Origin of the sequence: Acrocarpospora corrugata (assembly GCF_009687845.1) — a bacterium.
In the GTDB taxonomy this organism is placed as follows: Bacteria; Actinomycetota; Actinomycetes; order Streptosporangiales; family Streptosporangiaceae; genus Acrocarpospora; species Acrocarpospora corrugata.
The window spans coordinates 57,672-100,676 of record NZ_BLAD01000066.1 but is presented as its reverse complement, the minus strand read 5'-3'; the positions used below and the strand labels follow the sequence as shown (position 1 = coordinate 100,676).

The window sequence follows — 43,005 nt, the reverse complement described above, 5'->3', positions numbered from 1 at the left end:
GGAGAACCCCCGGACCAAGCCCTGGCTTCAGCCCCGCCCAACTTCCGGGCCGTTAGGCGTCCGGCGGGTTCTGTGGTGAGGACGCGGTGGCGTGGCGTTCGCGGAGTTTGGTGCGGATTTCGTCGGGGGTGTAGGCGCGGCGGCGGCGTTCGGAGCGGGCTACCACGACTCCGGTTGCCGCTACGCCCGCGAAGGCGGCCAAACCGAGGATTTTCCACCAGCGCATGTGCTTAGGGTAGCGGTGTGAGTGGGATCAGTTTGGATGAAGCGCTGAATCTGACCAGGACTGGGGACGTCTGGGTGTTCCGGGGGCGGTCTGTGCCCGATCGGGCTATTCAGATGACGACCAACAGTCCGGTGAATCACGTGGGCATGTCGGTGGTGATCGAGGATCTGCCGCCGTTGATGTGGCACGCGGAGCTGGGGCGGTCGCTGCCGGACATGTGGGCGGGGACGCGGCAGCGAGGAGTGCAGTTGCACGACCTGCGGGAGGCCGTGGTCGTGTGGGGGAACAGATACGGGCAGCGGGGGTGGCTGCGGCAGCTTGAGCCGGCGGTGACGCGGGAGATGGAGGACGCGGTACTGCGGATCGTGGCCAGGCTGGACGGGACGCCGTTCCCGTCGACGGCCAGGCTGGCGGGCCGGTGGCTCCGGGGACGGCTGCCGTCCCGACGATCCCGCGAGATGGCGCTGGAGAGCGCCTACTGCGCGGAAGTGGTCGCGGTCACGTACGAGGAGATGGGCCTGCTGTCGGATCGCCGCAAACCGAACTGGTACGACCCCGGACGATTCTGGAGCGGCGACGACCTCGGACTGGCCACCGGATTCCACCTGGGCGAGGAGATAGCGGTACAGATCCCCAAAAACTGACCACAGAACTTTACAGTACTATGCGCCTTTTGTCCGGTTTGTCGGGTATACAGGTATATATCCGGTCAAGTCAAGGGGGCGTTGTGGTTCGGCTCATGGGGGTCTTGATGATCCTGGTCATGATAGGCGGGCTGGCCTATCTGATCGCCATCGACCTGCTGGGACAGTAGGCACGGGGGTTGGGTGCCCCCTACACTGAGGCTCGGCGCGCTCTCGCGCCGAACCTCCTCAGCGGGCACCCACGCGGCTCGCCGGACGCGGAGGCAAAGGGGACCTCGAGCGCCTCGGGAGAAGCGGGTCAACCAGGACATCCGACCTTGCGGCAAGCCGGATCAGCGGGCGTGGGCCGGGTTCCGGCGCGCGCCGCGAGCGGAGTCACGCATGACCGGCAAGAAGCAGCTGAAGACCCGGATCCGGGCCCGGATGGCCAAGACCGGCGAGAGCTACACGACGGCGCGACGGCACCTGATCGGCCAGGCCGACGGCCCGGCCGTCGATGGCGGCTGGCGCCTGCACGGGGGACGCCACCCCGGCAGCGCCGCGATCACCAACATCCTGCGCAACGGCGGGGCCGAGGTCAGCGAGCCGCTGGTGTTCCTGGCCGGCGGCGGGATCGGCGCGGGCTACATCCTGTGGGAGTTCAAGCACAACGACAGCCGCGCGCTGGTGCTCGGCTTCCGCAACCAGTGGCAGTACCCGCAGCGCTGGCTGGAGAAGACGCTCACCCGGCTGGGCGTGAAGTTCGACGTGCACACCACCGGCGGCGCCAGGGCCGCCTCACAGCGGCTGGCGGCCGAACTCGACGCGGGCCGCCCGTCTGTGATCATGCCGGACCGCTACCACATCGGCTACTGGCACGCCCCCGCCCACCTGGACGGATACGGCGGCCACCCGGTGGTCGCCTACCGCCGCGACGACACCGGCGTGTACCTGGACGACCGCAACCTCGCCCCGCTGCGGGTGCCCCAGGAGAAGGTGGACGCGGCCAGGGCGAGGGTCGGCTCGTACAAGAACATGCTGGTCGTGCCGCATCCGGGGGAGCTCGCGCCGATCGAAGCGGTACGGGCCGGGCTCCGCGACTGCGCCGAGCATCTGTCGCTGCCGTCGGACTCGTTCTCGCTGCCCGCGTGGCGCAAGTGGAGCCGTACCATCCTGGACGGCAAGTCCGCCAAGGGGTGGCCGAAGGTCTTCGCGGACGGGCGCGGGCTGGCCGGGGCGATGCTGTCGGCCTGGGAGGAGATCGAGCCGGTCGGCCACGAGGGCGGCAACCTGCGCGACCTGTTCGCCGACGGCCTGGACGAGGCGGCGCCGCTGCTGGGGCTGCCGCTGGACGAGCTGGCGGCCGAGTTCCGGCGAATCCACGTGCTCTGGCACGAGTTCGCCGAGGTGGCGCTCCCGGACGCGGAGTACGGGCGGCTGCGCGAGCTGACGGCGGAGATCAGCGAGTCCTTCGCCGCCGAGGGAGCCGTCCCGGCGGAGGCCACCCGGGAACTGTGGGAGCTCCGGGCCGAAGCCGACCGGGCGGTCGTGGACCTGGACCGCTTCGCCGAACTGAGTGAACGGCTCGTCGAAATCTACGAATCCGAAACGCACGCGATCGCCGAACTACGCGCCATGATCACAGGATAAAGGCGCGTATTTGAGGGCATGCACCCAGAGAATTCTCAGGAACGCCACCTAAGGTCCCCCTGCATGAACTGGAAACAGAAGGTGAACTCCGCGCTGGGGGAGTTCACCGGGTTCCATCTCGCCAAAATCGGCGGCGAGGCCGGACCCGCCCAGGCTCCCGAGCCTGCCGAGGTCCGCCCGCCCGCCGACGCCAGGACCGACCGGCTGCTCCGCGCGCCCGTGTTCGTGATGTCGCCGGTCCGGTCCGGGTCCACCCTGCTCCGCGCCCTGCTGAACGCGCACCCCCTGCTGCACGCGCCGCACGAGCTGCACGTCCGCCGCCTCAAGGTCGACTTCGGCACATCGCTCGCGGAACGCGCCATGCACGCGCTCGGCCACAACCAGGCCGATCTCGAACACCTGCTGTGGGACCGGGTACTCCACCGCGAACTGCTCCGGAGCGGCAAGAGCCACATCGTGGACAAGACCCCCGCGAACGCGTTCGCCTGGGAGCGCATCTCGACCTGCTGGCCGGACGCCCGGTTCGTCTTCCTGCTCCGGCATCCGGTGTCGATCGCCCGCTCCTGGCACGAGGCCGATCCGGTCAAACGCACCGCGGACGAGGCTGCCGCCGACGCGCTGCGGTACATGAAGGCCGTCCAGCGCGCCCGCAAGGGCCTGACCGGCCTCACCGTCCGCTACGAGGACCTCACCGCCGCCCCCGAGACCGAAGTCCGGAAGATCTGCGAGTACCTCGCGATTCCGTACGAGCCGGGAATGCTCAAATACGGCGAGCAGACCGTGCTGACCAAGGGTCTCGGCGACTGGAAGGACAAGATCCGCTCCGGCGCGGTCCAGCCGGGGCGCGACCTGCCCGCCGACGACGACGTTCCCGACCTGCTCCGCCCGATGTGCGAGCGCTGGGGGTACCTGAGCTCGTGAAGATCCGTTACCTCCTTCTGCACGCGTACGGGATGGGCGGGACGATCAGGACGGTGGTCGGGCAGGCCAACGCCATGGCCGCGCTCGGCCACGACGTCGAGCTGGTCAGCGTCGTCCGCCGCCGCGACGATCCCCAGTTCCGGATCGACCCCCAGGTCGCCGTCAGCGCCCTGGTCGACGAACGGGCCGGGCGCGGCGAGGTCACCTTCAAGGACCGGGTGATGCGCCGGCTGCGCGGCAAGGCCGTGCCGTTCGGCGAGTTCGCCGCCCGCTACTTCACCCCGCAGGTGGAACGCGCGGTCACCGCGTACATCGCGGGCCTGGACGACGGCGTGCTGGTCACCACCCGGCCCGCGCTCAACCTGATGGCCGCGCGGCACGCGCGGCCCGGCCTGGTCACGGTCGGCCAGGAGCACATGAACCTGCGCACCCACCACGAGGCCGTCCGCAAGTCGATCGCCCGCTGGTATCCCAGACTGCGGGTCGTGGCCGTGCTCACCCGCACCGACCAGGCCGACTACGAGCGGCTCGCGCCCGGCGTGCGCACCGTGCACATCCCCAACGCGGTCTCCGGCGCCGGCCGCAGGCGCTCCGCCCTGACCACGCCCACGGTGATCGCGGCCGGGCGGCTGCGCGTCCAGAAGGGCTTCGACCTGCTCATCCCCGCGTTCGAGCAGATCGCTCCCGGCCGCCCCGACTGGCGCCTGGACATCTTCGGCGAAGGCCAGAAACTCCAGGAACTCAAGAAACTGGTCACCCAGCCACGCCAGGTACGGCTCCGCGGACGCACCCCCCACCTCGACGAGGAACTCGCCGGCGCCTCCATCTTCGCGCTGAGCTCCCGGTTCGAGGGCCTGCCCATGGTCATGCTCGAAGCCATGGCGCACGGCCTGGCCGTCGCCGGGTTCGACTGCCCGACCGGCCCAGGCGACGTGATCGTGGACGGCGTCAACGGCCTGCTCGTGCCGCCTGAGGACGTCGAAGGACTCGGCCGCGCCATCGCCCGCCTGATCGACGACGCCGAACTGCGGGAACGCCTCGGCGCGGCGGCGCTGGAGACGGCCCGGCTGTACTCGCCCGAGGCGGTGATGCCGCGCTGGGAGCAGCTCTTCACCGAACTGCTCGCGGCGCGTTAGCGCGGTCATTACCCTCATACCGGTGATCCAGGGCATCGATGTCTCGGACTGGCAGGGCGCGATCGACTGGTCCGCGCAGGCCGAGACCGACATGGAGTTCGCGTTCGCGCGGGCGACCGAGGGCGACGGCGTCGTGGACGCCCGCTTCACCGAGAACTGGGCCGCGATGGGCCGCAGCGGCCTGGTCCGCGGCGCCTACCACGTGGCCCGCCCCGACGGCGACCCCCTCACCCAGGCCAGGCACTTCCTGGACACGGTACGGCTCGCGCCCGGCGACCTGGCCGCCGTCGAGTTCAAACGCGGCGACGCGTTACCCGCCGACCGGGTCGCCGCGTTCGGCCGCCGCTGGTGCGCCGAGGTGGCCCGCCGCTGCGGCCTGCGCCCGCTCGTCTGGACCCACGCCCACTTCGCCGCCGAAGGCCACTGCGAGGGGCTGGAGACCTATCCGCTCTGGATAACCGCCCCCGGTCACCCGATGGGCCGCCCCGCGGTGCCGCCGCCATGGCACTCCTGGACCATCCACCAGTACGCCGGCAGCCCGATCGACCTCGACTTCTTCGCCGGGACACTGGCCGAACTGCTGGCCCTGGGCGCGCCCGACAAGCGAGCGAAATAGGTCCGCGGATCCCGGTAGAGTCGGCCCGACATCTGTTCTTGCCGTGAAGGAGCCATCGTGTCTGCCGCCCCAGAGATACACCTCACCCTCGCCGGAGCCGAGCGTGCGGTGGCGGCGGGGACGACGTATGGCGAACTGCTCGAAGCCGACGGCCGGACCGTGATCGCGGCCCGCGCCGGGGGCGAGTTGAAGGACCTCGCGGCCGTCGTCGCCGAGGGGGTCGACGTCAAGCCGGTCACGGTCGACAGCGCCGACGGGCGGGCGATCCTGCGGCACTCTGCCGCGCACGTGATGGCGCAGGCCGTCCAGGAGCTGTTCCCCGAGGCCAAGCTGGGCATCGGGCCGCCGGTCGAGAACGGGTTCTACTACGACTTCGACGTCAAGGAGCCGTTCACGCCGGACGACCTGAAGCGGGTCGAGAAGCGGATGCGGGAGATCGTCAAGCAGGGGCAGCGGTTCGCGCGGCGGCCGGTGTCGGACGATGACGCCCGGGCGGAGCTGGCGGCGGAGCCGTACAAGCTGGAGCTGATCGGGCTCAAGGGCGGCGCGTCCGCGGAGGACGGCGCGAACGTCGAGGTGGGCGGCGGGGAGCTGACCATCTACGACAACCTGGATCCGAAGACCGGCGAGCTGTGCTGGAAGGACCTGTGCCGGGGGCCGCACCTGCCGACCACCCGGGTCATTCCGGCGTTCAAGCTGATGCGCTCCGGCGGGGCGTACTGGCGGGGGAGTGAGAAGAACCCGCAGCTGCAGCGGATCTACGGGACGGCGTGGGAGTCGCGGGAGAAGCAGGAAGAGTACCTGGAGTTCCTGGCCGAGGCGGAGAAGCGCGACCACCGCAAGCTGGGGGCCGAGCTGGACCTGTTCTCCTTCCCCGACGAGCTGGGCTCCGGGCTGCCGGTGTTCCACCCGAAGGGCGGCACCATCCGGCGGGTGATGGAGGACTACTCGCGGCGCAAGCACGAGGAGGCCGGCTACTCCTTCGTCAACACGCCGCACATCACCAAGGACAACCTGTACAAGACCTCCGGGCACCTGGAGTGGTACGCGGACGGGATGTTCCCGCCCATGGAGCTCGAAGGCGCCAAGTACTACCTCAAGCCGATGAACTGCCCGATGCACAACCTGATCTTCCGGGCCCGCGGGCGCTCCTACCGCGAGCTGCCGCTGCGTACCTTCGAGTTCGGCACGGTCTACCGGTATGAGAAGTCCGGCGTCGTGCACGGGCTCACCCGGGTCCGCGGCCTGACCCAGGACGACGCGCACATCTACTGCACCCGCGACCAGATGCGCGACGAGCTCAAGTCGCTGCTGCGCTTCGTGCTCGACCTGCTGCGCGACTACGGGCTCAACGACTTCTACCTGGAGCTCTCCACCAAGGACCCGGTCAAGTTCGTCGGCACCGACGAGGACTGGGCCGAGGCCACCGAGACGCTGCGCGAGGTCGCCGAGTCGGAGAAGCTGGAGCTCGTGCTCGACCCCGGCGGCGCCGCGTTCTACGGGCCGAAGATCTCGGTCCAGGCCCGGGACGCGATCGGCAGGACCTGGCAGATGTCCACCATCCAGCTGGACTTCAACCTGCCGGAGCGCTTCGACCTGGAGTACTCGGCCTCGGACGGCACCCGCCAGCGGCCCGTCATGATCCACCGGGCGCTGTTCGGCTCGATCGAGCGGTTCTTCGGCGTGCTGACCGAGCACTACGCGGGGGCGTTCCCCGCCTGGCTCGCCCCCGTCCAGGTGATCTGCATCCCGATCGCCGACGCGCACGCGCCCTACCTGCTGGACGTCGCCGAGCGGCTCAAGGCGAAGGGCATCAGGGTCGAGGTGGACGCCTCGGCCGACCGGATGCAGAAGAAGATCCGCAACGCGCAGAAGTCGAAGGTGCCCTACATGCTGCTCGCGGGCGACGAGGACATCGCCGCCGGCGCGGTGTCGTTCCGCTACCGCAGCGGCGAGCAGAAGAACGGCGTGCCGATCGAGGACGCCATCGCCGAGATCGTCGACACGGTGGAACGCCGGCTGAGCTGAGCCCGCGGCCGATACGGCTCCCGCGGGAGCCGTATCGGCTCCGGCCGGTCAGGCGCTTTCGGCTTCGGCCTCCTCGCCCGGGAGGCGTACGTCGTCGACGGTGACGTTGACCTCGACGACCTCCATGCCGAGCATCTGCGCGACCGAGGTGGCCACGTTCGACTGGACCTCGGCGGCCACCTCCATGACCACATGCCCGTAGACGATCACGATCGTGACGTCGATGGCGACCAGGCCGTCCTGGATCTCGGCCTTGACGCCCTGGTTGGCGCGCTTGGAGCCGAAGCCGATCCTGTCCCGGACCGACTCGAAGGCGCGCTCGAAGTCGCCGCCCAGGTCGGCCACGCCCGGGACCTGGAGCGCGGCCAGCGCGGTGACCTTCTCCACCACTTCGTCGGCGACGGTGATCTTGCCTTTCAGGCCGGACACCGAGATGGCGTCGGAGTGCGGCGTCTCTTCGGCCGGCGTCTCGTCGATCTCGTTGATCTCGTCGTCGATGACGGATCCGGCGGTCTCCTCGTAGGACACGACTTCGGTCATGTTGATCATCTCCTCGGGGGGTCAGGGCTGGAATTCTGCCGGAAGATCTGGAGCTTTGTCCGGCGATAGGCCCGTAGGCGCTGACCGGCAGGGGATCCGCCGGGCGGAGCCGGGCGGGTCATATGCTGGCCGTCATGACAGACGACCCGGGACCGCCGTCGGGGGCGGGCGAGGACGACGCTTTCGGACGGCTCTGGACTCCGCACCGGATGGCTTACATCAAGGGCGAGAACAAGCCGACCGGGACCGGTGCTGATGACGGCTGCCCGTTCTGCGAGATCCCGAAGCGGGACGACGCGGACGGGTTGATCGTCGCTCGGGGGTCGGTGGTTTATGCGCTGTTGAACCTTTATCCGTATAACTCCGGACATTTAATGGTTTGTCCGTACAGGCACGTGGCGGATTACACCGACCTCGACCACGCCGAAACCGTCGAACTGGCAGATTTCACAAAACGCGCGTTGCACGCGCTCCGCAAAGCCAGCGGCGCCCAGGGCTTCAACGTGGGGATGAACCTGGGACATGTCGCCGGCGCGGGAATCGCGGCCCATCTGCACCAGCATGTCGTCCCGCGCTGGGGCGGCGACACCAACTTCATGCCGGTGATCGGCCGAACAAAAGTGCTCCCCCAGTTGCTACGCGACACCAGGCAACTGCTGGTGGACGCATGGCCGGTGGAACTGTGAGTCCCGGCTGAGCGCGGACTCGGATCGTCGGTGGCTACCGTTACAGTGCAGTCGTGCTGGACGGACGTGTGTGCCGTGCGGCGACGGGAGGGGAAGGCGTGGCCGTGGAAGCCGCCAACGGAGTCGGCCCGGAGCTGGCTGAGGCCGCCGGGGCCGAGGTGTCCGCTGAAGTCGTGGGGCGGGTTCTGGGCACGCAGTCGGCTTCGCCGCTGTCCTTCTGGGTCGGGCTGGAGCCGGGCAAAGTGGTGCAGCTCGACGACGTGGTGGTGACCCGGCGGGACGTGCCGGGGCATGGGCCGGTGCTGGTGGCGGGGATCGTCACCAAGGTCGAGGCCCGGCACGAAGGGGCCGCGTTCGACTCGGACGTGTTCCTGATCGCGGACGGGAGCCTGCCGGCGGCCGTGGTGGAGGTGGCCGAGGTCAAGGTGACCCGCATCGAGCCGGAGGTGTTCGTGCCGCCGCTGCCCGGGGCGCTGGCGTATCGGGCGCAGGGGGCGGAGCGGGATCAGGCGCTCTACTTCGACGTCATGGAGCGGCGGGTGCCGATGGGGCTCGGGCGGGACGGGCTGCCGACGTATGTGAACTTCGACTTCCTGGACGGGACGCGGGGGGCGCACGTGTCGATCTCGGGGGTCTCCGGGGTCGCCACCAAGACCTCGTTCGCCACCTTCCTGCTCTACTCGATCTTCCATTCGGGGATGCTGGGCGCGGAGGCCGCCAACACGAAGGCGCTGATCTTCTCGGTCAAGGGTGAGGACCTGCTGTTCCTCGACTACGACAACATCCGGCTGGACGACGTGGCCCGCGACCAGTACGCCCGGCTGGGCCTGCCCGCGCGGCCTTTCCGGAGCGTGCACGTGTTCGCGCCGCCACGGCCCGGAGACGTCAACGCGGTCCCGCACGTGTCTGCACGCACGCGCGGGGTGAGCGCGTTCTACTGGACGCTGGCAAGTTTCTGCGAGCAGGAGCTGCTCCGGTTCGTGTTCGCGGATGCCGACGACGAGCGGGCGCAGTACAGCCTGCTGATCGGGCAAATCGCGGCCCGACTGAAGGCCGCCGCGCAACCGGCGGGGGATTCGGGCGCGATCCGCTTCGAGGACGCTCCGGTGTGCCGGACTTATACGGATCTGGTGGACTTCATTGATGATCGGCTCACCAATGAGAGCACCCGGGTCGCCTGGACTGGCGCACCGATGCCATTGGGGACGATCAACGCTTTTCTGCGGCGGCTGAGGACGTCCATCCGGGCCCTGTCCCCGATCGTCCGGGGCGACCTCCCGCCGGGCGAGCCGCACATGATCGCCACCTCCGACGCCCAGGTCTCCATCGTCGACCTCCACAACCTGCCCGAGCGGGCTCAGCGCTTTGTGGTCGGCGTCGTCCTGCGCGGCGAGTTCGGCCGCAAGGAAAGCACAGGCTCAGCCCGCCCGCTGCTCTTCGTAGTCCTGGACGAACTCAACAAATACGCCCCACGCGAAGGCGACTCCCCAATCAAAGAAATCCTCCTCGACGTGGCCGAACGCGGACGCTCGCTCGGCGTCATCCTGATCGGCGCCCAACAGACCGCCTCCGAAGTCGAACGCCGAATCGTCGCCAACTGCGCCATCCGCGTCGCCGGTCGCCTCGACCCCGCCGAAGCCGCCCGAGCCGAGTACGGCTGGCTACCCCCCACATCCAGGGAACGTGCCACCATCGCCAAACCCGGCACGATGTTCGTCGCCCAACCAGAGATCCCCGTCCCCCTGACCATCTCCTTCCCCTTCCCCGCCTGGGCCACCCGCCCGGCCGAAGCAGGCACACCACCCCCCTCAACCAAAGGCCCATCCAGACAAATCACCACCGACCCGTTCGCCGGATTGACCTCAACTGCCCCAGAGGACGACATCCCACCCTTCTAGATCGCACTGCACACCCCGACCCCAACACCGACAAACCACTTCGCTCCGACAAGCTGTTCGCTCCGACAAGCCGACCCGACTGCATCCGATGAGGAGTCTGATGAAGATCCTGCACACCGCCGATTGGCATGTGGGCAAGGTGCTCAAAGGGCGTGGGCGGCTGGATGAGCATCGGGCGGTGTTGCGGGAGTTGGTGGGGATCGCGCGTAGTGAGGATGTGGACGCGGTCATCGTGGCGGGGGATGTGTTCGACACGTCCGCGCCCACGCCGGAGGCGCAGGCGCTGGTGATGCCGGCGTTGATGGCGCTGCGGGAGGAGGGGCGGCAGGTGGTGGTGCTGGCGGGTAACCACGACAATCCGTACCTGCTGGATGTGTATCGGCCGGTGTTGGGGGCGCTCGGGATTCAGGTGCTCGGCACGTTCCGGCGGCCCGATCAGGGTGGGGTCATCACCTTTAAGGCGCGGTCGGGGGAGCCGGTGCGGCTTGCGGTGCTGCCGTTCCTGTCCCATCGGCATGTGGTGCGGGCCGCCGAGGCGCTGACGGACACGGCCGCTGACAACAACCGCAACTACGCGGAGCGGTTCGGGCGGCTCACCGCCGCGCTGACCGCGGACTTCACGGCCGACACCGTCAACCTGGTGAGCACCCACGGCACCCTGCCGGGCGGCCGTTTCGGCGGCGGCGAACGCGAGGCCCAGTCGATCTTCTCGTACTATTTCGAGGCCACCGCGTTCCCGTCCACCACCCAGTACGCGGCCCTCGGCCACCTGCACCGCCGCCAGCAGATGCCCGGCCCCTGCCCGATCTGGTACAGCGGTTCCCCCCTCGCCGTCGACTTCGGCGAGGAGCGCAACACTCCGGGGGCGCTCCTGGTCAGCGTCGAGCCAGGCAGCCCGGCGGTGGTCCGCGAGGTGGCGATCACCTCGGCGCGGGCGCTGGCCACGGTGACCGGGACGCTCGACGAGCTGGAAGCGATGGCCGGCGACCTGGCCGACACCTGGCTGCGGGTGATCGTCGCCGAGAAACCCCGGGCGGGCTTGGCCGACATCGTCAGGGAACTGCTGCCAGGCGCCCTCCAGGTCGACCTGGACGAACGATTCCGCCCCACCCAGGCGAGGCGGCGCGACAGCGGCCAGGGCGCTGCGTCACGCGGCCCCCGGGACCTGTTCCGCGACTACCTCGGCTCCACCGGCCGCGACGATCCCCGCCTGTCCGCCCTCTTCGACCGTCTCCACGACGAGGTGACGAGCTGATGCGCCCGTTCCGGCTGTGCCTGGAGAGTGTTGGACGTCTCCGTGATGAGGTGGCGAGCTGATGCGTCCGATCCGGCTGTATCTGGAGAATTTCGGCAGTTTCCGCGCACCGGTGGAAGTCGACTTCGCCGAGGTTGACTATTTCGCCCTGGTGGGCGCGACCGGTTCCGGTAAGAGCACGGTGATCGACGCCATCTGCTTCGCCCTTTATGGCACGGTGCCGCGCTGGGGCAAGGAGAACGTGGTCGCTTATGCGCTCGCGCCTTCGGCCACCTCCGGCCGGGTCGCACTGGTCTTCGAGGGGGCGGGACGTCGGCACGGCATCGTGCGTACCCTGCTCAGGGACGCGAAGAACAGCGTGCGCACCAAGGAAGCCCGGCTCGACGAGCTAGACCCCGCGATCCCGCCTGGCTCGCCGATGACCGAGCTGCTGGCCGGGGTGCGGAGCGCGGTGGCCGAAGGCGAGAACGTCACGACCGAGGTGCAGCGCATCACCGGCCTCGAATACAAGTTCTTCACCCAGTGCGTGGTCCTGCCGCAGGGCCGGTTCGCCGAGTTCCTGCACGCCCAGCCCCGCGAACGCCAGGACCTGCTGGTCCAGCTCCTGGACGCCGACGTCTACGAGCGGATCCGGCAACGGGCAGTCCAGGAGGAAGCCGCCGCCAAACAGCACGCCGAGTTCGCCCGCAACGAACTCGCCCGCCTGGCCGGCGCCGACGAACGCGCCGAACAGGCCGCCACCCAGCGGTTCGAAGCTCTGACGGAACTCGCCGCCAGATTGGGCGACGAACTGACCACCCTGACCACCCACGACGACACCGTCCGCCGTCTCCACGAGGAACAACGGACCGCGGCCGGTGGCCTGGCAACACTAACCCGGCTGATCATCCCGTCCGACGTCCCCGGCCTCGCCGACGGCCTGCGCGCCGCCGAGGAGTCGGTCCGCGCCGCGAGCGCCACCGTGACCACCTTGGAGCAGGCGGAACAACACGCGGAGAACGCCCTCAGCACCCTCGGCGACCGCTCTGCCCTGGTTGACCGAGCGGCTCTCCTCGAGGAATACCTACGCCTCACCGCCGAGGCCACCCAAGCCCGCACCCAGGCCGACACCGCCACCGCCGCCCTCCCCGAAATCACCGACCGAGCCGCCTCAGCCGAAGCCGCCCTCACCCAGGCCGAAAAACAACGCGACCGCCTCCGCGTCGCCCACGCCGGCGCCGAGGTAGCCCACGCCATCACCATCGGCGAACCCTGCCCCGCCTGCCTCCGCCCGGTCACCGACCTCCCACACCACCCCGCCCTGGCGGCCCTGACCACCGCCGAAACCGCCGTCAAAACCGCCCGAAGGCACGCAGACGACGCACGCTCCCAACACACCAGAGCGACGACCAGAGCCGATCTCCTGATCGCCCAGGCCAGCAACCTCTGCACCGACGCCACCCGCGCCGCAGCCGCCCTGAGAACCACCGCCCCGGTTGGCCCGATGAGGACCGCCGACGCCGCGCGGACGGGCGACGCGTTGAAAGTTGGCGACGCGGCTGGCGCGTTGAGGGTCGATGATGCCGGGCGCGGTGCTGGCGGCTTGGGGGCCGACGGAGAGCGAGTTGTTGGCCATGCCGGGAAGGGTTTGGTTACGGAGGAGGCGGCGCGGGGTGAGTTGGCGTGGATCGTGGGGGCGTTGCGGGCGTTTGATGATGCGGTTGGGGCGTTGACGGTGGCTCGGCAGCGGTCGCGGCAGGGGCGGGAGGCGGTTGGTAAGGCGGAGCGGGTGTTTGGGGGGATGCGGGGGCGGGCTGAGCAGGCGTGGCGGGAGTTGGATGGGGCGCGGGACACGGTGGCGGGGTTCAGGCCGCCGCCGGTCGATCGTGGGGATATTCATCGGGCGTGGGTGGCTTTGCTGGGGTGGCGGGATCAGGCGGCTGAGGCGGAGCGGGTGGCGGGGCGGGAGCGGGCGGAGCGGCTCGCGATGGCGGTGCGGGTGCGGGATGAGCAGCGGGCGGGGCTGGTGGGCAGGCTGGCGGAGTACGAGTTGGTTGTGCCGCCGGACTTCACGCCTCTGCGGATCGGGCAGGCGCTGGCCACCACGGTGGCGCAGGCGGAGAACAGGCTGGAGCGGGTCAGGGAGGCCCGGGAGCGGGCCGAGCAGCTCGCTAAGGAAGTGAGCCGCTGGGACGAGGAGGCCAGGGTCGCGCACGAGCTCGGGCTGCTGTTGCGTGCCAACCAGTTTGAGCGCTGGCTGTGCGCGGAGGCGCTGGAGCTGCTGGTGGCCGCCGCTTCCGAGACGCTCAGGGATCTCTCTGACGGTCAGTATGAGCTGGTTCTGGGCGGCAAGGGCGAGATCGAGGTGGTCGACTACGCGGAGGCCGGGATGCGGCGGAACGCGCGCACCCTCTCCGGCGGCGAGACCTTCCAGGCCGCGCTGGCGCTGGCGCTCGCCCTCTCCGACCAGGTCGCAGGACTGGCCGCGTCCGCCGCCCGCAGCCTGGACTCGATCTTCCTGGACGAGGGCTTCGGCACACTCGACCCGGCCACCCTCGACACCGTCGCCACCACCCTGGAACGCCTGGCCTCCGGCCACGAACGCATGATCGGCGTAGTCACCCATGTGCCCGCCCTGGCCGACCGGGTGCCCATCCGCTACGAGATCACCCGCGACCAGACCGGCTCCCATGTCCAAAGGACCACCAGATGAGCGCCACCCTGCAGCGGTCCGGCTTCACCTTTGTCCAAAGGGCCACCAGATGGGCGCGTGCCTGCAGCGGTCCGGTTTCACCGTTGCCCAATGGACCATCAGATGAGCACTACCCTGCAGCGGTCTGGTTTCACTTTGTCCGAAGGGCCACCAGATGAGCGCGAGCCTGCAGTGGCCCGGTTTCACCTTTGTCCGAAGGGCCACCCGATGAGCATCACCCAGCGCTGGCCCGGATTCACCGTCCAAAGGATCACTAGATGAGCACTACCCTGCAGCGGCCTGGATTCACCGTCGACCCGTGGGACCCCGGGTATGCGGCGGCCGTCGCGGTGGAGGCGCTGGCCGAGTTGGAGGGTAGTTCGGCCGAACTCGACCTGGAGGTGGAGGTCCCGGCGCCGGAATGGCGGCCGATCACGCCGCCGGTGGGTACTGCGCCGCCCAAGGTGCTGCTGATCGCCGATGGGGTGCGCAGAATCGATGCCCGGGTGTGGGTGCATGGCGGGCCGGAGGAGATGCCGGTGGCCGGGATCGCGGCCTCGTACGCGGCCGGGATCGTTCGCTGTGTCCCGGGCGGCGACACGCCCGCGGCGCTGGCCGCCGTGGAGGTGCGGCGGTCCCTGTTCAGCTCGGCCCCAAGCGCGCCGGAGGCGGTCACTCCCTTGGCTGTCTATCAGGCCGAGCAGAGCGGCGACGGCGGCTTGGACGACCTGTCCCTGGCGCTGCAGCGCCGCCTGACCGAGCTTGAGGTCACCCTGGCGATCAACTACCGCGCCGAATCTGGCGAGGACGACCTGCTCCTCGTCGACGGGCCCCTCCGGGGTCGCACCCACCTGCCGAGCACCGTCGGCTACGTGAAAACCCACCACACGTCCTACCTGCCGAAACCCCAGGCGGCCGTGGTGCCCGCCCTCGTCCGAGGCCAGCGAACCCCCGTCTTCCGGATGGGCACCAGCTGGCAACGGCACGCCTGGTACGTGAAACTCCCCGTCCGCTCGCAGACCCCTTGGGCCGGAATCGCCCGCTGCGAAGCCGGAGCCGACCTCTCGGTCCCCGAAGTCGTGGCTCTCGCCAACGCGATCACCCTGGTGCTGCCATCGATGGCGGGCGTCGACTACAAGGACCCGCGCGCCCCCCAGAACCTGGTCCCGATCGGCGGCCTGGAAAAACTACTCCGCCACCGCCTCGGCGATCCCGGCCTGCTTTACCGCGCGCTGCGCTCTGCGGCCACCAGCTCCTGATCGGGTTCCCCGTCCTGCTCTTCTGGGCGCTCTGTTCGGCGGCGAGCGGTTCCCGGCTTGCTCCTCCGCGCGTTGCGCTCGGCAGCGACCGGCTCCTGATCGGGTTCCCGGCTTGCTCTACCGCGCACTGCGTCCAACTGTCATCGGCTGCTGATCGGGTTTCCCGGTGTGCTTATCGGGGGCCGGGTTCGGCTGTTACCAGTTCCGGGTCGGGGTTTTCTGCGGGGGCGAGTTGGATGGCTCTGATGCCTGCGCTCAGGACCAGGGGGACGGCCAGGGCGAGGGCCATTGACAGTACGGCGGCGCCGGAGTCGTTGACCAGCATGCCTACCACGCCGCTGACCAGGGCGCCCAGGAGGCCTGCTTTGAGCATGGGTGCTCGGTCGAATGCCACTGGCAGGACCCCGGCGGTGGCCGCGCCGGGGCGTAGGAGGGCGAAGATGAGGAAGGCGAAGGCGGCGATGACGACGGGCATCAGGTTTGGGCTGAGCAGGGTGTGGAGCATTGCCTCCAGTTTGCGGGTGATTACTGGGAGGAAGGTGCCGTCGATTACCTGGCCGACGAAGCGTCCGAGGTGGGTCTGGGAGGCGGGGGGGCGGGTGTAGTCCAGGTAGGCGATGGCCATGACGATTACGCCGCCGGCGACGCAGAACGCCGCCAGTTTGACGATCGAGACTCGCTTGCCGGCGACGATCAGGGTCGCTACCGCGATGCCGGGGACGAAGGCGATCACGCCGCCGAAGTCGCTGCCGACGCCGGGCCAGCCGTCGAGGATCATGGCGAAGATGCCGAGGCTCGCGACCAGGATGACGGCCGGGCGTCGCCGGCCGTGCCGTACCAGAGTGTCGGCGGCGGCGGTGGCGACCAGGAGGACGGCGGTGGCGAGGAGGGCGAACGGGATGTTGCCGAGGCCGTAGTAGCGTGCGCCGACTACGCCGGTGTAGCCCATCACGCTGTTGAGCTGGAGGGTTGTGCCGGTCAGCAGGTCGCCGAGCAGGACTGCCGCCGTGACTCCGGCGACCACGCCGAGCGGCAGCAGGATGTTCTCGTGGGGGTGGGCGAGCAGTTTTGGTGACGCGAGAGCGAGCGTGGCGAGGATCGCGGCGAACAGGACGATTCCGGCGGCCAGTGTCAGGGTGGGGGCTCCGGTGGACGCCCAGGGGGTGAGGTTGATCAGGTAGGTGGCGGCGGGGATGGACGCCAGGGCGACCGCCGCGACTCTGACGCCGCCGAGGCCCTTGCGGCGGCGGAGCAGCAGGAAGGCGGAGACGTAGAACAGGACCTGCAGGACGGCGAGGCAGGTGAAGAAGACGCCGCCCATGTCGCGGATCGTCTGGCCGGCGATGTCGGCGGTGCGGAGCCGGTCGACCGCGTCGGCCAGCGCGATGGGCTCGCCGGGTGTCCAGGCCTGGCCGATGACCGTCGCGGAGATGTCGGCTGAGGACCAGCCTGCGGCGAGAAACAGGCTGGTGGTGAGGTCGGGCAGGATGACCATGTCGTCGCGGTGAGTCGACGCCGCGCCCAGCAGGCGGGTCCCCGCCGGAGCGCCGGAGGAGCCGGGGGCGTCGGAGGAGCCAGCGGTGCCGGAGGAACCAGGGGTGCCAGGCACGTCGGAAATGCCGGAGGTTTCCGGGGTGCGCATCATGGCGACGCGTAGGTGGGGGACGGAGCCGTGGTCGGCGAGGCCGGCGAGCAGTACGGTGGCGGAGGGCGGGAGCCCGGCCAGGACGAGGCCTACCTGGGTGTCGGCGGTGTGGACGGCGGCGCGGCGGGCTTCGGGGGTGAGCTTTTCGGGGGTTTTGGTGAGCTTTTCGCCGTCCAGGTAGGGGCGGATCAAGGCGTCCACGTCCACCGCGACGACCGGGCAGCGGGACCAGTCGGTGACCTGGTCCGCGGACGGCTCGTAGAAGTCGACCGCGCCGGTCGCGTCGGAGAGTGCCAGGGCCGCGCCAGGGCCGACCGCCAGCGTGCAGCGGTCCGAGCCGCGGATCCGGCCCACTGTGCCCGCCGTGGGCACGCCGACGACCGAGGCGAACCAGCCGAACTCGCGGAGCGCGGGCCTGCTCTGGGCGGTGTCGGGGGCGGGGGACAGGCCGCAGCGGGAGCCCACCGCCGACCGCAGGCCCGCCGAGACGGTCAGCCAGCCGTCGTACGGGCAGGTGACGCTGCCGACCGTGCGGACCGAGAGGGAGCCGACGGCGCTCTGCCCGGCCAGCCGCCACAGGTGGGGGGTGTCGGTGGCGTTGACGTCGCTCCACATCAGCCCGGGGACGCCGATCAGGGCGACCCGTCCAGGATTGATGGGCTCCGCCCCGGCCGGCGTGGCGGTGAACGCCAGGCCGCACAGGATGACGGCCAGCCCGAACAGCGCGCGCCTCACCGAATGACCTCCCCGAACTTGTGAACGGCAAGGGGCACCGTAGGGGCTGGGCACCCCCGCCGTCCAGGTGGCGGCCCTGTTCGGCTAGGGAAGGGTGATTCTGGCGCTCGTGGGGGCGCTCTCGTTGTGCAGCCGGTCCAGCGCGGTCACGTGGAAGACGCCGCCCGACGGCAGCCGGTACGCGGGACTGCCCCCGGCCGGGATCACCGCGACCAGGTTGCGGCCGTCGGCGGTCGCGCACCCGTCCGGCTCGGCGGTCCGGTACACGGCGTAGGCCCGCGCGCCCGGCTGGGCCGCCCACACCAGCGAGCCGCCCTCGGCCTTGACGCCGGTGGGCGCGGCCGGAGTGCCCTTCGGCATGCTGCTGATCAGCGGCAGCAGCGCCGGACGGGCGTAGTGCGCGTCGGCCAGCCGGTCCATCACCTTGAGCGGGTTGTTCTGCACCTGCTTGGCGCTGAAGTACACATCCCCCTTCACTTCCGGATATTTCCGGTTCAGCGTGAGATGTGCCGGCATTTCGCCCGGCTTCGACCAAGGCCCGCCGGTGCCGACCTGGTAGAGCGCCTGCCCGATGTACAGGTCGACCCCCGTGCCGCGCACGGTCTTCGCCCACCAGGGCACCAGGACCTTGTAGTCCGCGATGACCAGCCCGCGCGGCCAGTAGATCTGCGGCATCACGTAGTCGACGGTCCGCGCCTTGATCCACGCCTTCGCGTCCGCATAAATCATGTCGTAGGCGGACATGCCTTGGGTGTTCGAGCCGTCCGGGTCGTTGGTCCTGTTGCGCCAGATCCCGAACGGGCTGATGCCGAACTTCACGTACGGCTTGGTGCCGTGCACCGCCTTGGACACCTGGGCGACCAGCTTGTTGACGTTCTCCCGCCGCCAGCCGGCCAGCTTCTTGCCGTTGCCGTACCGCCGGAAGGCGGCCGAGTCGGCGAACGCCGTACCGCCCCCGGGGTAGGGGTAGAAGTAGTCGTCGAAGTGGACCCCGTCCACGTCGTACCGCGACACCACGTCCTTGATCACGCTGGTCACGTGGTTGCGGACCTGCGGCAGGCCGGGGTTGTAGTACAGCCGGCCCTCGTGCTTGACCGTCCACTCCGGGTGGACCCGGGCCGGATGCCCGGCGGGCAGCGTCGAGATCCGGTCGTCGTACGCCGCCCGGTACGGATTGAACCAGGCGTGGAACTCCAGCCCTCGCTTGTGCGCCTCGTCGATCAGGAACGGCAGCGGATCCCACCCGGGGTCGCCGCCCGCCCGCCCGGTCAGGTACTGCGACCAGGGCTCCAGCGCGGACCGGTAGAAGGCGTCCGAGGCGGGCCGCACCTGAAGGAAGACGGCGTTGAAGTTGCGCCTGGCGGCGGTGTCGAGCAGCTTCACGTACTCACCGCGCTGCCGCGCCGGGCTCAGCCCGGTCTTGGACGGCCAGTCCAGGTTGTGCACGGTGGCGATCCACATGCCGCGCAGCTGCCGCTTCTCACCCGCGGCGGCGCAGCTCGACGTGGGGGCGGTGCTCGCCGTGTCGGTCCCGGTGGCCGCGATCCCGGGCGTGAGCGCGTACGCCACCGAGGCCACGGACGCGGCGACGGTCGCGACGGCGATCACTTGACCCACTTGTCGTTTCACAGAGCCCACCAAGCCTCCCGGGAGAACGGCTTCTCAGTGTTGCATCGCCGCGCGGGTGCTTTGGCCGGAAAAAAGAAATCGACTCGTGATGCGCGTGTGACAAAAAGCACGTAATGGGAAATGCCCGAGCGCCGGCCGGATGAAACGGCCGGCGCTCGGAAACCCCTAATCCACGGTGGTCGCGACCTTGTCCGCGAGATGTGAGGGCAGCGGTTCGTAGCGAAGGAAACCGCGATGGAACGACCCGGTTCCATGCGACATGGATCGTAGATCTATTGCGTATCTGGTGATTTCCAGCTCCGGCACCTCGGCCCGGACCAGGGTGCGCCCGGTCCCCACCGCCTCGGTGCCCAGCACCCGCCCGCGCCGGGAGGACAGGTCCGACATGACCGCGCCAACATACTCGTCCGACACCAGTACCGAGACCTCGTCGACGGGCTCCAGAAGCAGCGCGGGCACCTTCGCGGCGGCCTCCCGCAGGGCCAGCTGCCCGGCGATCTGGAACGCCATGTCGGAGGAGTCGACCGAGTGCGCCTTGCCGTCGTAGAGGGTGACCCGGATGTCCACCATCGGGTAGCCGGCCACCACGCCGCGGTCCATCTGGGCCCGGACGCCCTTCTCCACCGACGGGATGAACTGGCGCGGCACCACGCCGCCGACGATCTTGTCGACGAACTCGAAGCCGCCGCCGGACGGGAGCGGTTCCACCTCGACGTGGCAGACCGCGTACTGGCCGTGGCCGCCGGTCTGCTTCACGTTGCGGCCCATGCCCTGGGCCCGGCCGCCGAACGTCTCGCGCAGCGGCACCCGCAGCTCGATCTTCTCGACCTCGACGCCGTGCCGTTTGGCCAGCCGGTCCAGCAGCACGTCCGCGTGGGCCTCGCCCATGCACCACAGCACCAGCTGCCGGGTCTCGGCGTTGTTCTCCAGCCGCAGCGTCGGGTCCTCGGCCACCAGCCGGCCCAGCGCCTGCGACATCTTGTCCTCGTCGGCCTTGGACTTGGCCCGGATCGCCACCGGCAGCAGCGGGTCGGGCATCTCCCAGGGCGTCATCAGCAGCGGGCGCTCCTTGTCGGAGAGCGTGTCGCCGGTCTCGGCGTGGGCCAGTTTGGCGACCACGCAGACGTCCCCGGCCACGCATTTGCCGATCGTCCGCTGGGTTTTGCCGAGCGGCGAGGTGAGCGCGCCGATCCGCTCGTCCAGGTCGTGCTCGCGGTCCGGGACGTGCCCGGAGACGTGCACGGTCTGGTCCGGGCGGAGCGTGCCGGAGAAGACCCGGACCAGGCTGATCCGTCCCACGTACGGGTCGGAGGTGGTCTTCACCACCTCCGCCACCAGCGGCCCGTCCGGATCGCAGGGCTGCACTCTGACCGCCTTGCCGTCCAATGTGGTGATCTCGGGCAGCCGGTGCTCCGGCGGGCACGGGAAGCCCTGCGTGATCACTTCCAGCAGCTCCGGCAGCCCCACCCCCGGCGCGGTGGCCAGCACCGGGTGGAACCCGGCCCGCGCCACGGCCTTCTCCAGGTCGTCGATGAGGACCTTGGTGTCGATCTCCTCGCCGGAGAGGTAACGGTCCATCAGGGACTCGTCCTCGCTCTCCTGGATGATCCCTTCGATCAGCTCGCCGCGGTACTGCTCGATCAGCTCCAGCTGCTCCGCGTCGGGTTCCCTTTCGGTACGGCTCCCGCCCGAATAGTCGAAGTGCCGCTGCGACAGCAGCCCCAGCAATCCGGTGCCGTCCACCGGGAGGTAGAGCGGGGCGACGCCGTCCCCGAAGGCGTCCTGGCAGGAGACGAGCACCTCGTCGAAGTTGGCCCGCTGATGGTCGATCTTGGTGATGACGACCGCGCGCGGCATGCCGACGGTCGCGCACTCGTCCCAGAGCATCCGGGTCAGCCCGTCGATGCCCTCGGCGGCCGACACCACGAACAGCGCCGCGTCCGCCGCCCGCAAGCCCGCCCGCAGATCGCCGACGAAGTCGGCGTAACCGGGCGTGTCCAGCAGGTTGATCTTGATTCCGTTGTGGACCACGGGAGCCAGGGACAGGTTCACCGAACGCTGCTGGCGCACCTCGACCTCGTCGAAGTCGCTGACCGTGGTGCCGTCCTCGACCCGGCCCGCGCGCTGCACGGTTCCCGTGGCCGCCAGCAACGCCTCCACCAGAGTCGTCTTGCCTGCTCCGGAGTGGCCGACCAGCACGACATTGCGCACCATGTCCGGCCGATCGGCCGTGGGCGCCCTGCCCGCGGCCCCTGATGTCCCTCCGCCATTTCTTTCCGCCACATCGCCTCCCGGGTCTGAGAAGGTCGCGAGCGGTCGTTCCGGCCGGGCCGTGACACGTGCGCAGCCGGAGCGGCCGCCCCCGGCCGCAGCTTCGCGCCCTTCGCACCCCCGGTACTTAAGGCGCGTGTAACCCACCCTTTACCGATGTGCCCCAGATCACAAGACCCTTGCTGCGATTGTGGGTCCCCCGGAATGCCCTACGATCGGACCGCGATGCTGAACGTCCTACGCCCCGTGATCGCCCGAGTCATGACCCCGCTGGGCCGGGTGCTGGCCAAGCACGGCGTCTCGCCGAACGTGATCACCGCGGTCGGGACCGCCGGGACCGTCGCCGCCGCGCTCGGTTTCTACCCGCGCGGGCAGCTGGTCTTGGGCACGCTGGTCATCACCTTCTTCGTCTTCGCCGACATGCTGGACGGCGTGCTGGCCCGGCTGTCCGGCACCGGGTCGACCTGGGGCGCGTTCCTCGACTCCACCCTGGATCGGCTCGGCGACGCCGGGATCTTTTCCGGGCTGATCATCTATTTTGTCCTGTTTGACCAGTTTATCCTCGCCGGGGTCGGGCTGTTCTGCCTGGTCTCCGGGGCGCTGGTGTCGTACGCGAAGGCGCGCGCCGAAGGGCTCGGGATGACCGCCAACGTCGGCATCGCCGAACGCGGCGAGCGGCTGCTGATCGTGCTGGTGGCGGCGTTCGTGGACGGGCTCGGGGCGCCGTTCGTGCTGGCGGTGGCGCTGTGGGCGCTGGCGGCGATGAGCGCGGTCACGGTCGGCCAGCGCATGGTCAACGTCTACCGACAGGCGGTCGCGCATGACGCTCACTGACCGGATCGTCGCGGCCGCGTACGCCGCGGGCTGGTCCGTGGTCAAACACCTCCCCGAGCCGGTCGCCACCCGGGTGTTCCGCGCCATCGCCGACGTGGTGTGGCTGCGGCGCGGCAAGTCGGTGCTCCGGCTGGAGAGCAACCTGGCCCGGGTGACCGGCAGGGACAAGACCGACCCTTACGTCCGCGAACTGGCCAGGGCGGGCCTGCGCTCCTACTTCCGGTACTGGATGGAGGTCTTCCGCCTCCCGGCCATGGATCACCAGAAGATCGTCGAGCGCACCCACGTCGACGAGGGGCAGCACATCTTCAACCCGCTGGAGAACGGGCGCGGCGTCGTGATCGCGATCCCGCACACCGGCAACTGGGACGCGGCCGGAACCTGGATGATCGGCTGCGGGCACCGGTTCACCACGGTCGCCGAGCGCCTCAAGCCGGAGTCGCTGTTCGAGAAGTTCGTCGCCTTCCGGGAGGGCCTCGGCATGGAGGTGCTGCCGCTCACCGCGAAGGGCGGCGGCACCGCGCACGCCTTCGGCACGCTGGCCAGACGGCTCAGGGAGGGCAAGGTGGTGGCGCTGCCCGCCGAGCGCGACCTGACCGCCACCGGCGTCGAGGTGGACTTCTTCGGGGCCCGCGCCCGGATGGTGGCGGGACCCGCCCTGCTGGCCATCCAGACCGGCGCGGCCCTGGTGCCCGCCGTGCCGACGTTCGAGGGCGCAGAATGGGGGCTCCAGGTGTTCGAGGAGATCCCCGTGCCCGCCGAGGGCACCCGGCAGGAGAAGGTCGCCGCGATGACCCAGGGCATGGCGATCGCCTTCGAGAAGGGCATCGCCGAGCACCCCGAGGACTGGCACATGCTGCAGCGGCTCTGGCTGGACGATCTGGAACCGCGGTGAGGATCGGCATCGTCTGTCCCTACATGTGGGACGTGCCCGGCGGGGTCCAGGCGCACGTCCGGGACCTGGCCGAGGCGCTGATCGAGGACGGGCACCGGGTGTCGGTGATCGCGCCGGCCAGCGACGACGCGCCGCTGCCCGGGTATGTGGTGTCGGCGGGGCGGGCGGTGCCGGTGCCGTACAACGGGTCGGTGGCCCGGCTGACGTTCGGGTTCCTGTCCGCGAACCGGGTGCGCAAGTGGATCCGCGAGGGCCGGTTCGACGTGCTGCACGTGCACGAGCCCGCGGTGCCGTCCATCGGCGTGCTGGCCTGCTGGGTGGCGCGCGGCCCCATCGTGGCCACCTTCCACGCCTCCTACCAGCGGTCCAGGGCCATGTCGGTGGCCGCGCCGATGCTGCAGAGCGCGCTGGAGAAGATCACCGGCCGGATCGCGGTCTCGGACGCGGCCCGCAAGACCCTGGTCGAGCACCTGGGCGGCGACGCCGTGCTGATCCCCAACGGGGTCACCGTGGGGCGGTACGCGGAGGCCGAGCCGCTGCCCGGCTGGGGCCCGGACGGCGACGTGATCGGCTTCCTGGGCCGGATGGACGAGCCGCGCAAGGGCCTGCCGGTGCTGCTGGAGGCGTTCGCCAAGCTGGCGCAGGAACGCCCCAGGCTGCGGCTGCTGGTGGCCGGGCCAGGCGACGCCGACGACGTGTACCAGCGGGTGCCCGCCGGGCTGCACGACCGGATCGGCCTGCTCGGCCTGGTCAGCGAACAGGACAAGGTCCGCGCCTACCACTCGGTGGATCTGTTCTGCGCGCCCAACCTGGGCGGCGAGAGCTTCGGCATCGTGCTCACCGAGGCCATGTCGGCGGGCGCGCCCATCGTGGCCAGCGACATCCCCGCGTTCCGGCGGGTGCTCGGCGAGGGCCAGGCGGGCGCGCTGTTCGCCACCGGCGACGCCGGCGCCCTGGCCCGCACGGCCGGCGCTCTGCTGGAGGATCCCGCGCTGCGCGCCAAACTGTCGGCCGAGGCCAGGCTCGCGGTCCGCAAGTACGACTGGTCCACGGTCGCCAGGGACGTGCTCCGGGTGTACGAGACCGTCGTCGGGGCACCGGTCATCCTGGAGGACGAGCCCCTGTGACCACCACGGTGGTCCTGGTCGTGGGCGCCATCGTGCTGCTCACGGCCGTCTACATCTCCTGGCGGGCCGGCCGCCTGGACCGGCTGCACATCCGCCTGGAGACCGCTCAGGCCGCGCTGGACGCCGCCCTGCTGCGCCGCTCCGCCGTCTGCCTGGAGCTGGCGGGCTCCCGGCTGCTCGACCCGGCCACCTCGCTGGTGCTGGCCGCCGCCGCGCACGAGGCCCGCACGGCCGGCCCCGACGAGCGCGAGCACGCCGAGAGCGACCTGTCCAGGACCCTGCGCGCCGTCGTCGACCAGGAGCGTTTCCGCGAGAAGGTGCACGCCCCCGAACTCCTGGACGAGCTGGACACCGCCGTGGCCAAGGTCGTCTACTCGCGCCGTTTCTACAACACCGCCGTCGGCGTCACCCGGATCGCGCAGCGCCGCTGGCTGGCCCGTACGCTGCGGCTGGCCGGCCACACCGCCTATCCGCGCTTCTTCGAGATCGACGACGCCCCGCCGATCGCGCTGGCGACCGAATAGCGTTTTACACACTCTGACCGATTTCTCAGCAGGCCCGGGTAAGCTCTTGCCGTTTCATATCGGGAGGAGACTGGTTCGGTGCGGGCAAATCGGGTCATCGCTGTCGCGCTGGCGTCGGGATTGGCGCTGCTGGCGGCGGCTTGCTCCGCCGACGACCCGCCCGGCACACAGCCGCAGGCGGCCGGCGTGGACGAATCCCAGGCCCCGCCGCCGCCCCCGGAGCACCCCTTCACCGGCATGCCGGTGAAGGCCCGCCGCCCGGTGCTGGCCGTCAAGATCGAGAACACTTCGTCGGGCAAGCCGCAGATCGGCGTGGACAAGGCCGACATCGTCTACATCGAGCAGGTCGAGGGCGGCCTGACCCGGCTGATGGCCATCTTCTCCTCGCGCATCCCCAAGGAGGTCGGCCCGGTCCGCTCGGCGCGCATCTCCGACCTGCACATCCTGCCCATGTTCGGGAAGCCGGCGCTGGCCTACTCGGGCGTGCAGACCAAGATGATCCCGTTCGTCCAGGAAGCCTCGCTGTTCGACGTCTCCGACAGCGCCGCGCCCGCCGCCTACTTCCGCTATCCGGGCCGGTACGCGCCATACAACCTGGTCGGCACCCCCAGCAAGCTGCTGCGCGAGGCCGCTAAGGCGACCAAGGCCAAGGACATCGGCTTCGTCTTCTCCGACGAGCCGCCCGCCGGGGGCGTGCCCAAGAAGAGCTACGGCGTGCGCTACCCGGCCGCCCGGTTCACCTTCGGCTGGAGCGCCGCGGAGAAGCGCTGGCTGGTCTGGCAGGACGGCGAGAAGGACATGGCGGCCGGCGGCGGCCAGCTCGGCGCGGCCACCGTCGTGGTGCAGTACACCAAGACCGAGCGGTCCCAGTTCCACGACGTGAACGGCAGCTACACGCCGCTGGTGCACTCCACCGGCAAGGGCACCGGGATCGTGCTGCGGGACGGCCAGGCGTACAAGGTCAACTGGGAGCGCCCGACCGAGGCGGACGGCACCTCCTTCACCACCGCCGACGGGAAGCCGATGACGTTCGCGCGCGGCCCCGTGTGGGTGGTTCTGGCGTCCAGGAAGCCGATCCAGCCGTAGGACAGCCTGTCCAACTTCCCCGGCGGCCCCTGACAAAGTGGTACGTCCGGGAGGGCAGGGCCCGACGCCTAGGATGGAATTGTCCCGCTTACCAGCAGTGTGAGGTATCGCCGTGTCTACCCCTGAAGTCACCCCGTCCGTCGGAACCGCCCGCGTCAAGCGAGGGATGGCCGAGATGCTCAAGGGAGGCGTCATCATGGACGTCGTCACCCCGGAGCAGGCGAAGATCGCCGAGGACGCGGGCGCGGTCGCGGTCATGGCGCTGGAACGAGTGCCCGCCGACATCCGCGCGCAGGGCGGCGTGTCCCGGATGAGCGACCCCGACATGATCGACGGCATCATCGCCGCGGTGTCGATCCCGGTCATGGCCAAGGCCAGGATCGGGCACTTCGTGGAGGCGCAGGTGCTGATGTCGCTCGGCGTCGACTACATCGACGAGTCCGAGGTGCTCACCCCCGCCGACTACGCCAACCACATCGACAAGTGGAAGTTCACCGTGCCCTTCGTGTGCGGCGCCACCAACCTGGGCGAGGCGCTGCGGCGGATCAACGAGGGCGCCGCCATGATCCGCTCCAAGGGCGAGGCGGGCACCGGCGACGTCTCCAACGCGGTCACCCACATGCGCACCATCCGCGGCGAGCTCAAGCGGCTCGCCTCGCTGCCCGAGGACGAGCTGTACGTGGCGGCCAAGGAGCTGCAGGCGCCGTACGAGCTGGTCGCCGAGGTGGCCAGGACCGGCAAGCTGCCGGTGGTGCTGTTCACCGCCGGCGGTATCGCCACCCCAGCCGACGCCGCCATGATGATGCAGCTCGGCGCCGAGGGCGTCTTCGTCGGCTCCGGCATCTTCAAGTCGGGCAACCCGGCCGAGCGTGCCGCCGCCATCGTCAAGGCCACCACCTTCCACGACGACCCCGACGTCATCGCCAAGGTGTCCCGCGGTCTCGGCGAGGCCATGGTCGGCCTCAACGTCGACGAGATCCCGGCCCCGCACCGGCTGGCCGAGCGCGGCTGGTGACTGACGTGAAGATCGGCGTGCTCGCCCTGCAGGGGGATGTGCGCGAACACCTGGACGCCCTGGCCGAGGCCGGGGCGGCCGGTTTCCCGGTCCGGCGTCCCGAGGAGCTGGACGCCGCCGACGCCCTGGTCATCCCGGGCGGCGAGTCCACCACCATCTGGAAGCTGGCCACCGCCTTCGAACTGCTCGAACCGCTCCGGATGCGGATCAAGGCGGGGCTGCCCGCGTACGGCTCCTGCGCCGGGATGATCATGCTGGCGGACCGGATCGAGGGCGGCGTCGAGGGGCAGCAGACCCTGGGCGGCATCGACATGGTGGTCCGCCGCAACGCCTTCGGCCGCCAGGTCGACTCCTTCGAGGCCGACCTGGACTTCGCCGGGCGCGGGCCGCTGCGCGCGGTCTTCATCCGCGCCCCCTGGGTGGAATCGGTGGCCGCCGATGTCGAAGTGCTGGCCCGCGCTGGCGATAGGATCGTCGCGGTCCGTCAAGGGCCACTGCTCGCGACGTCCTTCCACCCGGAGCTCACGGGTGACGCGCGGGTCCATTCGTATTTCGTAGAGATGGTAAGGGAGCTCTAGGCGATGTCCGGCCACTCCAAATGGGCGACGACGAAGCACAAGAAGGCGGCGCTCGACTCCAAGCGCGGCAAGCTCTTCGCCAAGCTCATCAAGAACATCGAGGTAGCGGCCAGGACCGGCGGCCCCGACCCGGAGGGCAACCCGACCCTCTTCGACGCCATCACCAAGGCCAAGAAGAGCTCGGTGCCGAACGACAACATCGAGCGGGCCCGCAAGCGCGGCGGCGGCCTCGAAGCCGGCGGCGCCGACTGGCAGACCATCATGTACGAGGGGTACGGGCCCAACGGCGTCGCCGTCCTGATCGAGTGCCTCACCGACAACCGCAACCGGGCCGCCTCCGAGGTCAGGGTCGCGCTCACCCGTAACGGCGGCTCGCTGGCCGACCCGAACTCGGTGTCGTACATGTTCAACCGCAAGGGCGTCATCCTGGTGTCCAAGCTGGTCTCCGAGTCCAAGGCCGGCCGGGTCGAGCTGACCGAGGACCAGATCCTGGACGCCGTCCTGGACGCGGGCGCGGAAGAGGTCAACGACCTGGGCGAGTCGTTCGAGATCGTGTCGGAGGCGTCCGACCTGGTGCCGGTGCGCCAGGCGCTGCAGCAGGCGGGCATCGACTACGACTCGGCGGAGAGCAGCTTCATGCCGTCGATCAGCGTGCCCGTGGACGAGGACGGCGCGCGCAAGGTGTTCCGCCTGATCGACGCGCTGGAGGACTCCGACGACGTGCAGAACGTGTGGGCGAACGTGGACGTCTCCGACGAGATCCTGGAGAAGCTCGACGCCTGAAATCAGGTCGCTTCAGGCTAATCCTCGCAATACGGTAGGCCGTTGTGGAGATTCGTGATCTGACCGAGGCCGACCTGGACGCCGTGCTGGACGGCCGCAAGCGGGCCTTCGGGCCGCTGTCCGAGGGATCGGCGGCCGTCTGGCGGAAACTGGTCCTGCCGTTCCTGGCCGAAGGGCGATATCTGGGGGCCTTCGCCGGGAACCGGCTGGTCGGCACGGCGCGGATCAATCCGTACACGCAGTGGTGGCATGGGCGGCCGGTGTCGATGGGCGGGGTCGCCAGCGTCACCGTGTCGCCGGAGGACCGCGGCCGGGGCGCCGGGCGGCAGATCATGCTCGCCGTCATCGAGCGCGCCGCCGAGCTCGGGCACCTGGTCTCCGCGCTCTACCCGGCCACCACCCACGTGTACCGGCGGCTGGGCTGGGAGCACGCGGGCGCCCAGCTGATCGCCGCCATCCCGGCCGAGGCGCTGCGCCGCGTCACCGCCGCCGAGCCGGTCGCGCTCCGCCGGATGGGGCCGGGCGACGCGGCCGAACTGCGGTCGGTGATCGCCCGTGTGTACACCGCCACCCGCGCCTCCGGGCCGATCCTGTACGACGAGGAGACCTGGCGGCTCTGGCTCGACGACGATGACGACTTCTGCTACCTCGCCGACGACGGGTTCGTCACCTACAGCTGGTCCGGCGAGGACATCCGGGTGGACAACCTGGTGGCCGGATCCGAGGCCACCGCCCGCGCGCTGTGGGCCATGGTCGGCACCCACGCCACCGTCGCCAAGCAGGTCAGGGCCCCGATCATGCCCGACGACCCGGTCTTCTGGCTGCTCGCCGACCGCAAGGAGGACACCCTCACGCAGCCGCGCTGGATGTTCCGCCTGCTCGACGTGGCGGAGGCGATCGAGGCCCGCGGCTACCCGGCCGCCGTCACGGTGGACGCCGTCGTCCAGGTCCAGGACGCGCAGCGGCCCGGGAACAGCGGCGGCTGGCGGATCGAGGTCGGCGGCGGATCCGGCGCAGCCACCCGCGCCGATTCGGGCGCCGGGCCGGTTCTCGGCATCGGCGGCCTGTCCGCCCTGTACGCCGGAATCCCCGCCTCGACGCTGCGCCGCGCCGGTCTGCTGACCGGCCCCACTGACGAAGACGAGGCGCTGGATGCCGCGTTCGCGGCCAAACCGTACATGCTCGACTACTTCTGATCGTGTCCTGCGTGCTTGCGCGGTCCCGGTGGAGTAAAGTCTCCGCCGAACAGGTGTTCGGTGGAGTGGGGGTCTGGGCGTGCTCAGGGTGTTGGGGGTCGATCCCGGGCTGACCCGCTGCGGGCTCGGCGCCGTCGAAGGACGGCCGGGCGCGCCGCTCAGCCTGGTGGCCGTCGGCGTGGTGCGCACGCCCCCCGACGCCGAGATCGGCGCCCGGCTGGTCGCGATCGAGGCCGGGATCGAGCAGTGGCTGGACGAGGTGCGCCCCGACGCGGTCGCCGTCGAACGGGTCTTCGCCCAGCACAACGTGCGCACCGTGATGGGCACCGCGCAGGCCGCCGCCGTCGCGATCGTGTGCGCCGCCCGGCGCGGGCTGCCGGTGGCGCTGCACACCCCTTCCGAGGTCAAGGCGGCCATCACCGGCAGCGGCACCGCCGACAAGAAGCAGGTCGGCGCCATGGTGACCCGGCTGCTCCGGCTCGACGCGATGCCCAGACCGGCCGACGCCGCCGACGCCCTCGCCCTCGCCATCTGCCACCTCTGGCGCGGCGCGGCCCAGAACCGCCTGGCCGACGCACTGGCCAGGGCCAAGGGGAAGCCGTGATCGCCTCAGTCTCCGGCCGGGTCACCGCGCTGGCCCCGGACGCCGCCGTGATCGAGGTCGGCGGCGTCGGCATCCTGGTCCACTGCACCCCCGGCACCCTCGGCACCATGCGGATCGGCGAGCCCGCCCGCCTGGCCACCTCCCTGGTGGTCCGCGAGGAGTCCCTCACGCTGTACGGCTTCGGCTCCGACGACGAACGCGTCGTCTTCGAGCTGCTGCAGACGGCCAGCGGCGTCGGCCCCAGGATCGCGCTGGCCATGCTGGCCGTGCACACCCCGAACGCGCTCCGCGTCGCGGTGGCCTCCGCCGACCTCAAGGCGCTCACCCTGGTCCCCGGCATCGGCCAGAAGGGCGCCCAGCGCATCGTCCTGGAACTCAAGGACAAACTCGGCACCCCGGAGGAGGTCGTCAACGCCGCGCTCAACGGCGGGCGGCGCGCGCCCTGGCGCGAGCAGGTGCACTCCGGCCTGGTCGGTCTCGGCTACTCCACCAGGGACGCCGACGAGGCCGTCGCCGCCGTCGCCCCGGAAGCCGACTTGGAGACCGCGGCGGGCCGCGCCCCCCAGGTCGCCGTGCTGCTCAAGGCCGCGCTCCGCTCGCTGAGCGTGCGATGACCGTGAATCTTTCAGCGGGAGGGCGGCCGTGAGCTTCGACCGGGAGCTGGTCTCGCCCGACGCCGAGGGCGACGAGCAGGTGATCGAGGCCGCGCTCCGCCCCAAGCGGCTGAGCGAGTTCATCGGCCAGGCCAGGGTCAGGGAACAGCTGTCCCTGGTGCTGCAGAGCGCGCTGCTGCGGGGCACGCCGCCGGACCACGTGCTGATGAGCGGCCCGCCCGGCCTCGGCAAGACCACCCTCGCCATGATCGTCTCGGCCGAGCTGGGCGCGCCGCTCCGGGTCACCTCCGGCCCCGCGCTGGAACGCGCGGGCGACCTGGCCGCCATCCTGTCCACGCTCAGCGACGGCGAAGTGCTGTTCATCGACGAGATCCACCGGATGGCCCGCCCCGCCGAGGAGATGCTGTACCTGGCGATGGAGGACTTCCGGGTCGACATCATCGTCGGCAAGGGCCCCGGCGCGACCGCGATCCCGCTCGACATCGCGCCGTTCACCCTGGTCGCGGCCACCACCAGGGCCGGGCTGCTGCCCGCGCCGCTGCGCGACCGGTTCGGCTTCACCGCGCACATGGACTTCTACGAGCAGGACGAGCTGGAGCAGGTGCTGCGCCGCTCGTCCCGGCTGCTCGGGGTGAACCTGCCGGACGAGGCCGCCGAGGAGATCGCCGGCCGCTCCCGGGGCACCCCGCGCATCGCCAACCGGCTGCTCCGCCGGGTCCGCGACTTCTCCGACGTCCGCGCCGACGGCCTGATCACCAGGGACATCGCCGCCGCCGCGCTCAATCTGTACGAGGTGGACGCCGAGGGCCTGGACCGGCTGGACCGGGCCGTCCTGCTGGCGCTGCTGCGCCGGTTCGGCGGCGGCCCGGTCGGGCTGTCCACGCTGGCGGTCGCGGTGGGGGAGGAGCCGGAGACGGTCGAGGTGGTGGCCGAGCCGTTCCTGGTCCGGCAGGGGCTGCTGGCCCGGACCCCGCGGGGGCGGGTGGCGACCGCCGCCGCCTGGGTGCATTTCGGGCTGGTGCCGCCGCCGGGGGCGTTCGGAACCTTCGATGAGGGCTAGTTTTTACGCGGCTGACCGGGCACGAAGGCCCGCTGTGGGCGAAAGGCGTACATGGATGCCATAGGGTGTGCTACGGATCACAGATCGGTTGCAAGGGCGTGAACCCGGAACTTTCCCGCGCGCCTAAACGTGGGTTCGTTGCCGGGCTTCAAACCGCTCGCCTACACTGCGTGGCTTGGCTGGCTGTGTAGGCTGACGTGCTGAGCGGCACGGCCCGGGCAGGCGTACACCTGTGTGACCTCCGGCGCGTTAGGCCGGTCATCTCGTACCGAAGGAGAGCCCCGTGGAAGGGCTTGCGCAGTTCCTCCCGATCATTCTGCTGATCGTGGTGTTCTACTTTCTGCTCATCCGGCCGCAGCGTAAGCGGCAGCAGGAGCAGGTCGCGATGCAGAACTCGCTCTCGGTGGGCTCTCGCGTCATGACGACGACGGGCCTGTTCGCCACCGTGACCGGCTTCGCCGACGACGACGTGCTGCTGGAGATCGCGCCCGGCGTCGAGACGCGCTGGATCAAGGGCGCCATCGGCCGGGTGATCTCGCCGGTCGACGAGCATGATGAGGCCGACGAGCACGACGAGGTGGACGCCGATGACGACGCCGTGAGTGAGGAAGCGGTGGTAGACGCCCCTGAGAAGGGGGATTCGAGCTCCAAGAAGTCCTGAGTACCCTCATTGAAGACCCCTTGACCGAAAGACTGACCACCAGTGGCCCCACCGACAAGTAGCCAGATCAAGCCGGGACGCACGCTCCTGGTGCTGCTGGCGATCATCCTCGCCATGGGCGCGGCGACGATCCTGCAAAAGGCGTACATTCCGAAGTTCGGCCTGGACCTGGCCGGCGGCACCACGGTGACCCTGTCACCGGAGACGCTGGACAACAAGGCGCCGCCAGAGGAGAGCCTCGACCGGGCCGTCAACATCATCCGTGATCGCGTCAACGGCACCGGCATCTCCGACGCACAGGTCGCCAAGTCCGGCTCCAACATCCTGATCCAGATTCCCGGGGCGGGTCAGGAGCAGGCGGAGAAGCTGGTGACCACCGCCGAACTCCGCTTCCGCCAGGTGCTGGCCATCGGCCCGGCCCAGGACACGCCGGCCCCGCTGCCCAGCGACGCGCCCAGCGGTTCACCCGCCGCCACGCCCGCGGCCACGCCCGCCGTGTCCGCCGATCCTTCGCCCAGCGGCAGCCCCGCAGGGCGCAGCCTCGCCAAGGCCCTCACCCAGCCGTCCCCGAGCGGTTCCGCCCAGCCGGAGCCGAGCGCGTCGGCCAGCCCGGGGGCCGAGCCCTCGCCGCTGCCGACCGACCGGGGCACCACCCCGCCCGCCGACGACCCGCTGGCCGGGCAGGACCTCTCCGGCATCGACCCCGCCACGCTCCAGCAGTTCAAGGACCTGAAGTGCTCGGCCACCAACTTCGGCCAGGGCGTTCAGGACGACCCGAACAAGCAGTACGCGGCGTGTGACACCAGCGGCCAGATCAAGTACATCCTGGACAAGGCCGCGGTCAAGGGCACCGAGCTCGCGGGCGCGTCCGCGGGCACCGACCCGACCACCGGCGAATGGATCGTCCAGGTCGACTTCAAGAGCGCCGGCGCCACCCAGTTCGCCGACATCACCCGCCGGATCACCACGCTGCCGCAGCCGCGGAACCAGCTGGCCACGGTGCTGGACGGCGCGGTCATCGTCGCGCCGACCATCAACGAGGCGATCCCCGGCGGCCGGGCCCGCATCTCCGGCGGCTTCACCCAGGTGACCGCCAGCGAGCTGGCCGACCAGCTCAAGTACGGCGCGCTGCCGCTCAAGTTCAAGACCAGCTCGGTCGTGACGGTGTCCTCGACGCTCGGCGCCGACCAGCTGCGCGGCGGCCTGATCTCGGGCGCCATCGGCCTCGTGATCGTCATGCTGTACCTGCTGCTGTACTACCGGGGCCTCGGCCTCGTCGGCATCGCCAGCCTCGCGGTGGCCAGCATCGTGACCTACCTGTCGGTGACCGTGCTGAGCGAGAACGCGGGCTTCCGCCTGTCGCTCCCGCACATCATCGGCCTGGTGGTCTCGATCGGCATCACCGCGGACTCCTTCATCGTCTTCTTCGAACGCATGAGAGACGAGATGAAGGAGGGCCGCCGCTCGCTCCGTACGGCGGTCGAGGTGGCCTGGCGGCGGGCCCGCCGGACCATCCTGGTGGCCGACGCGGTCATGTTCATCGCCGCCGTCGTGCTGTTCTTCCTGGCCGTCGGCGACGTGGCGGGCTTCGCGTTCGCCATGGGCCTCACCACGGTGATCGACGTCGTGGTGGTGTTCCTGTTCACCAAGCCGCTGATGTCGCTGGTGGCGCGCACCAAGTTCTTCTCCAAGGGGCACAAGCTGTCCGGCCTGGACGCCGAACGCATGGCTCGCCCCGAGTCCTCTTCTCAGTCCTTCCAGGAGGCATGATGCCGGGCGTCATCGGCCGCCTCTACCGCGGCGACATCAACATCGATTTCGTCGGCAAGCGCAAGATCTGGTACGGCCTGTCGGCCTTCCTGCTGATCGTGTCCATCGCCGGACTGATCATCAACCAGGGCCTCAACCTGGGCGTGGAGTTCCGGGGCGGCTCGGTCTTCGACTTCGCCCGCACGCCGACCTCCACCGTGGAGACGGTCCGGGCCACCGTCGGCGACGCCGGGGTGCACCAGATCATCGTCCAGGAGGCGGGCACCGCCAACTGGCGGGTCACCACGGAGAGCCTGTCGACCGCCGAGGTGACCAAGGTTCAGAAGGCCATCTCGACCGAGTTCGGGGTGGCGGAGAACCAGGTCAGCTCGCAGGTCATCGGCGCGACCTGGGGCGGCGAGGTCTCCGAGAAGGCCGTGTACGGCCTGATCGTGTTCATGATCGCGATCATGGCGTATCTGACCTTCGCGTTCGAGTGGCAGATGGCCCTGGCGGCCATCGTCGCGCTGCTGCACGACCTGGTGATCACCGCGGGCGTGTACGCGTGGTCGGGCTTCGAGGTGACCCCGGCGACCATGCTGGGCTTCCTCACCATCCTCGGCTACTCGCTGTACGACGCGGTCGTGGTGTTCGACATGATCAAGGAGGTGACCGGGAAGCTGGGGACGTCGGCCAAGATGACGTACACCCAGGCCGCCAACAACGCGCTCAGTCACACCCTGATCCGGTCGCTGAACACCTCGCTGGTCGCGATCCTGCCAGTGGCGGCGATCCTGTTCATCGGCACCACGCTGCTCGGCGCGGGCACGCTGAAGGACCTGTCGCTGGCGCTGTTCGTCGGCATGCTGGTCGGCACGTACTCCTCGATCTGCGTGGCGACGCCGATACTGGTGTCGCTCAAGGAGCGGGAGCCGCAGTGGCAGGCGCTGGCCCGCCGGGTGGCGCAGCGCGAGGCCTCCGAGGCCAAGCAGGCCACCGCGAAGAGCCCCGCCAAGGCCAAGAAGGAGCCGGTCGGCGCGGCGAAGGACAAGCCCAAGAAGTAACACCGATCGCTTTCGCACACCCCGCGTCCCCGGTCTGGGACGCGGGGTGTGCGATGTTTAAGGCGTGCCTTAAGGTGGGCGGGTGACCGATTGGATCTCGCTGATCAGGGACATCCCGGACTACCCCAAGCCGGGCATTCTTTTCAAGGACATCACTCCGCTGCTGGCCGAGCCGGCCGCGTTCACCATGGTCGTGGACGGGCTGTCCGCCGGATACGCCTTCGACAAGGTCGTCGGCATCGAGGCCCGCGGCTTCATCCTGGCCGCCCCGGTCGCGATCCGGAACGCCGCGGGTTTCGTTCCGGTCCGTAAGAAGGGCAAACTGCCTGCCGAAACCTTCGAGGAGTCCTACGATCTGGAGTACGGCTCCGCCACGCTCGAGATGCACACCGACGCGCTCGCCCCCGGCGAGCGGGTGCTGATCGTGGACGACGTGCTCGCCACCGGCGGCACGGCCGCCGCGACCGTGGACCTGGTCAGGCGGACCGGGGCGCAGGTGGTCGGCGTCTCGTTCCTGATGGAGCTGTCCTTCCTGGCCGGCCGGGAGAAGCTGGCCGGCCTCGACGTCCGGTCCCTGGTGACCGTCTGATTCCCGGCCCCGGCGGCACCGATAGACTTGGGGCCTGGACTCGACGCTTTAAGGAGTCTGTGTGCCCCGTGATGTGGTCGCCCCCGACAGCGTGACCTCCGCCGCGCCCGCGGAGCCCGCGCCGGTGGAGCCGCGCGCGGAGGCCGCGGAAGCCGGTCCCGCCCCCGGCCCCGGAAGTGATTCCCGTTCGCGTGACGTTGGAGTAGACGAAGGGGAGAAGTCAGGGGAGAAGCCTGCGCCGGCCGTCCGACGCAGGCTCGCGCGGTTCGGGGGGCAGTGGGGGGCGATGAATCCGGTTCTGGAGCCATTGTTCAAGACGGTGCGGGCCAGCCACCCGAAGGCCGACCTGCGCCTGATCGAACGCGCCTACGACGTGGCCGCCTTCCACCACCGCGACCAGGTCCGCAAGAGCGGGGACCCCTACATCACCCACCCGCTGGCGGTGGCCACCATCCTGGCCGAACTGGGCACCGACGACGAGACCCTGTGCGCCGCCCTGCTGCACGACACGGTGGAGGACACCGCCTACAGCCTGGACGAGCTGCGCGCCGACTTCGGCGAGAGCATCGGGCAGCTGGTCGACGGCGTGACCAAGCTGGACAAGGTCAAGTTCGGCGACGCCGCGCAGGCCGAGACCGTGCGCAAGATGGTCGTGGCGATGTCCCGCGACATCCGGGTCCTGGTGATCAAGCTCGCCGACCGGCTGCACAACATGCGCACCATGCGTTACATGCCGGAGCACAAGCGGCAGCAGAAGTCCCGGGAGACGCTGGAGATCTTCGCGCCGCTGGCGCACCGGCTGGGCATGAACACCATCAAGTGGGAGCTGGAGGACCTCGCGTTCGCCATGCTCTACCCGAAGCGGTATGACGAGATCGCCAGGATGGTGTCCGAGCGGGCCCCGCGCCGCGACCTGTTCCTCCAGGAAGTGATCGAGAACGTCTCCGGCGACCTGCGCGAGTCCAAGATCAAGGCGGCCGTGAAGGGCCGCCCCAAGCACTACTACTCGATCTACCAGAAGATGATCGCCCGGGGCGTCGCCTTCGACGACATCTACGACCTGGTGGGCATCCGGGTCCTGGTGGACACGGTCCGCGACTGCTACGCCGCGCTCGGAACGATCCACGCGCGGTGGAACCCGGTCCCCGGCCGGTTCAAGGACTACATCGCGATGCCCAAGTTCAACATGTACCAGTCGCTGCACACCACGGTGATCGGCCCGGAGGGCAAACCGGTCGAACTCCAGATCCGCACCCGCGCCATGCACAACCGCGCGGAGTACGGCGTGGCCGCGCACTGGAAGTACAAGGAGGAGATGACCACCTCGGGCCCGGCCAAGGTCAAGGAGGTCAACGACATGGCCTGGCTGCGCCAGCTGCTGGACTGGCAGAAGGAGACCTCCGACCCGGGCGAGTTCCTGGAGTCGCTCCGCTTCGACCTGTCGGTCTCCGAGGTGTTCGTCTTCACCCCGCGCGGCCAGGTGGTGGCCCTCCCCGACGGCGCCACCCCGGTCGACTTCGCGTACGCGGTGCACACCGAGGTCGGGCACCGATGTATCGGCGCCCGGGTGAACGGGCGGCTGGTGCCGCTGGAGTCCAGGCTCAGCAACGGCGACACGGTGGAGATCTTCACCTCCAAGTCGCCGGACGCCGGTCCTTCGCGGGACTGGCTGAAGTTCGTCAAGAGCGGGCGGGCGCGTAACAAGATCCGCCAGTGGTTCTCGAAGGAGCGGCGCGAGACCGCGATCGAGGCGGGCAAAGAGGCCATCGGCCGGGCGATGCGCAAGCAGGGTCTGCCGTTGCAGCGGCTGATGTCGGGGGAGGCGCTGCTGGCGCTGGCCCGGGATCTGCGGTATCCGGATGTATCGGCCCTATACGCGGCCGTTGGCGAGGGCCACATCGCGGCCCAGAGCGTCGTACAGAAGCTCGTACAGGCCCTGGGCGGCGTCGAAGGGGCCGAGGAGGACATCGCCGAGGCTTCGGTCGTCACGCGGCTCACGGGCCGCCCCAGGGCCAATTCCAACGCGGGTGTCATAGTGGCCGGCGACCCTGACGTCTGGGTACGCCTCTCCCGCTGCTGCACCCCGGTCCCGGGCGACGACATCATCGGCTTCGTCACCCGAGGCCACGGCGTCTCGGTGCACCGCGTGGACTGCGCCAACGTAGGCCAGCTACGCGAGCAGCCCGACCGCCTGGTCGAGGTCGCCTGGTCGCCGGGCGACGACTCGGTGTTCCTGGTGGCCATCCAGGTCGAGGCCCTCGACCGGCCCCGCCTGCTCTCCGACGTCACCAGGACCCTCTCCGACCAGCACGTGAACATCCTGTCGGCGTCGGTGACCACCTCCAGGGACCGCGTCGCGGTCAGCAAGTTCACCTTCGAGATGGGCGACCCCAAACACCTCGGCCACGTCCTGAAGGCCGTCCGCACCATCCAGGGCGTCTACGACGTCTACCGGGTCACCTCGTAACAGACGAAAGCCCCCGCCGACCGGCGGGGGCTCCGTCATGAGCTGATCAGGAGAACTCGGCCAGCGTGCGCTCGGCCTCCTGCAGCCAGGACCGCCGGGCCGCGATCGACTCCTCGGCCTCCTTGGCGGCCTTGCTGCCCGGCTGCGCCTTCGCCAGCCGGCCCTCCAGCTGCTCGATCGACTTCCGCAGCTGGTTCACCGTGTCCTGGGCGCGCGCCCTGGCCTCCGGGTTGGAGCGCTTCCACTGCTCCTCCTCGGCCTTGCGGACCGCGTCGTCGACCTTGCGCAGGCCGCCCTCCAGCCGGTCCCGCTGCTCGCGCGGCACCGGGCCGACGGCCTCCCAGCGCTCCACCAGGGCGCGCAGCGCGTTCCGCGCCGCCCGCACGTCGGTGACCGGGAGGATCTTCTCCGCGTCCACCAGCAGCTGCTCCTTGGCCTCCGCGTTGGCGGCGAACGAGGCGTCCCGCTCGGCGAACACCGCGGACCTGGCCTGGAAGAACAGGTCCTGGGCGCCCTTGAAGCGGTTCCACAGGTCGTCCTCGGCCTCGCGGGAGGCCCGCCCGGCCGACTTCCACTGCCGCATCAGCTCGCGGTAGGAGGCGGCGGTGGCGTTCCAGTCGGTCGAGGAGGCCAGTGCCTCGGCCTCGATGACGATCCGCTCCTTCTCGCCGCGCACCTGGTCGCGCTGCTCGTCCAGCGAGGAGAAGTACGCCTTACGCCGCTTCGCGAACGCCGTCCTGGCGGTGGACAGCCGCTTCCACAGGCCGGCCTCGGTGGCGCGGTCGATCCGCTCGGCCGCCTTCCACTCCTCGACCAGCTGCCGCAGCCGCTCGCCGCCGGACTTCCAGTGGGTGGCGTCCTCGGCGATCCGCTCCGCCTCGGCGACGATCCGTTCCTTGATCTCCTTGGCCTGCGACCTGGCCTGGTCCCGGGCCGCCCGGACCTCCTCGCGGCGCTTGCCGACCAGTTCGGTCAGCGCCCCGAGGCGATCGTTGAGCGAGCCGAGATCGCCGACCGCGTGCGCCTCCGCAACCGCCTCGCGGAGCTTGAGGATGCTCGCCTCGGCCTGCGCGGGCGGCAGATCGGTGCCCCGGACCCGCTGTTCGAGCAGCTGGACCTGGCCGGCCAGCTCGTCGAACTTGCGGTGGAAGTAGGCCAGCGCCTCTTCCGGTTCACCGGCCTGCCAGGACCCGACGGCCCGTTCTCCCTCAGCCGTACGCACGTAGACGGTGCCGTCGTCGTCTACCCGGCCCCACGGGTCGGTGGTCACCGTGTCCTCCCGCACTCGAATCAGCCTCCAGGGCGCAAACGGCCCTTGGTTGTATTACGTCAGCTCTTGCCGGTAATTGTCACGTCTTTGATGTCGACAGCCGTCTTCGGCGGGCCGTCGCCGCCGCCGCCCTCGACCCCGTCCTTGGCCACCTGGTCCACCAGTTCGATGCCCTTGGTGATCGTGCCGAAGGGGGTGTAGGAGTCGGGGAGTGAGTCGGTCTCGTCGCCGTACACGATGAAGAACTGGCTGCCGTTGGTGCCAGGGCCGCTGTTGGCCATGGCCAGCACGCCGCGCTTGTAGCTGGCGCCTTCCAGGTTCTCGTCCGTGAAGCGGTAGCCGGGGCCGCCGCTGCCCGACGCCGTCGGGTCGCCGCACTGGAGCACCTTGATGCCCTCGGTGGTCAGGCGGTGACACTTGGTGTCGTTGAAGTACTTCTTCTCGGCCAGGAACTGGAACGAGCCGACCGTGCAGGGCGCCTTCGCGCCGTCCAGGCTGGCCTCGATCACGCCCAGGCTGGTCTTGATGGTCATCGTCGCGGGCTGCGCGGCCACCTTCGCGGGGGGCTGGCCGACGTCCTTGGCCGCCTGCCCGTCCGGCTGGTACTCGCAGGTGCCCGAGGCCGGATCGTAGGCCTTCGGCCCGGCGGCGGGCGCGCTCGCCGAGGGCACCGCGGTGTCGGTGGGCGTCGCCGCCGTCACCTCGTCGTCGCCGCCGCCCAGCAGGGTCGCCGCGGCCACGATGCCGCCGACCACCACCAGGACGCCGACGGTGGTGCCGATGGCCGCGGTCCGCTTGGCGGCGCGCTCCCGCTGAACGCGCGTGGTCTGCTGGCGCTCGTAATGCTCGCGCGCGAGTTGCTTCTGGCGGTCCTTACCGCTGACCACTTCGTCCTCCCGACTGTCCAAGAATGACTATTGAGGTGGGCGAATCGTATCGGCACACAGGTATTAGTTCGCAGCCCGCCGACCCGCACCGGTACCCTTCGGTTACATTCGCTCGCGCAATCCTTGAGACATCGAGGCCTCTCCGTTGTTGATCGCCGCGTTCCCCGCTGGGTCCTTCCAGGCAAATTGTTATGTGATCGCGCCCGGGGCCGGTGCCGAGTGCGTGGTCGTCGACCCAGGTCAGGACGCTGTCGGGGAGCTGGACGAGGTGCTGCGCGAGCACCGGCTCAAGCCCGTCGCGGTCGTGCTGACGCACGGTCACCTCGATCACGTCTGGTCGGTCGCGCCGGTCTGCGGAGCCCGGGACATTCCTGCATGGATTCATCCGGACGACCGTGAACTTCTCACCGATCCGGCCAAGGGGATCTCGGCGCAGGCCAGCCAGCTGTTCGGCGGCCTCGAACTGAGCGAGCCCGACGACGTGCGCGAGCTGACCGACGGCGCGACCCTGAAACTCGCCGGCCTGGAGCTGACCGTCGATCACCGCCCCGGGCACACCCGGGGCTCGGTGACGTTCCGGCTGCCCCCGGCCGAGGAGATCCCCCCGGTCTTGTTCTCCGGCGATCTGCTGTTCGCCGGTTCGATCGGCCGCACCGATCTCCCGGGCGGCGACCACTCGGCCATGATGAGCAGCCTCGCCGCCACGATGACGCTGCCGGACGAGACGGCCGTGCTGCCCGGCCATGGACCACAGACGACCATCGGCCGCGAGCGGGCCGTCAACCCCTACCTTCAGGAGTTGCCGCCCGCGCGTGGCCCTCACAGGGGACTGTAATGAGCTTTCAGGCGCCCAAAGGCACCTTCGACTGGATGCCGCCGCGCTCCGAGCGCGTGCTCGCCGTCCGCGACGCGCTGTCCGCGCCCGCCCGCAGGGCCGGGTACGGCTACATCGAGACGCCCGCGTTCGAGGACACCGGTCTGTTCTCCCGCGGGGTCGGCGAGTCCACCGACATCGTGACGAAGGAGATGTACACCTTCGTCGACAAGGGCGGGCGGTCCATCACGCTCCGCCCGGAGGGGACCGCCTCGGTGGTCCGGGCCGTGCTGGAGCACGGCCTGCCCGGCGGCCCGCTGCCGGTCAAACTCTGGTACTCGGGCAGCTACTACCGCTACGAGCGGGCCCAGAAGGGCCGCTACCGGCACTTCTCCCAGGTGGGCGCGGAAGCCATCGGCACCGAGGACCCGGCCGTGGACGCCGAGCTGATCGTGCTGGCGGTGGACGGCTACGCGGCGCTCGGGCTGACCGGGGTGCGGCTGCTGCTCAACTCGCTGGGCTGCGCGGAGTGCCGGCCGGCCTACCGGGCCGCGCTGCAGGACTTCCTGCGCGGGCTCGACCTGGACGAGCAGACCCGGCAGCGGATCGAGATCAACCCGCTCCGGGTGCTGGACGACAAACGCCCCGAGGTGCAGGCCCAGCTGGCGGGGGCGCCGCTGGTGACCGACCACCTGTGCGGGGCCTGCAAGGCCTACCACGAAGAGGTGCGCACGCTGCTGACCGCCGCCGGGGTGACCTACACCGACGATCCCCGGCTGGTGCGCGGCCTGGACTACTACACCAGGACCACCTTCGAGTTCCTGCACGACGGGCTCGGGTCGCAGTCCGCGGTCGGCGGCGGGGGCCGCTACGACGGGCTGAGCGAGATGATCGGCGGGCCGCCGCTGCCCAGCGTCGGGTGGGCGCTCGGGGTGGACCGCACCGTGCTGGCGATGGAGGCGGAAGGGCTGTTCGACGCCCAGCCGGCCACCGTCGACGTGTTCGCGGTGCCGCTCGGCGAGGAGGCCAGGCGGGCGGTGTTCGGCCTGGTCGTGGCGTTGCGGCGGGCCGGGCTCTCGGCCGACATGGCCTTCGGGGGGCGCGGGGTGAAGGGGGCCATGAAGGCCGCCGACCGCAGCGGCGCCCGGTTCGCCCTTATCCTCGGGGATCGGGATCTGGCGGCGGGAGCCGTACAAGTGAAAGATCTGACCACTGCTGAGCAGACCGCGGTGCCGATTGCCGAGGTCGCCGACGTCCTGAAAGGGAAACTCTCGTGATCCGCACCCACGAAGCAGGAACGCTTCGTCCGGAGCATGCCGGCCGGCAGGTGACGCTGGCGGGCTGGGTAGCACGCCGCCGTGACCACGGCGGCGTGGTGTTCATCGACCTGCGCGACGCC

General features: G+C 70.1%; 38 protein-coding genes (1 of these 38 cut by a window edge). 31 read left to right on the top strand and 7 right to left on the bottom strand.

The features are described from left to right. Positions 1-52: 52 nt before the first annotated feature. Positions 53-226, bottom strand: coding sequence for a hypothetical protein (locus Acor_RS42360; protein ID WP_170317089.1), 174 nt, complete (start codon positions 224-226; stop codon positions 53-55). A gap of 26 nt (positions 227-252) precedes the next feature. On the opposite strand from Acor_RS42360, the gene Acor_RS26370 reads away from it, so the two are divergent. The 6 genes from Acor_RS26370 (at position 253) to thrS (ending at position 7,200) form a co-directional block, all read left to right on the top strand. Then, positions 253-870, top strand: a complete 618-nt coding sequence (locus tag Acor_RS26370) for a hypothetical protein (protein WP_218034495.1) — start codon at positions 253-255, stop codon at positions 868-870. Between the two features lie 381 nt (positions 871-1,251). Continuing rightward, positions 1,252-2,499 (top strand): BtrH N-terminal domain-containing protein, encoded by a 1,248-nt coding sequence (locus Acor_RS26365; protein WP_218034489.1) that lies wholly within the window; start codon positions 1,252-1,254, stop codon positions 2,497-2,499. 63 nt (positions 2,500-2,562) lie between these two features. Then, entirely contained in the window at positions 2,563-3,420 is an 858-nt protein-coding gene (locus Acor_RS26360) for a sulfotransferase family protein (RefSeq protein WP_155339428.1), read from the top strand. Then, entirely contained in the window at positions 3,417-4,556 is a 1,140-nt protein-coding gene (locus Acor_RS26355; RefSeq protein ID WP_155339427.1) for a glycosyltransferase family 4 protein, read from the top strand. Before Acor_RS26360 ends, Acor_RS26355 begins: the two co-directional genes overlap by 4 nt. Before the next feature lie 22 nt (positions 4,557-4,578). Then, entirely contained in the window at positions 4,579-5,172 is a 594-nt protein-coding gene (locus Acor_RS26350) for a glycoside hydrolase family 25 protein (RefSeq protein WP_170317088.1), read from the top strand. Between the two features lie 57 nt (positions 5,173-5,229). Beyond that, positions 5,230-7,200: a threonine--tRNA ligase gene (gene thrS, locus Acor_RS26345; protein WP_155339425.1), complete on the top strand. Its 1,971-nt coding sequence runs from the start codon at positions 5,230-5,232 to the stop codon at positions 7,198-7,200. A gap of 48 nt (positions 7,201-7,248) precedes the next feature. On the opposite strand, the gene Acor_RS26340 is transcribed toward thrS, so the two are convergent. Beyond that, the gene (locus Acor_RS26340; protein ID WP_170317087.1) at positions 7,249-7,740 is read right to left on the bottom strand and encodes an Asp23/Gls24 family envelope stress response protein; all 492 of its coding nucleotides are present in this window, start codon (positions 7,738-7,740) and stop codon (positions 7,249-7,251) included. Between the two features lie 209 nt (positions 7,741-7,949). On the opposite strand from Acor_RS26340, the gene Acor_RS26335 reads away from it, so the two are divergent. From Acor_RS26335 to Acor_RS26315, 5 genes are all read left to right on the top strand, one after another. Then, entirely contained in the window at positions 7,950-8,426 is a 477-nt protein-coding gene (locus Acor_RS26335; protein ID WP_422664838.1) for an HIT family protein, read from the top strand. Between the two features lie 53 nt (positions 8,427-8,479). Continuing rightward, positions 8,480-10,324: an ATP-binding protein gene (locus tag Acor_RS26330; RefSeq protein WP_246239129.1), complete on the top strand. Its 1,845-nt coding sequence runs from the start codon at positions 8,480-8,482 to the stop codon at positions 10,322-10,324. Positions 10,325-10,424: 100 nt separating this feature from the next. Beyond that, on the top strand, positions 10,425-11,579 hold the full coding sequence (locus Acor_RS26325) for an exonuclease SbcCD subunit D (protein ID WP_155339422.1): 1,155 nt from the start codon (positions 10,425-10,427) through the stop codon (positions 11,577-11,579). A gap of 61 nt (positions 11,580-11,640) precedes the next feature. Further along, entirely contained in the window at positions 11,641-14,271 is a 2,631-nt protein-coding gene (locus Acor_RS45570) for an AAA family ATPase (RefSeq protein WP_155339421.1), read from the top strand. Between the two features lie 257 nt (positions 14,272-14,528). Next, entirely contained in the window at positions 14,529-15,509 is a 981-nt protein-coding gene (locus Acor_RS26315; protein WP_155339420.1) for a hypothetical protein, read from the top strand. Between the two features lie 172 nt (positions 15,510-15,681). Here Acor_RS26315 and Acor_RS26310 read toward each other — a convergent pair whose 3' ends face one another. From Acor_RS26310 to Acor_RS26300, 3 genes are all read right to left on the bottom strand, one after another. Next, positions 15,682-17,889, bottom strand: a complete 2,208-nt coding sequence (locus Acor_RS26310) for a hypothetical protein (protein ID WP_155339419.1) — start codon at positions 17,887-17,889, stop codon at positions 15,682-15,684. Between the two features lie 84 nt (positions 17,890-17,973). Beyond that, positions 17,974-19,518, bottom strand: a complete 1,545-nt coding sequence (locus tag Acor_RS26305; RefSeq protein WP_246239127.1) for a glycoside hydrolase family 10-like protein — start codon at positions 19,516-19,518, stop codon at positions 17,974-17,976. Positions 19,519-19,683: 165 nt separating this feature from the next. Next, entirely contained in the window at positions 19,684-21,801 is a 2,118-nt protein-coding gene (locus Acor_RS26300) for an elongation factor G-like protein EF-G2 (protein ID WP_155339418.1), read from the bottom strand. 192 nt (positions 21,802-21,993) lie between these two features. Here Acor_RS26300 and pgsA point away from each other — a divergent pair, with 192 nt between their 5' ends. From pgsA to Acor_RS26215, 17 genes are all read left to right on the top strand, one after another. Beyond that, positions 21,994-22,623 carry a phosphatidylinositol phosphate synthase gene (gene pgsA / locus Acor_RS26295; protein WP_246239125.1) on the top strand — a complete coding sequence of 210 codons (630 nt, stop codon included), beginning with the start codon at positions 21,994-21,996 and terminating at the stop codon, positions 22,621-22,623. Next, entirely contained in the window at positions 22,610-23,518 is a 909-nt protein-coding gene (locus Acor_RS26290; protein WP_155339417.1) for a phosphatidylinositol mannoside acyltransferase, read from the top strand. Before pgsA ends, Acor_RS26290 begins: the two co-directional genes overlap by 14 nt. Continuing rightward, positions 23,515-24,645 (top strand): glycosyltransferase family 4 protein, encoded by a 1,131-nt coding sequence (locus Acor_RS26285; RefSeq protein WP_155339416.1) that lies wholly within the window; start codon positions 23,515-23,517, stop codon positions 24,643-24,645. Before Acor_RS26290 ends, Acor_RS26285 begins: the two co-directional genes overlap by 4 nt. Beyond that, positions 24,642-25,169 carry a hypothetical protein gene (locus tag Acor_RS26280; RefSeq protein WP_155339415.1) on the top strand — a complete coding sequence of 176 codons (528 nt, stop codon included), beginning with the start codon at positions 24,642-24,644 and terminating at the stop codon, positions 25,167-25,169. The genes Acor_RS26285 and Acor_RS26280 overlap by 4 nt, the downstream gene beginning before the upstream one ends. A gap of 78 nt (positions 25,170-25,247) precedes the next feature. Further along, positions 25,248-26,255, top strand: a complete 1,008-nt coding sequence (locus tag Acor_RS26275) for a DUF3048 domain-containing protein (protein ID WP_155339414.1) — start codon at positions 25,248-25,250, stop codon at positions 26,253-26,255. A 106-nt stretch (positions 26,256-26,361) separates the two neighbouring features. Beyond that, the gene (gene pdxS / locus Acor_RS26270) at positions 26,362-27,270 is read left to right on the top strand and encodes a pyridoxal 5'-phosphate synthase lyase subunit PdxS (protein ID WP_218034493.1); all 909 of its coding nucleotides are present in this window, start codon (positions 26,362-26,364) and stop codon (positions 27,268-27,270) included. Further along, positions 27,264-27,848, top strand: coding sequence for a pyridoxal 5'-phosphate synthase glutaminase subunit PdxT (pdxT, locus tag Acor_RS26265; RefSeq protein WP_422664839.1), 585 nt, complete (start codon positions 27,264-27,266; stop codon positions 27,846-27,848). Before pdxS ends, pdxT begins: the two co-directional genes overlap by 7 nt. Positions 27,849-27,851: 3 nt before the next feature. Next, on the top strand, positions 27,852-28,631 hold the full coding sequence (locus tag Acor_RS26260) for a YebC/PmpR family DNA-binding transcriptional regulator (RefSeq protein ID WP_155339411.1): 780 nt from the start codon (positions 27,852-27,854) through the stop codon (positions 28,629-28,631). A 44-nt stretch (positions 28,632-28,675) separates the two neighbouring features. After that, complete coding sequence (locus Acor_RS26255) at positions 28,676-29,827, top strand: GNAT family N-acetyltransferase (protein WP_155339410.1); 1,152 nt, start codon at positions 28,676-28,678, stop codon at positions 29,825-29,827. Positions 29,828-29,906: 79 nt separating this feature from the next. After that, positions 29,907-30,431 (top strand): crossover junction endodeoxyribonuclease RuvC, encoded by a 525-nt coding sequence (gene ruvC / locus Acor_RS26250; protein WP_155339409.1) that lies wholly within the window; start codon positions 29,907-29,909, stop codon positions 30,429-30,431. After that, positions 30,428-31,045 (top strand): Holliday junction branch migration protein RuvA, encoded by a 618-nt coding sequence (gene ruvA, locus Acor_RS26245; RefSeq protein ID WP_155339408.1) that lies wholly within the window; start codon positions 30,428-30,430, stop codon positions 31,043-31,045. Before ruvC ends, ruvA begins: the two co-directional genes overlap by 4 nt. Positions 31,046-31,073: 28 nt before the next feature. Further along, on the top strand, positions 31,074-32,105 hold the full coding sequence (gene ruvB / locus Acor_RS26240; protein ID WP_155339407.1) for a Holliday junction branch migration DNA helicase RuvB: 1,032 nt from the start codon (positions 31,074-31,076) through the stop codon (positions 32,103-32,105). A gap of 283 nt (positions 32,106-32,388) precedes the next feature. After that, a complete protein-coding gene (gene yajC / locus Acor_RS26235; protein WP_155339406.1) occupies positions 32,389-32,766 on the top strand; it encodes a preprotein translocase subunit YajC in 378 nt (125 codons plus the stop codon). A 42-nt stretch (positions 32,767-32,808) separates the two neighbouring features. Then, on the top strand, positions 32,809-34,536 hold the full coding sequence (gene secD / locus Acor_RS26230) for a protein translocase subunit SecD (RefSeq protein ID WP_308805690.1): 1,728 nt from the start codon (positions 32,809-32,811) through the stop codon (positions 34,534-34,536). Then, positions 34,533-35,579 (top strand): protein translocase subunit SecF, encoded by a 1,047-nt coding sequence (gene secF, locus Acor_RS26225; RefSeq protein ID WP_308805689.1) that lies wholly within the window; start codon positions 34,533-34,535, stop codon positions 35,577-35,579. The genes secD and secF overlap by 4 nt, the downstream gene beginning before the upstream one ends. Positions 35,580-35,661: 82 nt before the next feature. After that, the gene (locus tag Acor_RS26220) at positions 35,662-36,168 is read left to right on the top strand and encodes an adenine phosphoribosyltransferase (protein WP_155339405.1); all 507 of its coding nucleotides are present in this window, start codon (positions 35,662-35,664) and stop codon (positions 36,166-36,168) included. A 286-nt stretch (positions 36,169-36,454) separates the two neighbouring features. Then, positions 36,455-38,635, top strand: coding sequence for a RelA/SpoT family protein (locus Acor_RS26215; protein WP_155339437.1), 2,181 nt, complete (start codon positions 36,455-36,457; stop codon positions 38,633-38,635). A gap of 46 nt (positions 38,636-38,681) precedes the next feature. Here the strand turns inward: Acor_RS26215 and Acor_RS26210 are convergent, their stop codons facing one another. Then, positions 38,682-39,920: a DUF349 domain-containing protein gene (locus tag Acor_RS26210; RefSeq protein ID WP_246239123.1), complete on the bottom strand. Its 1,239-nt coding sequence runs from the start codon at positions 39,918-39,920 to the stop codon at positions 38,682-38,684. Between the two features lie 44 nt (positions 39,921-39,964). Then, a complete protein-coding gene (locus Acor_RS26205) occupies positions 39,965-40,813 on the bottom strand; it encodes a peptidylprolyl isomerase (RefSeq protein ID WP_246239119.1) in 849 nt (282 codons plus the stop codon). Between the two features lie 124 nt (positions 40,814-40,937). Here Acor_RS26205 and Acor_RS26200 point away from each other — a divergent pair, with 124 nt between their 5' ends. The 3 genes in view from Acor_RS26200 to aspS are tightly spaced (each overlapping or abutting the next) and all read left to right on the top strand, a layout consistent with a single transcriptional unit that may run on beyond the window. Next, positions 40,938-41,627: an MBL fold metallo-hydrolase gene (locus Acor_RS26200; protein WP_155339404.1), complete on the top strand. Its 690-nt coding sequence runs from the start codon at positions 40,938-40,940 to the stop codon at positions 41,625-41,627. After that, positions 41,627-42,883, top strand: coding sequence for a histidine--tRNA ligase (gene hisS / locus Acor_RS26195; RefSeq protein WP_155339403.1), 1,257 nt, complete (start codon positions 41,627-41,629; stop codon positions 42,881-42,883). Before Acor_RS26200 ends, hisS begins: the two co-directional genes overlap by 1 nt. Beyond that, positions 42,880-43,005, top strand: the 5' portion of a protein-coding gene (gene aspS, locus Acor_RS26190) for an aspartate--tRNA ligase (protein ID WP_155339402.1). Its footprint extends 1,614 nt past the window's final position; the window shows 126 of its 1,740 coding nt (coding positions 1-126); its start codon is at positions 42,880-42,882; the stop codon falls past the right edge of the window. The genes hisS and aspS overlap by 4 nt, the downstream gene beginning before the upstream one ends.

Excerpts from the sequence above, each read along its gene's own strand:
- Acor_RS26315 (WP_155339420.1), top strand. The coding sequence starts at position 14,529 with ATGAGCACTACCCTGCAGCGGCCTGGATTCACCGTCGACCCGTGGGAC.
- Acor_RS26260 (WP_155339411.1), top strand. The coding sequence starts at position 27,852 with ATGTCCGGCCACTCCAAATGGGCGACGACGAAGCACAAGAAGGCGGCG.
- Acor_RS26365 (WP_218034489.1), top strand. The coding sequence starts at position 1,252 with ATGACCGGCAAGAAGCAGCTGAAGACCCGGATCCGGGCCCGGATGGCC.
- Acor_RS26215 (WP_155339437.1), top strand. The coding sequence starts at position 36,455 with ATGAATCCGGTTCTGGAGCCATTGTTCAAGACGGTGCGGGCCAGCCAC.
- Acor_RS26335 (WP_422664838.1), top strand. The coding sequence starts at position 7,950 with ATGGCTTACATCAAGGGCGAGAACAAGCCGACCGGGACCGGTGCTGAT.
- Acor_RS26290 (WP_155339417.1), top strand. The coding sequence starts at position 22,610 with ATGACGCTCACTGACCGGATCGTCGCGGCCGCGTACGCCGCGGGCTGG.
- secF (WP_308805689.1), top strand. The coding sequence starts at position 34,533 with ATGATGCCGGGCGTCATCGGCCGCCTCTACCGCGGCGACATCAACATC.
- pgsA (WP_246239125.1), top strand. The coding sequence starts at position 21,994 with ATGCCCTACGATCGGACCGCGATGCTGAACGTCCTACGCCCCGTGATC.
- Acor_RS42360 (WP_170317089.1), bottom strand. The coding sequence starts at position 226 with ATGCGCTGGTGGAAAATCCTCGGTTTGGCCGCCTTCGCGGGCGTAGCG.
- Acor_RS26325 (WP_155339422.1), top strand. The coding sequence starts at position 10,425 with ATGAAGATCCTGCACACCGCCGATTGGCATGTGGGCAAGGTGCTCAAA.
- Acor_RS26340 (WP_170317087.1), bottom strand. The coding sequence starts at position 7,740 with ATGACCGAAGTCGTGTCCTACGAGGAGACCGCCGGATCCGTCATCGAC.
- Acor_RS45570 (WP_155339421.1), top strand. The coding sequence starts at position 11,641 with ATGCGTCCGATCCGGCTGTATCTGGAGAATTTCGGCAGTTTCCGCGCA.
- hisS (WP_155339403.1), top strand. The coding sequence starts at position 41,627 with ATGAGCTTTCAGGCGCCCAAAGGCACCTTCGACTGGATGCCGCCGCGC.
- Acor_RS26360 (WP_155339428.1), top strand. The coding sequence starts at position 2,563 with ATGAACTGGAAACAGAAGGTGAACTCCGCGCTGGGGGAGTTCACCGGG.